At 41.7% G+C, this 41,225-nt stretch carries 35 protein-coding genes, 3 rRNA genes and 1 riboswitch (2 of these 39 only partly in view); of the genes, 15 read left to right on the forward strand and 23 right to left on the reverse strand.

Features of this window, described 5'->3' with window-relative positions; genetic code table 11:
• From GZH31_RS12225 to GZH31_RS12255, 7 genes are all read left to right on the forward strand, one after another.
• Nucleotides 1-695, forward strand: the end of a protein-coding gene (locus tag GZH31_RS12225; protein WP_083633686.1) for a diguanylate cyclase domain-containing protein. The gene continues 1,678 nt to the left of window position 1, outside the view; the window shows 695 of its 2,373 coding nt (coding positions 1,679-2,373); its start codon lies off the left edge, out of view; the stop codon is at nt 693-695.
• Nucleotides 696-900: 205 nt separating this feature from the next.
• Nucleotides 901-2,130 carry a transporter substrate-binding domain-containing protein gene (locus GZH31_RS12230; RefSeq protein WP_075594429.1) on the forward strand — a complete coding sequence of 410 codons (1,230 nt, stop codon included), beginning with the start codon at nt 901-903 and terminating at the stop codon, nt 2,128-2,130.
• Between the two features lie 79 nt (nt 2,131-2,209).
• Entirely contained in the window at nt 2,210-3,892 is a 1,683-nt protein-coding gene (locus tag GZH31_RS12235) for a chloride channel protein (protein ID WP_036966445.1), read from the forward strand.
• Between the two features lie 20 nt (nt 3,893-3,912).
• On the forward strand, nt 3,913-4,347 hold the full coding sequence (locus GZH31_RS12240) for a CopD family protein (protein ID WP_036966443.1): 435 nt from the start codon (nt 3,913-3,915) through the stop codon (nt 4,345-4,347).
• A 104-nt stretch (nt 4,348-4,451) separates the two neighbouring features.
• Nucleotides 4,452-5,468, forward strand: a complete 1,017-nt coding sequence (locus tag GZH31_RS12245) for an aspartate carbamoyltransferase (protein ID WP_036966441.1) — start codon at nt 4,452-4,454, stop codon at nt 5,466-5,468.
• A 72-nt stretch (nt 5,469-5,540) separates the two neighbouring features.
• Nucleotides 5,541-6,821: a glutamate-1-semialdehyde 2,1-aminomutase gene (gene hemL, locus GZH31_RS12250; protein ID WP_075594428.1), complete on the forward strand. Its 1,281-nt coding sequence runs from the start codon at nt 5,541-5,543 to the stop codon at nt 6,819-6,821.
• A gap of 519 nt (nt 6,822-7,340) precedes the next feature.
• Nucleotides 7,341-10,268, forward strand: coding sequence for a TonB-dependent receptor (locus GZH31_RS12255; protein ID WP_075594427.1), 2,928 nt, complete (start codon nt 7,341-7,343; stop codon nt 10,266-10,268).
• Between the two features lie 422 nt (nt 10,269-10,690).
• Here the strand turns inward: GZH31_RS12255 and mrcB are convergent, their stop codons facing one another.
• From mrcB to GZH31_RS12280, 5 genes are all read right to left on the reverse strand, one after another.
• Nucleotides 10,691-13,015, reverse strand: coding sequence for a penicillin-binding protein 1B (gene mrcB / locus GZH31_RS12260; protein ID WP_075594426.1), 2,325 nt, complete (start codon nt 13,013-13,015; stop codon nt 10,691-10,693).
• A 94-nt stretch (nt 13,016-13,109) separates the two neighbouring features.
• Nucleotides 13,110-13,271, reverse strand: a complete 162-nt coding sequence (locus GZH31_RS12265) for a YqaE/Pmp3 family membrane protein (RefSeq protein ID WP_074989046.1) — start codon at nt 13,269-13,271, stop codon at nt 13,110-13,112.
• 165 nt (nt 13,272-13,436) lie between these two features.
• Nucleotides 13,437-14,666 (reverse strand): ammonium transporter, encoded by a 1,230-nt coding sequence (locus GZH31_RS12270; protein ID WP_036966432.1) that lies wholly within the window; start codon nt 14,664-14,666, stop codon nt 13,437-13,439.
• 9 nt (nt 14,667-14,675) lie between these two features.
• Nucleotides 14,676-15,014: a P-II family nitrogen regulator gene (locus GZH31_RS12275; RefSeq protein ID WP_036966429.1), complete on the reverse strand. Its 339-nt coding sequence runs from the start codon at nt 15,012-15,014 to the stop codon at nt 14,676-14,678.
• A 172-nt stretch (nt 15,015-15,186) separates the two neighbouring features.
• A complete protein-coding gene (locus GZH31_RS12280) occupies nt 15,187-16,425 on the reverse strand; it encodes a diguanylate cyclase domain-containing protein (RefSeq protein WP_036966426.1) in 1,239 nt (412 codons plus the stop codon).
• A gap of 243 nt (nt 16,426-16,668) precedes the next feature.
• Between GZH31_RS12280 and GZH31_RS12285 the strand changes: the two genes are divergently transcribed.
• The 5 genes from GZH31_RS12285 (at nt 16,669) to serA (ending at nt 21,430) form a co-directional block, all read left to right on the forward strand.
• Nucleotides 16,669-18,186 carry a S10 family peptidase gene (locus tag GZH31_RS12285; protein WP_036966423.1) on the forward strand — a complete coding sequence of 506 codons (1,518 nt, stop codon included), beginning with the start codon at nt 16,669-16,671 and terminating at the stop codon, nt 18,184-18,186.
• 117 nt (nt 18,187-18,303) lie between these two features.
• Entirely contained in the window at nt 18,304-18,855 is a 552-nt protein-coding gene (locus GZH31_RS12290) for a hypothetical protein (protein WP_180311046.1), read from the forward strand.
• Between the two features lie 13 nt (nt 18,856-18,868).
• A complete protein-coding gene (locus tag GZH31_RS12295) occupies nt 18,869-19,465 on the forward strand; it encodes a 5-formyltetrahydrofolate cyclo-ligase (RefSeq protein ID WP_180311047.1) in 597 nt (198 codons plus the stop codon).
• 67 nt (nt 19,466-19,532) lie between these two features.
• Nucleotides 19,533-20,186 (forward strand): ribose-5-phosphate isomerase RpiA, encoded by a 654-nt coding sequence (gene rpiA / locus GZH31_RS12300; protein WP_065978661.1) that lies wholly within the window; start codon nt 19,533-19,535, stop codon nt 20,184-20,186.
• A gap of 14 nt (nt 20,187-20,200) precedes the next feature.
• On the forward strand, nt 20,201-21,430 hold the full coding sequence (gene serA, locus GZH31_RS12305; protein WP_036966411.1) for a phosphoglycerate dehydrogenase: 1,230 nt from the start codon (nt 20,201-20,203) through the stop codon (nt 21,428-21,430).
• 337 nt (nt 21,431-21,767) lie between these two features.
• On the opposite strand, the gene GZH31_RS12310 is transcribed toward serA, so the two are convergent.
• Both GZH31_RS12310 and GZH31_RS12315 read right to left on the reverse strand, forming a co-directional pair.
• Nucleotides 21,768-22,457, reverse strand: a complete 690-nt coding sequence (locus GZH31_RS12310) for a hypothetical protein (RefSeq protein WP_065978663.1) — start codon at nt 22,455-22,457, stop codon at nt 21,768-21,770.
• A 326-nt stretch (nt 22,458-22,783) separates the two neighbouring features.
• Nucleotides 22,784-23,182, reverse strand: coding sequence for a hypothetical protein (locus tag GZH31_RS12315; RefSeq protein WP_036966403.1), 399 nt, complete (start codon nt 23,180-23,182; stop codon nt 22,784-22,786).
• 867 nt (nt 23,183-24,049) lie between these two features.
• Between GZH31_RS12315 and ltrA the strand changes: the two genes are divergently transcribed.
• Nucleotides 24,050-25,522, forward strand: a complete 1,473-nt coding sequence (gene ltrA, locus GZH31_RS12320) for a group II intron reverse transcriptase/maturase (protein ID WP_065978664.1) — start codon at nt 24,050-24,052, stop codon at nt 25,520-25,522.
• A 210-nt stretch (nt 25,523-25,732) separates the two neighbouring features.
• On the opposite strand, the gene GZH31_RS12325 is transcribed toward ltrA, so the two are convergent.
• On the reverse strand, nt 25,733-26,668 hold the full coding sequence (locus GZH31_RS12325) for a mechanosensitive ion channel family protein (RefSeq protein WP_180311048.1): 936 nt from the start codon (nt 26,666-26,668) through the stop codon (nt 25,733-25,735).
• Nucleotides 26,669-26,803: 135 nt separating this feature from the next.
• Complete coding sequence (gene yaaA / locus GZH31_RS12330) at nt 26,804-27,583, reverse strand: peroxide stress protein YaaA (RefSeq protein ID WP_180311049.1); 780 nt, start codon at nt 27,581-27,583, stop codon at nt 26,804-26,806.
• 221 nt (nt 27,584-27,804) lie between these two features.
• Here yaaA and tal point away from each other — a divergent pair, with 221 nt between their 5' ends.
• Both tal and GZH31_RS12340 read left to right on the forward strand, forming a co-directional pair.
• A complete protein-coding gene (gene tal, locus GZH31_RS12335; RefSeq protein ID WP_036966394.1) occupies nt 27,805-28,755 on the forward strand; it encodes a transaldolase in 951 nt (316 codons plus the stop codon).
• Nucleotides 28,756-28,944: 189 nt separating this feature from the next.
• The gene (locus tag GZH31_RS12340; RefSeq protein ID WP_036966391.1) at nt 28,945-29,133 is read left to right on the forward strand and encodes a DUF3545 family protein; all 189 of its coding nucleotides are present in this window, start codon (nt 28,945-28,947) and stop codon (nt 29,131-29,133) included.
• A 30-nt stretch (nt 29,134-29,163) separates the two neighbouring features.
• Here GZH31_RS12340 and ung read toward each other — a convergent pair whose 3' ends face one another.
• The 14 genes from ung to GZH31_RS12410 all read right to left on the reverse strand — a co-directional run.
• Nucleotides 29,164-29,835, reverse strand: a complete 672-nt coding sequence (gene ung / locus GZH31_RS12345) for a uracil-DNA glycosylase (RefSeq protein ID WP_036966388.1) — start codon at nt 29,833-29,835, stop codon at nt 29,164-29,166.
• Entirely contained in the window at nt 29,832-30,653 is an 822-nt protein-coding gene (locus tag GZH31_RS12350) for a cobalamin-binding protein (RefSeq protein ID WP_230235595.1), read from the reverse strand. Before GZH31_RS12350 ends, ung begins: the two co-directional genes overlap by 4 nt.
• Nucleotides 30,654-30,690: 37 nt before the next feature.
• Nucleotides 30,691-31,290 (reverse strand): cob(I)yrinic acid a,c-diamide adenosyltransferase, encoded by a 600-nt coding sequence (gene cobO, locus GZH31_RS12355; protein WP_036966385.1) that lies wholly within the window; start codon nt 31,288-31,290, stop codon nt 30,691-30,693.
• A complete protein-coding gene (locus tag GZH31_RS12360; protein WP_180311649.1) occupies nt 31,290-32,774 on the reverse strand; it encodes a cobyric acid synthase in 1,485 nt (494 codons plus the stop codon). Before GZH31_RS12360 ends, cobO begins: the two co-directional genes overlap by 1 nt.
• Entirely contained in the window at nt 32,774-33,301 is a 528-nt protein-coding gene (cobU, locus tag GZH31_RS12365; RefSeq protein ID WP_075594420.1) for a bifunctional adenosylcobinamide kinase/adenosylcobinamide-phosphate guanylyltransferase, read from the reverse strand. Before cobU ends, GZH31_RS12360 begins: the two co-directional genes overlap by 1 nt.
• A complete protein-coding gene (locus GZH31_RS12370) occupies nt 33,298-34,092 on the reverse strand; it encodes an adenosylcobinamide-GDP ribazoletransferase (protein ID WP_180311051.1) in 795 nt (264 codons plus the stop codon). The genes cobU and GZH31_RS12370 overlap by 4 nt, the downstream gene beginning before the upstream one ends.
• A 3-nt stretch (nt 34,093-34,095) precedes the next feature.
• Entirely contained in the window at nt 34,096-35,157 is a 1,062-nt protein-coding gene (gene cobT / locus GZH31_RS12375) for a nicotinate-nucleotide--dimethylbenzimidazole phosphoribosyltransferase (RefSeq protein WP_180311052.1), read from the reverse strand.
• 3 nt (nt 35,158-35,160) lie between these two features.
• Entirely contained in the window at nt 35,161-36,150 is a 990-nt protein-coding gene (locus GZH31_RS12380) for an iron ABC transporter permease (RefSeq protein ID WP_074989056.1), read from the reverse strand.
• Nucleotides 36,143-36,976 (reverse strand): ABC transporter ATP-binding protein, encoded by an 834-nt coding sequence (locus tag GZH31_RS12385; protein WP_180311053.1) that lies wholly within the window; start codon nt 36,974-36,976, stop codon nt 36,143-36,145. The genes GZH31_RS12380 and GZH31_RS12385 overlap by 8 nt, the downstream gene beginning before the upstream one ends.
• Before the next feature lie 149 nt (nt 36,977-37,125).
• A riboswitch (cobalamin riboswitch) is annotated at nt 37,126-37,248 on the reverse strand.
• Between the two features lie 273 nt (nt 37,249-37,521).
• Nucleotides 37,522-38,139: a histidine phosphatase family protein gene (locus tag GZH31_RS12390; protein WP_074989058.1), complete on the reverse strand. Its 618-nt coding sequence runs from the start codon at nt 38,137-38,139 to the stop codon at nt 37,522-37,524.
• Between the two features lie 55 nt (nt 38,140-38,194).
• A complete protein-coding gene (locus GZH31_RS12395; protein WP_065978673.1) occupies nt 38,195-38,623 on the reverse strand; it encodes an FKBP-type peptidyl-prolyl cis-trans isomerase in 429 nt (142 codons plus the stop codon).
• Nucleotides 38,624-39,109: 486 nt separating this feature from the next.
• A 5S ribosomal RNA gene (gene rrf / locus GZH31_RS12400) occupies nt 39,110-39,224 on the reverse strand.
• A 63-nt stretch (nt 39,225-39,287) separates the two neighbouring features.
• A 5S ribosomal RNA gene (gene rrf / locus GZH31_RS12405) occupies nt 39,288-39,402 on the reverse strand.
• 121 nt (nt 39,403-39,523) lie between these two features.
• A 23S ribosomal RNA gene (locus tag GZH31_RS12410) occupies nt 39,524-41,225 on the reverse strand; it runs 1,184 nt beyond the window's last position.

Consider the following 41,225-nt stretch of genomic DNA (forward strand, 5'->3'; position numbering starts at 1 on the left):
CTGATGAATATGAGCGAGTTACCAATAAACTCAAGATTGCTCTATTAAACAACGAAGAGTTTCATGCTGAATTTCAAATAGTATTACCCTCTGGGCAAACTCGTTACCTAAATGCCGATGGACGTATTTATGGCAACCGTATGATTGGGGTTAACTTTGACATTACTAAACGGGTAATGGCAGAGAAGAAAATAAGGCAGTTAGCACAAACAGATCATTTAACAGGCCTTGCTAATCGAAATGCACTCAGTAAGTTCATAAAACACGAATTTGATCGCAGTGAACGCACCGGGGCAAAGGTGGGATGTTTATACTTTGACTTAGATAAGTTTAAACCTATTAATGATACCCACGGCCATTTAATGGGTGACTTTGTTCTTGTTGAAGTAGCCAAACGATTACAAGATACGGCTCGTAAAACAGATTGTGTCGCGCGTATTGGTGGCGATGAGTTTGTTGTTGTCATAACCGATATCGAAAACCTTAGCCAAGTGAAACGGGCACTTACACGGTTTATCAATGCTATTTCGGCTCCTATCGCCTCTGAAGTTGGCTATTTAAATATTGCCACGAGCGTTGGCTATGCCATCTATCCTGATGATGCTAAATCACTTGATGAACTACTTCATAAAGCCGATGAGCGCATGTATAAACAAAAACGCAGTAGCCATGAAAGCATACCCCAGTACAAATGAATAATTAAAAAGATAAAATGTCTGCAACGTGTTTTTTTGCGTATACTTATTAAACGATTAATAAAAAATATTTTCCATGCGCGCACCCTATTTATCCGTCATTCTATTTCTGCTTTGCATATTTCATGCTGCTTTCACGAGCGCTAATGAGCAACAAACATGGAAAATAATCTCGTTAGAATGGCCGCCTTATGCGAGCAGTAAAATGGCCAATGGCGGAGATGCAATCGCCTTATTAAGAGACTCACTTGCCGCAGAAGGGATAGCGCTAAGCGTGGAATATTTACCGTGGCAAGATGCACTAAAAAAAGCAGAGCAACCGGGGTATCTAGGTTACTATCCCGCGTGGCTTTCTGAGATACAAGCAGGGTTTATTGCTTCATCCCCCATTTTAACTTCACAACTTGCTGTGATGACCAGCCAAAGTAGCGTGCAACACTATGAAAGCATTGAGCAACTATTTAGTAAAAGTAAAGTGGGTATCGTTGGTGCTTATATTTACCCTGATGAAGTTGAAAAGGTCATTCAAGCTTACGAAAGCAGTATTATTCGCGCCGCAAATGATGAAGAGCTTTTTCACTTACTTCAGACAAACCAAATAAACTTTGCCATTGCAGCCCCTGAAGTATTCAACTACTTTGCCACGCAGAAAAATGTGTCTAAACCCCATATTGTTAGCCAGTTTGTCGATTCCCCTTTAGTGATAGGCATTCGTAATGCGCCTGAAAACCGCGAAAAAGCCACGCGTTTACAATCGTTATTTAGCATCAATAACCTCGAAACGATGGTCTACACAAAACCAAAAAAGCTGCTATTAACCTATATAGACATACCGAGTATCTCACCGTTTAATGAGTTCATTAGCCAAATATATGATGACATTGGCATTAAAACCCAAATACAAGCAACGCCTGCACGAAGAGGGCTTTTGTTGCTCAACGCGGGGATCATTGATGCAGACGTTGTCAGAGCTAAAAGTATTATTAAAGAGTTTGAAAATGTCGTTGTCGTAGAGCCAAGTCTCAGCGTGATAAACATTGTATTATTATGCCGACAAGCGTTACCTTGCAGTCGAGAAATATTGTACGATCCTAGCAAGAATATTATCAGCACCACTGGCAATACTGAGCTTTTAAGTGAGTTTGATATTAAAGCGCGTATTACGCACAACGAAGCGCTCAATCACAGCCTTGATTTATTAAGAAAAAAACGAATAAATTATATTCTGTATCCCGCACTTGAAAATGAACTAGCCTCTTTAAAAAAAGAATTTCACGTAATCGTATTACGTCAGTTAGCAGTCAATACCGTGATAAATAAAAAACACGCAGCGCTGATACCTGAACTATCAAAAGCAATTAAAGCACGGCTACCCGAATTAAAAAGGCAACTAGACAAAGACAACATAAAACAGTCAAATTTACCCAAAAACTAGATAAATTTATAAAATCCCAACGACTTAGCGAGTTTGATTTGCTAAACTTCAGGCTCAAAAGTGCTGTGAGGAAGAATGCATGTGGCTTGAAAGGCTAAGGCGTCGATTAGCAAAGCCTAAAACATCTGTGCAATTGTGCTTACTTGGTGTAAGTGCGGGACTAATTGCGGCAGTGTTGATCATATTATTTCGCCTCACGATCATGTTTTTCCAAAGCTTATTTTTAGAAAAACCTGACGACTTTACGACTCTTCCCACACTTGAACGTGTATTACTCCCTGTCGGCGCTGCCTTATTAATTGCTTTATTTGCCGCATTAACGGGTTTTAAACACTACCGTTTAGGGATCCCCTTTGTAATTCACCGAATCAAAAAGCATTATGGCCAAATGCCACTGTACAACACCGTTAACCAATTTGTTGGTGGAGCGTTGGCGTTAATTAGTGGTTTTTCAGTGGGTCGTGAAGGTCCTTCTGTCCACATGGGAGCAACGGGTGCAAGTTTGCTTGCCGATAAATTGCATTTACCCCACAATGCCATGAGAACCCTGACTGGCTGCGGTGTTGCAGCGGGTATCGCAGCCTCATTCAATACCCCACTTGCTGCGGTAATCTTTGTAATGGAAGTCGTACTTAGGGAATACAAAGTACACATATTTGTGCCAATTATGCTTGCCGCGGTGACAGGCGCACTCGCCACCCAATTTGTGTTTGGTGATGCATCTGAACTGGCGCTTATTACCATGAACCCACTCAGTGGCTGGCATTACCCATTTTTAATCTTATTTGGTATGGCGCTGGGAGCAGTTGCGTATGCGTTTAATCAAAACTTAATGTTGATCATTCGCACTTTTAAACCATTAAGCATGTTTCCACGTTTATTACTTGCAGGGTTAATTGCAGGTTTAATTGCCTACATGGTGCCGCATGCGATGGGCTCTGGTATGAGTGCAATTACCATTGCCATTGAATCACCCGATGATGTGCAGTTTTTGACGACCATTTTAATTGCCAAGCTATTAGCAACTTTATTTGCTATTGGCTTGGGGATACCCGGCGGTATTATTGGCCCCGTGATTGGATTAGGCGTACTTATGGGCACGTTAATGGCATTTTTTGCGCAGTTTATTAGCCCAGGGGTTGATATTGCAGGTACTTACAGCATGCTTGGAATGGCAGGCTTACTTGCGGCCACCTTACATGCGCCGCTTGCCGCACTTACAACCGTGATGGAGCTAACTTCAAGTCCTGAGATTATTGTGCCTGCCATGCTCGTTATCTCAACAGCGTATGTTACCGCGCTGCAATTCTTTGGTAACCGCTCTATCTTTATGCAACAACTGGATTTCCAAGGACTTGAATATCAAATTTCGCCAGCAACCGAGGCGTTGCAAAAAGTGGGTGTGATGGAAGAAATGGATGAGCATTTCAAACTGCTATACAGCGATGATAAAGAACAAATAAAAGCATCTCTCGATGCCATTGACAGTCAAACACCATTAATTGTTCACGATGACGAAAATGGCTATCGCCTAGCAGAATATGACTTGAGCTTGATGTCAGATCAAAACAGTAATATTAAATATGTCAGTCTCGCAGGTTTAAGTAGCCAAGCCACACTCGCGGATGCCTTTGACTTGCTTAAAGATAAACGAAGCGGTGCGGTGTATATATATAACTTACTTGATAATCAGCAAATTATGGGGCTTTTGCGTTGGGACCAAATTAGACATATTCTGACCATACGCAATAGCCTGTTATAACAATTAAAATGGATCAATAAATGAGTGCGCTATTAATTTACAAAACGTTTCATGTATTTTTTATGATTGCTTGGTTCGCTGGTATTTTCTACTTACCACGATTATTTGTTTACCACGCCATGAGCGAAGAAAAAGCCTGTAACTCAATGTTAAAAGTAATGGAGCGACGCTTACTGTTATTCGTTACCCCTTTTGCGGTATTAACACTGGTTTTTGGGGTACTGACAATTGTTGAATATGGCCGTGAATGGTTCAAATACAGCATGTGGCTTCACTATAAGTTAGTGCTCGTTATTATCTTATATATCTACCATGCCTACTGTTTTAAGTTATTGGCTGATTTTAAGCATGATCGCAACACACGTAGCGATCGTTTTTATCGCATTTTTAATGAAATTCCGGTGCTGATTCTATTGGCGATTGTCGCATTAGCAATTATTAAACCTAGCTTATAATTTGCTGCTGTGTACGCTAAAAATTTGCTATAGTACGGCGCAAATTTATGCGACCTCCCATCAGAGTGTCAGCGCCTTTATAAATGTGATTAGGAACAAGCCCCATGTTAAGTTTCCAAGGTGAAAATATCCTGTCGGTCAATCAACTTGATCGCGATTGTATTGAACGTATTTTTGCAGTTGCTAAGAAAATGGAGCCCTATGCTAAAAAGCAAAAGCGCACCAATGTGTTAGAAGGCGCTATATTAGCTAATTTATTCTTCGAGCCAAGCACGCGAACACGTGTCAGCTTTGGCACCGCCTTTAATCTACTCGGTGGTTTAGTGCGTGAAACTACGGGCATGCAAAGCTCAGCGTTAGCCAAAGGTGAATCACTGTACGACACAGCACGTGTTATTTCAGCTTATGCTGATGCCGTTGCAATGCGTCACCCAGATGCAGGCTCGGTAGCCGAGTTTGCAACAGGCTGTGATGTACCTGTCATTAACGGCGGTGACGGTCCTAATGAACACCCCACTCAAGCACTACTCGATTTATTAACTATCGAACGTGAACTGGGGCGTTTTAATCAACCAATAGACGGTATGCACATTGCCCTTGTTGGTGATTTAAAATATGGCCGTACTGTTCACTCGTTATCTAAATTACTGTGCCACTATAAAGACATTAAATTTTCAATGGTCGCGCCTGACGGCTTACAAATGCCAGACTATGTTTTAGATGCTGTTGATAATGCGGGTCATAAAATTCAACTGGTTGACAAAATGGAAGGCAACCTTGCGGCAGATATTGTTTATCAAACCCGCATCCAAGAAGAACGCTTTCCTTCGCAAGAAGAAGCAAACAAATACCGTGGTGGTTTCCGTATCAGCCAAGCAATTTACAACACACACTGTAAGCCAAATTCAGTACTGATGCACCCACTCCCACGTGACAGCCGTTTAGAAGCAAACGAGCTTGATAACGATTTAAACAGCAACGATAACCTTGCAATTTTCCGCCAAGTTCAAAACGGCGTATTAATTCGCATGGCCTTGTTTGCTCTGACCTTAGATGTTGCTGACAAAGTTGAGCAATATGAAGTCAACGTACCGTGGTTTAGCCGTAAACGTAACAGCTAATAATCTACGTTTAGGGCTCGCTTGAGCCCTTGCAAACCTCTCATTTAACGTGACAACCAAATAGGACTATTCATGACAATTAGCCAAGATCTTTTTAATCGCGCGCAAGAATCAATCCCAGGCGGTGTTAACTCACCCGTTCGTGCATTTAATGGCGTAGGCGGCACCCCTCTTTTTATCACCAAAGCCGAAGGTCCGTTTACGTTCGACGCCGATGGTAACCGCTACATTGACTATGTCGGTTCTTGGGGCCCAATGATCATGGGGCATAATCACCCAGCTATTAAACAGGCAGTACTCGAGGCAGTTGAAAATGGCTTAAGCTATGGTGCCCCCACTGAAGCCGAAATTTTAATGGCCGAAAAAGTAAAAGAGCTTGTTCCATCAATCGAAAAAGTACGTATGGTGAGCTCAGGCACTGAAGCAACAATGAGTGCGATTCGCCTTGCTCGTGGCTTCACTGGCCGTGACAAAATATTAAAGTTTGAAGGCTGTTACCACGGTCACGCTGATTCACTGCTTGTTAAAGCAGGTTCAGGTGCATTGACTATGGGCGTGCCTAACTCACCGGGCATTCCAGAGGATTTTGCTAAACACACATTAACGGTGTCGTTTAATAACTTAGACGAAGTAAAAGCCATTTTTGCCAAATACGCCGACGAGATTGCCTGTATCATCGTTGAACCAGTTGCTGGCAACATGAACTGTATCCCACCAGTACCAGGCTTTTTAGAAGGTCTACGTGAGGTGTGTGATGAGTACAAGTCAGTGCTTATTTTTGATGAAGTGATGACAGGTTTCCGTGTTGCTTTAGGGGGCGCACAAGCATATTACAACATCAAACCAGACCTTACTTGCCTTGGTAAAGTTATTGGTGGCGGTATGCCAGTGGGTGCTTTTGGCGGTAAAAAAGAAATCATGGATTATATCGCGCCCGTTGGTCCGGTTTACCAAGCAGGTACTTTATCAGGTAACCCAATAGCCATGGCTGCCGGCTTAAAATCGCTTGAGCTATTAAGTGTTGATGGTTTACATGATGAACTTGAAGCTAAGAGCAAAGCGTTATGTGACGGCTTTGAAGCAGCAGCGAAAAAAGCAGGCATTCCCCTAACAACCAATTATGCTGGCGGCATGTATGGTTTCTTCTTTACTGATAAAGAGAAAGTAACCAGCTACCAACAAGCAACAGAGTGTGATTTAGAGCGCTTTAAAAAGTTCTTCCACTTAATGCTTGATGAAGGCGTATACCTAGCACCTTCTGCATTTGAGGCAGGCTTTGTATGTGCAGAGCATTCTGAAAAAGAAATTGCAGACACCATTGCAGCAGCAGAGCGAGCTTTCGCTAAATTATAATATCTGAACAGACCACCTTATTTAAGGTGGTCTTAATCCTAATAGTAACTTCATCTCTTTTGTCACATCATGATCCGCTTAATAATCAGATAAGCAATACAAAAAAATCAGATAAAAACACATTATAAATTACAAATAAAACATATTTTATACATAAAAACCTTCTCCTTCCCGATTGTTATCTTTATAAAAGAATCTACTCGCAAACTTGAACCTAAAACCTTACTTTAAAATAACTTAAAGTATAATTAAGAAAAAATTAAAGCAATTACATATAGTTACATATGTTTATTTTATGTGTAAATAAACATTATAAATAAAAATTAGATCGTTCCAAGGCGTTTTTTTGTTGGTTTATCGTATTTATAATATAAAAGATTGATCTGTATGTTCCCGCCATGTTACCAATTTGTTTCACCCTTTTATTTAAAGTGAAAAACACAAATAAAAAAATACAAGGCGTGAAAGTTATTAACAAATAACAACAATTTACAATTAAATTTTCACAGGGAAATCTCAATGAAAAACAACTTTTCAAAAACATTTAAGCGTTCGTTCACGGCTGCAGCCGTTGCGATGACCTTAAGTGCAGCTATGCCTGCTATGGCTGATAATGTTAATGGGGCAATAAAAGGTAATATTACAACTCAATCAGGTGTTTCTTTAGCTGGCGCAACAATTACTATTAGTGATAAAAGCAAAGGTTATGAAAAAACACTTACTGCAGATGCAAATGGCCAGTTTAACCTTAACCAAGTACCTGTTGGTAAATATGATGTAGTGGTGTCACAAGCTGGGTTTGAAAAAGCACAGATAAATGATGTAATCATCGGTGTAGGTAAAACAGCCCTTCTCGAAATTCCATTAGTCGAAGGTAATATTGAACGTATCGCCGTTGTAGGTGGTGCAGTTCGTGCCGTTGATGTTTCTGTTACTGAATCATCATTAAACATTAGCTCAGAAGAACTTGAATTATTACCAGTTGCTCGCTCATTAACATCGGTTGCTTTACTAGCGCCAGGTGCAACTGAAGGTGATAGTCGCTTTGGTGATCAAGCATCATTTGGTGGCTCATCTGTCGCCGAAAATGCTTATTACGTAAATGGCTTGAACATGACTAACTTTCGTAATGGCTTAGGCGGTGCAACCATCCCATTCTCAGCCTACGATAGTTTTCAGATAAAAACTGGCGGCTATTCTTCTGAATTTGGTCGAACAACGGGTGGCTTAATCTCTGCAGTTACAAAATCAGGTACTAATGACTTTCACTTTGGTGTTGAATCAATTTATTCGCCTGATTCATTAAGAGAACAAGCACCAAATTCGGTTTACTTACAAAATGAGCGTTGTGAGGATGCTGATGGCCACTGTATCGGTGACTTATTTGTTAACAACCAAGATGACTATGCAAACTCATTTGAAACAAATATTTATGCATCAGGTGCGTTGATTGAAGATACACTTTTCTTCTATGGTATTTATACATTCCGTGATAATGAAACAGAGTACGGTAACGCTTCTCAAACCTCTCTAACAAAAGAGAAAGATGATGACCCTTATTATCTAGCGCGTATTGACTGGAACATTAATGAGGATCATCAATTAATGCTCTGGGGATTTAGTGATGAACGCACATACTCAGAAAGCACAATCGAAGATCCTAATGGCACTGGTAACTACACTTTAGACGGCGGTACAGCTTATCACAAGCGCGGTGGTGAAAGTTTTGCAGTACGTTATACAGGTAACTTGACTGATGACTTAAGCATGTCTGCAATGTACGGTGAAGTTAAATTTTCAGAAACTGATTATTCAGATTTTGATGACTGCCCTACTGGCTATGATGCAGACTTAGGTGTTGATACTACTTGTTATGTAAACTTCACTGTTGGTGCTAACGAAGATAAGCGCGAGCAATTGCGCGTCGACTTTGATTGGTACTTAAATGATGAGCATACGCTAAGATTTGGTTATGACTCAGAAACCAATTCATCGAATGCAACGACAATCAACTCAGGCGGTATTTACTACTACTACAGAACATACGAAGAAGGTGCTCGTCTCCCAAATGGTTATGTTCTTACTGAGGATATGAAGACAACCCGCGTACGTAATTATAGTAATGGCGGTGAATTTGAAGTTGAAAACTGGGCTATTTACCTTGAAGATCAATGGGCCGTTACTGAAAACTTAACGCTTACCTTAGGGCTTCGTAATGACAGCTTCACAAACTATAATGCTGATGGTGACGAGTTTGTTTCTATTGATAACCAAATTGCACCAAGATTAGGTGCATCTTGGGATATCAACGGTGATGGTGACAGTAAGTTATTTATTACTGCTGGACGTTATTATTTACCTGTTGCAGCAAACACGAACATTCGTTTAGCTGGCGCAGAAACCTATATTCAAACTTGGTATGAATATGAAGGTTTAAATGCTGACGGTACTCCAATTGGTCTAAGTAACCAGTTAGGTGAACCTGCGATTTCAAACGGGGGTGATGGTACTGCAAAACCATCAAATACCTTAGCAGATAAAGATCTTGAGCCAATGTACAATGATGAAATTATTGTAGGTTATCAAGCGGCTATAAATGATGACTGGTCTTGGAGCATCAAAGGGACATACCGCACACTTGGCAATCAAATTGATGATGGCTCATATATCTTCACTGATGAAGATGGTGAAAAACTTGGTGAAAATTGGTTCTTATTTAACCCAGGAAATGGTGCAACATTTAACTTTGACCTAGATGGTGATGGAGTAACTGAAGAATACAGTTTCACCGCCGAAGAGCTAGGTTATCCTGAAGCTAAACGTCGATACGCTGCCGTTGACCTATCTATTGAGAAAAGCTGGGACAGTGTTTGGTCTTTAAAAGCACTATACACTTGGTCACATAACTACGGTAACACTGAAGGTTTTGTTAAATCTGATAATGGTCAAGATGATGCTGGTTTAACACAAGATTGGGATTACCCTTACCTTATGGATGGTGCTAACGGTAACTTACCTGCAGACCGTCGTCACAATATTAAAGTTTACGGTGCATTCGCAGTTACTGAAGACTTCTTAGTAGGCGCAAACTTAAATGTTTCTTCTGGTCGCCCTTGGACAGCATTAGGTGCGGGCTATACACCAAACCCAGACTTATATGATTATGGCGATACCTATTATGTAGGTGATAAACGCTACCCTCGCGGCAGCATGGGAACAACTCCCTGGACAGCTCGATTAGATCTTAACTTTACGTACAACTTGCATTTCAATGACCAAAAAGTGCGCTTCGCATTAGATATTTTCAATGTATTTGATGCAGCTACAGCAACTCGTTACGACGAAGTCGCTGAAATAGCGGCTGGTGATGACAGTGCAACATTCGGTCTACCGCAAAGTTATCAATCTCCTCGTCGAGTCCAAATATCTGCTTCTTACGACTTTTAACCTCAGTTAATTGAACAAGATAAGTAGATAACCTAAAAGCCTCTCAATGAGGCTTTTATTTCATTTTTAATGTTTTAAGTGACTCTGTATTCAATAAAAATATGATTTTCCCTCTCTATTATGAGTATGAATTAACTACTCTATATAGTTTTAAGCTAGTACTTTTACAAAGAGGCTGGTGATAAGCGTATCTAAGTTTAACTATTTAACTCTATTAAACTTTTCTCTACTTCAAATTACTCGTCTTTAAAAACTAATTTAGGTAAAACAGCATTCATACGAAATTCTTAAAACTCTGCAAGTACTCTTTAAAATGCTGTATACCAATTTGCTTAATTAAAAGAGCTATTTTAAGCCAAGTTCCAGTAATTAGTTACTCTTGGCAGTTGCTCTGCCTCCATTTAGCCACCAATGAAAAACTTTTAACGCTGGCAGTTCGGCCGTGGTTCAAACTCACTGGCGCGAATTGGTAACTGCACTACTTTGCCGCAGCCTGGCGGTGCTTGTAGTCCGGTTTCTTCATTAATGAATGCCCAGCGAACTGATGCTGGACGCGTGTCAGCTATCGCTTCAGGATTGAGCGGTTTAAGATAACGAATATAGGCTTCAAGTGCGCCAACACTGCCCGTTAACCCCGTGCTCTTGTTATCATCGCGACCAATCCATGCCACCGTCACTGTATTTTGATCGAAGCCTGCAAACCAGCTATCACGTAAATCGTTACTTGTACCCGTTTTACCAGCCAGTTGAATAGATGGAAAGTGGGCATTCAAACGTTTAGCAGTGCCATCTTTTGTTACCCGCTTCATGGCATATTTTGTCATGTATACAGAGGCATCATCAAAACGCTTCTGCGATTCAACATCATGTTTATAAAGTACTTTACCAACCGAGTCTGTTAACGCTGAGATAGACGTAAGCTCACGATATTGCCCATCTGCCGCAAGCGTTGTGTAAAGCTGAGCCACTTCAAAACTTGAAAGCTCTAACGCCCCTAATAACAGTGACGGGTATTGTTCGATACGTTCATCAACGCCTAAGCGCTTCAGTGTATCAGCCACTTTATCAACACCTACATCTAACCCCGTATTGACCGCTGGGATATTTACACTGTTACTAAACGCTTTATAGAGTGGCATTGGGCCTCGGAATTGCTTATCGAAGTTTTCAGGCTGCCACACTTTTCCTTGTTCATTTGTTACTTGTAGTGGTGAATCATCCACTAAAGTTGCTACATTAAATTTTCCGCTTTCAAAGGCCGTTAAATAAACGGCGGGTTTCACTAACGAGCCAATGTTACGTTTTGTATCAAGTACACGGTTAAAGCCAAAGTAACGCACATCTCGGCCTGCTACGAGTGCCGATACCCCCCCCTTCTCAACATTTACAGAGATCATGGCTGCTTCAAGTTCTTCTGTTTTAGGGCGTTTTTCTAAGTAAGGTAGACTTGCTTCTATCGACTCTTCCATCGCCGTTTGTTTTTGAAGGTCAAAATAGGTAAAAACTCGCACACCCGCATCTAATACCTGTTGATCGGGCAGTAATCGTTTTAGTTCACGATTAACCAGTTCTAAATAACCTGGATACGACTTTTGCAGGCTGTCTTTCATAGGTGCAATGTCGATTGGACGCTTTAAAGCGGCGCGATATTCACGCGTATCAATGAGTTTGTTCTCCACCATTAAGCGCAATACTAAATCTCGTCTTTCCATGGCGCGTTCACTGTAACGACGAGGGTTGTAATACGATGGGCCTTTTACCATGGCAACAAGTAGCGCTATTTGGTCGTACTCAAGTTCATCGACAGGCTTTGAAAAATAAAAATCAGCGGCAAGCCCCATACCGTGTACACCTTGGTTATAAGACTGACCTAAGTACACTTCGTTTAAATACGCTTCGAGAATTTCATCTTTGCTGTAACGGTAATCTAAAATCAGTGCTATTAATGCTTCATTAAATTTACGCACTAATGAACGCTCACGCGTTAAATATATATTTTTTGCTAATTGCTGAGTCAGCGTACTGCCACCCTGCACGGTTCTACCCGCTTTAATATTACTGTATAAAGCGCGCATTATTGACCAAACAGACACACCGTGATGTTGATAAAAATTACGATCTTCGACCACCAGCAGCGTGTCTTTTAACATCGCTGGAAACTTATCTAGCGGGACAAATTCACGGTCTTGTTTTGAGTCGTTACCAATGCGCGCAATTTGCACCGGCTCTAGGCGCGCGGTGTTTAAACGACGACCGAATTTATCTTTAATGGTTGCTAACTTTTGCCCAGAAAAACGCAGCTCAATAACATGAGCCTCTTCAAGGCCATCGTAAAACTCAAATTCACGGCGATATACTTTAATGGTGTTAGCTGATTTTACATACTGACCTGTACGACTTAGTTTATTTACTGACGAATAATTTAAACGATTTAACTCCCAAACAACCTCTTGTTGAGACAAGAACTGTCCTGGGTAAAAGCTCATTGCGCGCGCATAGACTTGGGCGGGAAGTTGCCATTTGTTGCCTTCAAACTGACGGGTAATTTTGGCATCTAAATAAATAAGATAAAGCACCATGGTAATGACCACAGCCAACGAAAGCTTCCAAAAAATTGACCACATTTTTCGAAGCACGCGTACTTTAGTTGTCGGTTGAGATGCGTTTGAACGCTTTGCAGTTGAACGTTTCGTTGCCGTCGTTTTTTTACCTGACGACTTTTTTGCAGGAGTTTTTTTATCAGCCATTGAGTTCGCTATTGGTCAGTTAATTTTACAGGGTTATATTTTGCATAACAGCGCAATACTAACACCTGCAAAATTAACAGTCACTTAAACTCGGTTAGCGTGTACACAACCAAAGTGAGTGAATGACAGCGGGGATGAAAAAGATAAAACACAAAATAATATTGATGATTAAATCTTTACCTACGCCCGCTTTCAGAAATACCGCAACAGGCGGTAAAAATAACGATAAAATGATTAGTAACAGTTTGTTATCCATGTTTTTCCCTTTTTAGTTAAGTGTTATCAGCATAGTCAATAAAACCACCTCTCGCCTATAAGAAAACACTTATTTTTAACGCAAAAAAGCTCTACCAATAGTAGAGCTTTGATTTGAACACACAATGATATTATTTAGCGTGTGCGCTGGGCACACGCATTAAAATTAGTTACTGCGAACTGATACAAACTCAGGGTAAGCATCAATACCACAGTCATGTTGATCCATACCGCTTAGTTCTTCTTCTTCGGTAACACGGATACCCATGGTATTTTTCAGAATTGCCCATACGATTGATGACGTGATGAACACAAAACCTAAGATACACACTAAACCAATTAACTGATTAACAAAGGTTGCATCTGAGTTTGATAAAGGCACTAACATGATACCTAATGCACCACACACACCATGAACCGAGATAGCGCCAACTGGGTCATCAATTTTCGCTTTATCAAGTGCAACAATGCTAAACACCACAAGTGAGCCACCTAATAAACCAAGTAAACATGCTAGCAATGGAGAAGGTGACGCTGGCTCAGCTGTAATCGTTACAAGACCTGCTAATGCACCATTTAGCACCATTGTTAAATCGGCTTTACCCCATAACACTTTACAGACAACCAATGCGGCAATTGCACCACAGGCAGCGGCAGCATTTGTATTAAGGAAAATTTTACCTACAGCGGTGGCGTTTTCAGCATCAGAGATCAGCAGTTGTGAACCACCGTTAAAACCAAACCAACCCATCCACAGAATTAATGTACCCAGTGTTGCCAGTGGTAGGTTTGAACCTGGAATTGGGTAAATTTCACCGTTTTTACCGTATTTACCTTTACGAGCGCCTAAGAAAAGAACCCCTGCTAATGCTGCTGCAGCGCCTGCACCATGTACAATGGCCGAACCTGCGAAATCAACAAAGCCCATTTCTGATAAGAACCCGGCACCCCATGTCCAATAACCTTCAATTGGGTAGATAAAACCAGTTAGAATAACCGCGAAGATTAAGAATGCCCATAGCTTCATACGCTCAGCTACGGCACCCGATACAATAGACATCGCCGTTGCAACAAATACCACTTGGAAGAAAAAATCAGATTCTAAAGAGTGATTAGCATCTGACGCCTGCGTGCCAATTAAAGCACCAAACGAAGGAACAAAACCCCCTTCTGCGTTATCAACATACATAATGTTGTAACCCACCAGTAAGAACATAGTGCAAGCAATAGAGAACAGTGCAACGTTTTTAGTTAGTATTTCTGTTGTATTTTTTGCACGAACTAAACCTGCTTCTAACATGGCAAAACCAGCTGCCATCCACATGACTAATACACCCGACATTAAAAAGTAAAATGTGTCGAGCGAGAACTTCAACTCTACTATCGTGTTTTCCATAAATCCCCCTTAAATTGCTTCTTCGTCTAGTTCGCCCGTTCGGATACGAACAATTTGGTCTAGGTCGTAAACGAAAATTTTGCCGTCACCGATTTTGCCTGTTGAAGCAATTTTTGTGATGGTATCAACGACGCGTTGACAATTTTCGCTACGCGTTGCAATTTCAAGTTTGATCTTTGGAATAAAATCGACTTGGTATTCAGCTCCACGATATAGTTCAGTATGACCACGTTGACGGCCAAAGCCTTTAACGTCGACAACTGTCATCCCCTCAATGCCTAAATCAGCCAACGCTTCACGTACATCATCAAGTTTGAATGGCTTTATTATTGCACTAATCATTTTCATAGTGGCCCCCTTCGGACGCTTATTGTTATCCTGTTGGTTTATGTAATCCAACCTTTGTGCCACTATTTTTTATTAAATAATTTCAATAAGTTAAGAGATAGCCACGACGTTCAAACAAAAAAAATGCACCCTCATGGTGCATTTTTTTAACAATTTACCAGCACTGGTGCACTTAATTGGACTGTAAGCTAACCACGCAATTACGTTGTTGCTGTTTTGCCTGATATAACGCTTTATCTGCTAAGCGCATAGCACCAGTCAGTGATACTTTAGAAAATGGCGTAATCCCTATACTCATGGTTAATGAATAAGGCTCGCCATTGATAGAAAACGCGTGCTCGGCCAGTTGCTCTCTAAAGGTATTCAACCTCAGCTCTGCTTTTTCAAGCCCCATATTGTCCAGCACAACCGCAAATTCTTCGCCGCCAATACGTGCAATCGTAAAGTCATCAAATTTTGTTTTTAAGAATGAAGTGACCTGTTTTAATGCTTGATCGCCCGCCTCATGACCAAACTGATCATTAATATTTTTGAAAAAGTCGATGTCTAATAAGGCAAGCACATTGTCTTGCTCAACATGTTTCAGTACTTTTTCTGCATATTGATAAAAATAACGACGATTATACAAACCCGTTAAGTGATCTCGGTATGCGCTTTCTTTTATGTCGGCAATTAAAGCGAGTTGCTCCATGGTTTGCATAACACGGCAATGGAACTCTTCGTTCATAAAAGGTTTTGTTAAGAAGTCATTTGCACCATATTTGATAAAGCGTGCAGATAAGCCGTGTTTGCCCGCCCCCGATAACCCAATAATGGCTAAATCATCACGGCCTCTAAAATTACGTACCGCTTTAACAAGTTCAAAACCGTCCATTGTTGGCATGGCATAATCTGTGAGCAACAATTTAATTTCAGGATCGTCTTTGAGCATTTGCAATGCTTGTTCACCGTCGTGGGCATCACTTACTTCAAACAACTGTTTTTCGAGCATTTGTTTCATTAACGTGCGGCTAAGTACAGAGTCATCAGCAACCAACGCCTTACAACCATGATTACGCAGTAACTGCGCAACGAGTTTAATAGCGTAGTGATAAGAGTCTCTATTATCTTTCACAACATAATCAACCACACCCAACTCTAACATTTGTTGGCGAATGTATTCGTCAATCTTTGAGGTTAAAACCACTGTTGGGATATTTTTTGATAGTGTGTATTTAGCCACCTCACCATTCATCGCGTCGGGCAAGGTTAAATCGACCAGCGCCAAGGTATATTCATGCTTAGCAATTAAGGAAATGCCTTCTTTTAGAGACCACGCAAAGTCGACATCCACATCTAAATAGTGGGCAGCCAAGTGACGTAACACCTGCTGTACTACTTTACTGTCTTCAACCACTAACACTCTTTGCATCGCAACTTCTCTTTTATAAGCATGTATTACAAATCATAAAACTTGCTAAATATACGTTATTTTTCAATTTAGCTAAATATTTAACCAAACTATCTTTAATAAAAAAACGCGCTTTTTGGTATTTTCTCAGCCATTCTCATTATTTCTCTGTTTAACGACTAATATTGGTGACTAGTCTCAATAGTTTGTCATCGCGCGCGCTTTTCTTTTTAATGACTGCAATTCGAATAATAAGGAATCAACATGAAACTCGTTAGTTTTATTGGTTTGTCTGTAACCGCCCTAACATTGACCTTTAGTACGCCTAGTTTTGCTGAGAACGAACGTCGTATCGACGTAGACAGCAATGTCGTGACTGAACACAAAGCACGTATAAACGGTGAGCGCTTCTCTTACACTGCAACCACTGGGACCCAGCCTGTTTGGGATGAACAAGGAAATGCCGTCGCCACGTTACAATACACCTATTATCAGCGCGATAAAGTAGACGATCGTACAAAGCGCCCGCTGGTGTTTTCGTTTAATGGTGGACCGGGCTCTGCGTCAGTGTGGATGCACCTTGCTTATACTGGACCACGCGTATTAAAAATTGATGACGAAGGTTACCCTGTGCAACCTTATGGCGTTAAAGATAACCCATATTCAATTTTAGATGTTGCAGATATTGTTTACATCAATCCCGTGAATACAGGGTACTCTCGCGTATTAGAGAACGAAAAAGGCGAACTACCAAGTAAATCTGATCAACAAAAAATGTTCTTTGGTGTTAATGCCGACATAAAATACTTAGCGGAATGGTTAAACACCTTTGTATCGCGCAATGAACGCTGGCGCTCACCCAAATTCTTAATTGGTGAAAGCTATGGTACAACCCGTGTTTCAGGCCTAGCTCACGAACTACAAAACCGTCAATGGATGTATATCAACGGCGTTATTTTAGTCTCACCAACTGAAATTGGCATTAAGCGCGAAGGCCCTGTAGAAGCAGCTAATCGCTTACCTTACTTTGCAGCAACCGCGTGGTATCACAAAGCTTTAAGTGCTGATTTACAAGCTAAAGACTTAGATGAGCTACTACCAGAAGTTGAAGACTTCACGGTAAATAAGTTCCTTCCAGCGATTGCTAAAGGGGGCTTTTTAGCGGCTGATGAAAAACGCGCTATTATCAAGCAAGCAGCTAAATATGCTGGCTTATCAGAGAAATTTGTTGAGCAAAACAACCTTGATATTCCAACTGATTTTTTCTGGAAAGAGCTGCTACGTGACCGCGGTCAAACGGTGGGTCGTTTAGATTCACGCTACTTAGGTATCGATAAACGCGATGCGGGTGAATCACCAGACTACTGGGCAGAGCTCACGTCATGGTTACACTCATTCACACCCGCAATTAACTACTACCTACGTGAAGAGTTAAATTACAAAACTGATATCAAATACAACTTATTTGGTAATGTTCACCCTTGGGACCGCTCAGGTAATAACACTGGCGAAAACCTGCGTTTAGCAATGGCACAAAACCCGTACCTGAATGTCATGATCCAATCTGGTTACTATGATGGTGCAACAAACTACTTTGACGCTAAATACACAATGTGGCAGTTAGATCCAAGTGGTAAAATGAAAGATCGCTTAAGCTTTAAAGGCTACCGCAGTGGTCACATGATGTATTTACGTCATGCCGACCTTGAATCATCAAACAATGACTTACGTGAATTTATTTTGAAATCGCTGCCGGCAGAAGGCAAAGCCGCCAAATACTAATCACGCAAAGTAAATTCCAAAAAGAAAAAAGCCCGTTTTTACGGGCTTTTGTTTATCCATTGATCTATTTAGGTTTATACTTTCAGCCATACACTCTAGAGATTTGGAAATCACAGCATGGCAGAAAAATTTCGTGTGATGTTTGCCGGGCTTGAATCAGGCATAGATCAAACACAAGCGACTGAGCAACTTGCCGCAAAATTAAAAACCAGCACAGACAAAGTTGCAGGGCTTTTTGAGCACAAACCTTTGTTTGCTCCGAGCGATCAAGAAAAAGCACTTAAGCAAGCTAAACTACTGGCCAGTGTTGGCATAAAAGCTAAATTACAACCAGTTAGTCAGCAGCCTGCGAGTATTGGCCTTGACGCAAAGCAACGTGATGAGCGTATTTTTGATGCGCTTGACTACATAACCAGTAGTCTTATTCGCTTAGAAGAAAAGCTAGACGACCTTGAGCAACGGCTCCCTGAACTTGAAAACAGCAGTGAACTAAGCAGCACCGATAAATGGCAAGAAGAAGATTTGCTTGATGAAGAAGCATATTGCGAACCTGTTAAAAAGCGTTCAAACACCCTGCTCTATTCATTGATTGCCATGGTGGTTGTGTTGTTAATTGCGCTGGGTATTGTGGAACTGTTTCCTGACCTATTCTCATTTTTAGAAAGTTAATATACATATTGACATGAGCAACATACGAGCAGAAATAAGACAATCTATTCGCAAAAAGCGTAATTCTCTTAGCAAAGAGCAACAAAAAAATGCAGCAATTGCGCTGAAAATGAATTTTACTCAACACCTAAAATCATTAAATACATCCCAAAATCCCCGTATAGGCATTTATTTTAGCAATGATGGAGAACTAGATACCTCATTGTTAATTAAAGAATTATGGCACAAAAAAGCGCCCCTTTACTTGCCTATAATCCACCCGTTTAATGGCACTACTTTGTACTTTCAAAGGTATGAAGAAAATTCACCCATGACTGCAAATCGCTATGGTATCTTGGAGCCCAAGTTGAATTGCAGTCAAATATGTCCTTTAGACAAGCTTGATATTTTATTAATGCCACTCGTGGCATTTGATGATCAAGGTAACCGTTTAGGTATGGGCGGTGGGTTTTATGACAAAACATTAGCACGATACTACCAAGAGAACTGGCAAAAGCCGATATTAATCGGTCTGGCGCATCAATGTCAGCATGTGTCTTCTTTACCAATAGAATCTTGGGATGTTCCGCTAAAACACATCATCACCCCAGAGAAAATCTACCAATGGTAGCACTTCTCTCTGTATACTATGAACACTTGAATAAGTATCTCTCTGACAGCCAACTGAGCACATAATTATGACGCAAGATGAATTAAAAAAAGCCGCTGCCTGGGCAGCACTCGAATTTGTAAAAGAAAACACCATTGTTGGTGTTGGCACAGGTTCAACAGTAAATCATTTTATTGATGCACTAGACACGGTAAAAGACACCCTTGTGGGTGCTGTTTCAAGTTCAGAAGCTTCAACTGAAAAGTTAAAAGCACTTGGTATTGAAGTATTTGAGCTTAATGATGTGCAAAGCCTTGATGTTTATGTTGATGGCGCTGATGAAATCAACCCACACAACGAAATGATTAAAGGCGGTGGCGCAGCGCTAACACGCGAGAAAATAGTCTCTGCGGTAGCAAAACAATTTGTATGTATTGTTGATGAATCAAAAGAAGTTGAGACATTAGGGGCATTCCCACTGCCAGTTGAAGTAATCCCAATGGCTCGCAGCTACGTTGCTCGTGAACTCGTAAAACTTGGGGGTGATCCAGTGTACCGCCAAGGTGTAGTGACAGACAACGGCAACATCATTTTAGATGTGCATAACCTTGATATCAGCAATGCCAAAGAATTAGAGCTAACAATCAATCAGATTGTTGGGGTAGTTACAAACGGCTTGTTTGCCCATCGCGGTGCAGACAAAGTTATTATCGGCACCAAAAATGGGCCGCAAATCAAGTAAATAGGAATGAGGATATGAGTAAGGTATCGTTAGCAAAAGACAAAATTAAAATTCTCTTGCTGGAAGGCGTGCACCAAAGTGCTGTAGAAACGCTAAAGCGTAATGGTTACAGTAACATTGACTACGTGAAAACGTCCTTACCTGAAGACGAGCTCATTGAGCGCATTAAAGATGTGCACTTTGTTGGCCTTCGTTCTCGTACTCATATTAATCAAGCGGTATTAGAAGCAGCTGAAAAGCTTGTTGCAGTAGGCTGCTTCTGTATCGGTACAAACCAAGTTGATCTGCAAGCTGCACGTGAGCGTGGTATTGCTGTATTCAACGCACCATTCTCAAACACGCGCTCTGTTGCAGAGTTAGTGCTTGGTGAAATCTTATTACTTCTTCGTGGTATTCCACAGCGTAACGCCCTCGCTCATCGCGGTGGTTGGTTAAAATCAGCCAACGGTTCATTTGAAGCCCGTGGTAAAACGTTAGGTATTGTTGGTTACGGCCACATTGGTACACAACTCGGTATCATGGCTGAAAACATCGGTATGAACGTAGAGTTCTTTGATATCGAAGACAAACTATCGCTTGGTAATGCGACACAAGTACATAACCTTACCCAGTTATTGCAACGTGCCGATGTAATTAGCTTACACGTACCAGAAACGCCGCAAACTAAAAACCTAATTGGCATGGCTGAGCTTGAAGTCATGAAGCAAGGCGCGATTTTAATCAATGCCTCACGCGGTACAGTGGTTGATATTGATGCGCTTGCAGAAGCACTGAGCGAGAAAAAGCTAAGCGGTGCTGCCATCGACGTATTCCCTGTTGAACCAAAATCGAATGACGAAGAATTTGTTTCACCTCTGCGTGGTTTTGATAACGTTATTTTGACCCCACACATTGGTGGCTCAACGCAAGAAGCACAAGAGAACATTGGTATTGAAGTTGCGGGTAAACTTGCTAAGTATTCAGATAATGGGTCAACAATTACAGCCGTGAACTTCCCTGAAGTATCACTGCCTGAACTCGCTAACCGCAGTCGCTTATTGCACGTACACCAAAATAGACCCGGCGTGTTAACGCAAATTAACCAAGCGTTTGCACAGCACGGTATCAATATCGCAGCACAGTACTTACAAACTGACGAAGCGATTGGTTACGTAGTAATTGATGTAGACACAGACCATTCAGAAGTCGCACTTAAAGAACTAAGTGCAGTTGAAGGTACAATCAGAGCACGTATCTTACACTAATCGCTCACACAGCGAATAAGCAAAAAGCGCAACCAGTTTGACTGATTGCGCTTTTTTGATGTTGAGCTTAAGCCACCCTCTCTCAGTTGATTTTGTGTGAAGATAAGAGCGGAGCGAAACCCAGCAAAGTAAGCCTCGCTGTAAGCCGTAAGTTTTAAGCGCCAAGTCAAAAATAGCTCAGCGTAGGCGTAAATTTATTTCGCGCGAGGCGGTTACTTATAAGTAACCAATACCAACCATTCTTGAGTAAACAGCAGATGGTAGTTCAAGCCAATTTTGGACAAAAGCATTTCATAACAGAAGGACGGCTCTGTGCCATTAGCTGTCGCTCACTGACTCATGCTTTACAGTATGATTCCCATTCTTCGAACTTAACTTGAAGGAAGCTTTCAATCTGAGGTATTAAATGCAGGTCGTGCGCCTGAACGTCATAAGTAAAGTAAAAATCTTTATATATGAAGCTTCTTTTGCATCTAAAGTTCATAGGCTTCTTGCCAATACAGCTTCCAATAAACCAATCATCAGGCATTGCATCTAGACGCGGATTAGGCGGGGTTTTAGCTAAACTCCACCACGTATCAATAAATCTTCTGTCGCCTATTTCATATAAATTTAAGCTTTCATTAAAATCTACTGCTGGCTCAGTTTTTTCTGTTTGGACATTCCATGCAGCTTCTGCGACACCATTTGGTTTTCCTATTTGATTTAGCCCCCAAATGATCCCTGTTATTTCATGTTTTAAATCAACGTTGTATTGGTTTATATGACTATAAGTATAACCAGTAATTGAGTCAGCTACTTCTTGTGCTGATATTTTATAAAGACCACCAGCGGCATTTTCATCTAGATCTTCATCATCAATAAACCAAAGATAAGGCACATTGACTATGAGTTCGTAGGATTTTGGAATGCAAAGCTTGGAGTTCGATACATTGACGATTCCATATTCCCTAAATGATTCTTTGACATAATTAAAGCCAATAAAAAGCACAAGTAATATTGCTAGATATTTAAAAAACGTTTTCATTGAGTGTGTAACAATCCTTGATACTGTTATTCTGTGAAACACGATAGGAAATCATTAAGGTAGCTTCCGCTTATCGCTCACAGCCGAATTTCGCATACATGCTATTAGCGGTCTTAAGGCCATCATTGAGTGTGAGCAGACGTTGAGTATAACGCATATTTGGACAGAAACGTTTTAGGTCGTCGGCTATTAGGTGAATTTCACATAAATATTTCTATAGAGCAAAACGCCCTGTTAATTGTCGGTTTACGCTTGGCTATAATTAGCGAAGAATGAGCGCCAGCCAAGCAGTAAAGCGTCCATTTTAAACAGCTTGTATGTACCGTTTACTCACCAGCCTTTATTTTGGGTAACTGAATTTGCAACATAACAAAAGCAGGAATGAGTGGCAAAAACGCTAACCAAGATAATTCAGAAACAACCCAAAACCAAATGAACCATGATTCTGCAGCAATTAGCAAAAGCAACTTTATGACGCGCTTAAAAAGCATTAGATCGCCCATAGCTGCTAACGGCAAACCAAAGCCTAGCGAGCCGACTGAAACTATAGCTGGGTGAATTGACTCGAATTCAGTATTTTGTATAACTGAAAAATAAAATTCGTAGCCATAGCTAAATAGCAAAGGGCTCAATAGACAAAACATCCAAACCGTGTTCCAGCTAGTACTACGCTGATGCTTAGAGTGGATTTTATTTTTTTCTTGAAGCTTGCTCAATGCATCCATTTAACTCAGTCTATCCCTAGGTATATAACATTTTATAGTGCGCTCGTCGCGCATCTTTGTGCCGATGTTACGCGCATGTATTAATGAATCTATTTTTAACAAATAACGTAATGCATTGCCAACTATAATATTTTTATTGACACTAAAGGTATTCAGAAAAAGAAAATACACTTGTCGCTCAAAAAATTAGTGGAATATCAGATTATGGGGTAGCGCCAATATCATTAGATGAATAAGACTGTATCTAATAGCTCAAAGCCAACCTATAGAGTAATTACGTTAACTCACTTTGGGGCGTGCGACGTGAAGTCGTATGAAGCGCTGTTCACCGCTTAATGAGTGAACCATCTGTATCACCAGATGATCCTAGGAGCCTGAATAAAGTAGCGGCTCTGACAATGTAACGAAGGTTGGTATGCGCCAATCGGGATCTTAATCGTGAGAGGACGATCCTCCTGATAACCACAAATCGGGTGAGTGCTAGGCAGTCAGTATGATGAACATAAGTGAATCCGCGTAAGGTGCGTTATATGATGAAACAGCGGAAGTGGTTAATACGCTGTAGCCAAAAGGCGCGAGAGTCGGAAAGAGATTGCCCCATGCTCTTTCGTGATCACTGAACTCTCCGCACTATAGCGGGCATCTAACCTGACATTGCGCAACATACGGAACACGGTAAGCCTGTATCACTCCCTTTGGGAAAGCTTATATAGCCGATAGTGATGCAGGTAGAGGATGTTGGAGAAAGCAAAGGCTGGATTGTAATGATGCAGATACAGACGTCTGTCTGGCACGAAAGTGAGCTGACTTCCGACTGGTCTTCCTTTGCAAGAGAATTTGAAGAACTTTATTCAAGGAGAAACGCAAATGATGATTTCAAAAGAGATTAGTGCCTCTCCTGACAGTGCTCAATGGCAATCCATAAATTGGAAAACTGTTGAGTCACACGTTTTAAAGCTTCAGATGCGTATTGCAAAAGCAACAAGAGAAAGTAAACACGGCAAAGCGAAAGCGTTGCAATGGATACTGACTCACTCGCATTCGGCAAAACTTCTTGCTGTTAAGCGAGTATCACAAAACAAAGGCAGTAAAACGCCCGGAATAGACGGCGTCATCTGGAATACGGATACGCGCCGCATGAAAGCAGTCAATCAATTGAGCAGAAAAGCTTATCAAGCCAAACCGCTCAAGCGTATCTACATCCCTAAGAAAAACGGCAAGCTCAGACCTTTGGGTATCCCGTGTATGGTCGATAGAGCGCTGCAAGCGCTTCATCTTCTCGCACTAGAGCCTGTGTCAGAAACACTTGCTGACCCAAATAGTTACGGCTTTCGGCGCAACAGAAGTACTGCTGATGCTATTGCTCAGTGTTTTCTCTGTTTGAGTAAAAAGCAATCCGCACAATGGGTTCTTGAGGGAGATATTAAAGCCTGTTTCGACAAGATTGGGCATCAATGGCTTATGAATAATATAGCTGTAGATAAACGAATGTTGGAACAATGGTTAAAGTCTGGTTTTATGGACAAAGGGCTGTTCTATCGCACTGACGAGGGAACACCACAAGGCGGGATCATATCTCCAACCTTGATGCTGATGACTCTTGCAGGTCTTGAGCAACGCATAAAGTCCACCGCACTTAAAAATGGGGCGAGAGCCAACTTTATAGGATACGCTGATGATTTCGTCGTCACTTGCACTTCAAAGGACGTGCTGGAGAACGATATCAAACCGTTGATTGCTGACTTCTTAGCACACAGAGGCTTAACGCTCTCCGAAGAGAAAACGCACATTACTCACATTAGCCGTGGTTTTGACTTCCTAGGCTTTAACCATAGGAAGTACAAAGGAAAGCTGCTCATTAAACCGAGTAAATCTAACACGTTAATATTTCTGAGTAACTTGCGCGAACTCACTAAAAAGCACGCAACCACCCCCGTTAACGATCTAATCAAGTTGATAAATCCGAAACTCAGGGGTTGGTCGAATTACTATCGCCATTGCGTTGCCAAACAAGTATTCGGATATGTGAGCCACAAACTATTTCTAGCGTTATGGCATTGGGCTAAAAGGCATCATCCAACAAAATCAAAAACTTGGATCGCCATGAAGTACTTTATCAACCGTCGAGGCCAATGGCAATTTCACGGTTGGCAGAAGAGCATGAATATGGATTGTCAGTTTAATCTATTTCAAATAGCTAAGGTGCCAATAGAGAGACATGTGAAAATCAGGAGTGAAGCTACGCCTTTTGATCCTTTATACCAAGAATACTTGGCAAAGAGAAAAGCAAAGAGGCAATGCCGCAACTCTTGGAATGAGCCTAATCTCGCTGCTTTATAAGTTGCTGGGTACCAATTAGGTGCCTTCGTGAAGGCTTGAGCCGTATGCAGTGAAAGTTGCACGTACGGTTCTTAGGAGGGCGACACTTGGTAACAGGTGTCGTCTATCCGACAGAATCGGTTTGGCTTGGTTAGACTGAGAATAAAACGGAAACAACCACCCGCTCACGTACACTTCCCTGTGTAAATCACGCCGGTGAGTCAGTAAATTTTACTTATCGGCTGGCTTTGCATCCGCGGCCTTATCTTGCTGTTTTTCGCTGATCATGGTGTTTAATTTTTCGCCGCCTTTAATACCAAAATCTAACGTGCGGATTGGGAATGGAATGGTCATATTAGCTTCGCTTAAGGCGTTTCTAACAGCCACAACAGCTTTGTGGCGTAAAGTCATAAAGTCAGCTTCACCGGGGTACTTAATCCAAAACCACACCAGTAAATTAATGCTGCTATCGCCAAAGCTTTCGGCGTACACGGCGGTCTCTTCTTGCTTGATCACAAAATCAAATTCATTGATTTTTTTAACGATAACCTCTGCAGCTTGCTCTGGGTCATCGGCATACGAAATACCCACAGGCACCTCAATACGGCGAACGCCTAACGTACTGTAATTACTAAGTATGTTTCTAAATAAAATTTTATTCGGTACGAGAATTAGTTGTCCATAAAAATTCTCGATAAGGGTGTTTCTGAGGTTAATCGCGCGCACTGTACCAAATACACTTTCCGTTCGAATGACATCACCTGCTTTAAAGGGTTTACGAATACCCATGGCAATACCTGCGATTAAGTTTTCGGTCATATCCTGAAAAGCAAAACCGATAGCAAGACCAACAATACCAGCACCTGCGAGTAATGAAGTCACGGTGCCTCTGAGGCCTAAAAAATCGAGCGCAACAAACAGCCCTACACAAAGAATAACCACTTTTGCAATAGACGACATCAAATCAGCAATTTGCGTTGATTCCAAAGAGCGACGTAAGATTTTACGCAGCATTGAGCCACACACTCGCGCTAAAAGCGAAAATAAAATGGTTATTATGATTGCGACGATGAAGTTAGGAATATGACTTATAACAATATCAATCCAACCACCAAGCTTCTCTTCAATGAGCTTTTCAGCTTCACTAACGGATGGAATTTTTAGCATGTTTATACCTTGTTATCTTATATTAACTAACTCGGTAATTTGCAAAATGAACGCCATGTTTAATCAGACAAATAAAAACCATAAAAAAAGCCGTGCATCGCACGGCTTTTAACACACTAAAGTAGGCTCTTTTTTCTAGTGCTGTTCTTCTCGCAGAAAAACAGGTTCGAGCTCTTTCGCGGTTGCATCGCTACTGAAGTAATAACCCGCTACTGTGAAATCTTTTAAATCACTCAATTGAGTAATTTTATTCTCAATAATGTAACGCGCCATCATGCCGCGGGCTTTTTTCGCGTAAAAGCTGATCACTTTATACTGGCCGTTTTTACAATCTTTAAAATGAGGTGTTATAATTTGTGCATTCAAGGCTTTTTTATCAACTGCTTTAAAGTACTCATTTGAAGCAAGGTTTACTAAGTACTTACTGTCTTGCTCTGCCAAGACTGTATTGAGTTTTTCGGCTATCACACTCCCCCAAAACTCATACAAGTTTTTACCGCGTGGATTTTCAAGCTTAGTGCCCATTTCTAGGCGGTAAGCTTGCATTAAATCGAGCGGCTTAAGCACACCGTAAAGGCCAGATAAAATTCGTAAGTGAGACTGTGCATAATCTAAGTCAGAGTGTGTTAACGACTGTGCATCTAAACCACCATACACATCTCCATTAAATGCAAGGACGGCTTGTTTTGCGTTTTCTGTTGTAAACGGCTGTGACCACTGTGCGAATCGCGCTGCATTTAAACCGGCTAGTTTATCGCTGATTTTCATTAAACTGCCAATTTGAGCAGGGGTTAAATCATGGCAAACTGACATTAACTCTTCGCTGTGCTCGAGTAATTCAGGCTGAGTGAATTTGTCGGTCGTGGCTGGTGTTTCATAATCTAAATTTTTTGCAGGTGAAATAACTGTGATCATAGATAGCTATTGACTTGTAATTTGTTTGATGTCAATTTCAACATTAAATGAATCAAAATGCACGTTTTGTTTCGCCCCGCCTTAATTCGCTGCATTTTCACATCTAATGCCTTAGTTTTCTTAGTTAAGGACATTTGACCTATTAAACACTGTCATAGTGTTGCAGCATTAAGGTGGCTATAATGGATTTTCTTTTAACTTGCTTGGAATGAGGAAAGCAAATGACTTCAGCACTACAAAGGCTTAAACAGCATTCATCTATTGTTGCAGATACAGGTGATATTGAAGCTATCAAAAAGCACCAACCAGAAGATGCAACAACTAACCCATCTTTACTTTTAAAAGCCAGTGAAATTGAAGCGTATAAACCTTATCTAGACAAGGCATGGCAATACGCAAAAGAAACAGAGCAAGATGCAGCCAAGCAACTTGAACTTGCTTGCGATTATTTTGCCGTATTAATTGGTAAAGAAATCAGCGAAATTGTACCGGGTTATATCTCGACAGAAGTCGATGCGCGTTTATCTTTCGATACACAAGCGACGATTGATAAAGCACATACTTTACTTAGTCTTTACGAAAAAGAAGGGGTAAGCAAAGATAAAATTCTTATTAAAGTTGCATCAACGTGGGAAGGCATCAAAGCTGCCGAGCAATTAGAAAAAGAAGGCACTAAGTGTAACTTAACGCTGTTATTCTCAGAAGCACAAGCACGTGCCTGTGCCGACGCAAATGTATTTCTAATTTCACCGTTTGTTGGCCGTATTCTTGACTGGCATGTAGCGAATGGTATGGAAAAACCGACTGATCCAATGCAAGATCCTGGTGTACAGTCTGTTCGTAGTATTTATGAATTCTACAAACGCCATGACTATAAAACAGTCGTGATGGGTGCAAGCTTCCGTAACACGGGTGAAATCATCGCGCTTACTGGTTGTGATAAATTAACAATCAGCCCTGCATTACTTGAAGAGCTTGGTGAGCTTACAGACGCACAAGAGTACTTACTTGAAAGCGACTTTACCGTTGAACCAAAACCAGCACCACTGACTGAAAGTGAGTTCCGTTGGTTACATAATCAAGATGCCATGGCGACAGAAAAACTAGCTGAGGGCATTCGCTCTTTTGCCGAAGCGCAGCTTGAATTAGAAGCACGCTTTAAAGCAATGTAATCTGCAAAAATCATTGTAAATGAACGCCACCGCTCTCGGTGGCGTTTTTGTTTATATACCATACAAAATTTTGATCTATTCATCTAGCAATCACATTCCTGTAACAATATCGTCACTTTTTTATTCTATTTTTGTCTAGCCTGTGGTATAGATATTTCCGAGGTTCAAAATAATCAATAGGAGAAGTTCATGGATAGCCTAGACGATATTTTAGAAATATTAGAAGGTCCTAGTACAACAAAAAAGACCTCTACAAAAAATAAAAAGAGAAAATGGCGCGAAATCGAAGCTTTGAAAGATAAGCACAGATTACGTAAAGAACTACAGGAGTTAGACTACTTTACAGACAGTATAGCGATTGATGAGCTAGACTTTTAAATCAAGGCCCGCAAGGGCCTTTTGTTTGCATTAAATTTTAGGAAGGTGCCAATTAATCGGTGTTTTATGCTGTTCGCTCAGTCGCTGATTAATCGTTGAAAAATGCTTACACCCAAAAAAACCTCGATGTGCAGACAAAGGTGAAGGATGTGGGCCTTGGATCACGTGATGACGCGATGTATCGATGTGTTTACCTTTCTTTTGTGCATGTGCCCCCCACAAAACAAACACAACTCCCTCACATTGCTGATTGATCAGTGCGATAACTTGGTCTGTAAACTGCTCCCATCCCAAATGCTTATGTGAATGCGCGTTTCCCTGCTCAACGGTCAGTACTGTATTCAATAAAAACACGCCCTGCTCTGCCCAGCTTTGTAAGTAACCATGCTCAGGTATTTCGAATCCGTCGATATCTGTGGCCAGTTCTTTATAGATGTTTTTAAGTGAAGGCGGCAGTTTTTTAACCTCAGGTTGCACTGAAAAGCATAATCCATGTGCCTGCCCTTCACCGTGATAAGGGTCTTGCCCTAAAATAACCACTTTCACATCGTTTAAAGGAGTGGCGTTAAAGGCTGAGAAAACCTGTTCTTCAGGTGGGAATACAACAACACCCGCAGCGCGTTTATCAGCAACATAGGTTAGTGTGTCTTGCATATAGGGCTTGGCTAATTCAGCCTTTAAAAAATCTTGCCAGTTGGTCATTTTGAAGCCTGTATTTGCTTTCTTGAAATGTCTATTTTACCACACATCTCGCTCAAGCCATCAAGCATGCGGGTTGTAAAGCGATGTAATAAATCAGCGTTAACACTTATAAATTGGTTATGCTGAACGGCCGGTAATTCAGGCCATTGTCGCCAATCTATTTGAGGTTGCGGCTTTTTCGATTTTTCATCGGGGATAATAATCACCTCGGGTTTACTTACCAGCACATTTTCAATACTGATACGCGGATAATCGGTTTCACTGTTTGCAAATACATTGTCAGCATGGCAAATCGTTAATAACTGATTAATCCATGTGTTACCCCCCACCGTCATCATCGGCTCTGGCCATAACTGATAAAACACACTCACTGGGAGTTTATCCTGCTGTGAAGCACGGATGGCAGCAAGCTTTACTTCAAACTCAGTGGCTACTCTATCGGCTCGCGTTTTTAAATGGGTTAACTCACCTAATTTACGTAACTCATCAGCCACATTATCCACTTGGTCTGGGTTACTGTAAGCAACCGGAATACCTAATTTCTCAATGTAAGCAAGATCTTCAGCTTTATTACCGGTCTTCCATGCAAGAACAAGATCAGGTTTCAGCGATAAGAGCCTTTCCATATTGATGCCGTAGTAACCACCCACTCGTTCAATTTCATTGGCTTGTGCAGGGTAATCGGCATAATCGACAGTTCCAACGATGCGATCTCCAGCACCAATTGCAAACAGGTTTTCGACTATATGCGGAGCCAAAGCAACGATACGCAGAGGCTCTTTAATTTCATGTGCGTAAGAAAACTGAGCCAACCACATCAATGCCCATAAGCAACTAAAGGTCAGTGCTTTCATATTAGTAATCAAACCCTTTTTGTGCCTTTATGCCAGCATCAAATGCATGCTTCACGTTACGTACTTCACTCACGGTGTCTGCAAGTTCTGTGAGTTTTCGGTGCGCGCCTCGCCCTGTAATAATCACTGATTGCATTGCAGGTCGCGAACTAATTGCAGCAATGACTTCATCTAAATCAATGTAGCCATAGGTAATCATATAAGTGATTTCATCGAGCATCACTAAATTAATAGACTCATCTTTTAGCATTCGTTTTGCTTCTTGCCATGTTACTTGCGCTGCCGCTGTGTCAGAGTCTTTATTTTGAGTCTCCCAAGTGAAACCCGTATTCATAATGACAAATTCGACGCCTGCTTTTTCGAGTAAATTACGTTCACCGCACTCCCAAGTGCCTTTAATAAACTGACAAACAGCTGCTTTCATGCCATGACCCACAGCACGCGCTACAGTACCAAAGCCTGAGGTTGATTTTCCTTTCCCGTTACCTGTAATGACCTGAAAAATACCTTGCTCTTTTTGAGCCGCGGCGATGCGCTCGTCTACTTTTTGTTTTACTTTTTGTTGGCGCTGTTGGTGCTTATCTTGGTTGTTTTCGCTCATTATTTTTCCTTACTAAAGGTGTCATAAATATTGATAATTTGCTCAATATCCATATGTTTTTCCACTACGTCTGCGAGTCTATTTAACTGCTGTTCGCGGTGTTGATTAAGATCGATAGGTGTCAATTTCGTCTCAGGCTCTAGCCATCTGACCAACTGATTTACTGCATCAGGTGTATCAAAAAGCCCATGTAAGTAAGTACCTGCTACTTGATTATCATCGCTAATAAAGCCGTCATGGGTAAAGCCATTCGGATGCTGTTCAAACGTTATAAAAGGCTGTTCAAGCGCTGGCCCCTCACTTATTCCGGCATGTATTTCATAGCCACAAACTTGCTGTTCGCTGCTGTTTAAATGCAATATTCCAGTTACTTGTGTCAGCACTTTTTGTTGGCCTAACTGAGTTTCAAAATTAGCGATTCCCAACCCTTTTGCTTCCCCTAATGTAGACTCGACAGAATGAGGATCGGCAATTCGCATCCCTAACATTTGTAGGCCACCACAAATACCCAGCACTTTGCCTGAGTAACGAAGATGGCGGTGTATTTGTTTGTCCCACCCTTCATTTTTTAGAAAGGCTAAATCGCTTAACACATTCTTACTACCTGGAATAATAATTAGATCAACATCAGGAATCGATTGTGTATGACGGACATAGTGAAGGTCTATTTCTGGTTGCAGTCTGAGGACATCGAAATCAGTGTGATTACTAATATGAGGTAAAAGAAGAACAGCAATGTGTAACTGTGGCTTAGCAACTTTATTAGCAATAGCCACGGCATCTTCGGCATCTAAGGCTAAATCATGTAAGTATGGCAAAACCCCCAAAACAGGTTTATTGGTGTATTGCTCAAGCCAATCTAAACCACTTTGTAACAGTGCTATATCACCACGAAAACGATTTATTACAAACCCTTTTACGCGCGCTTGCTCTGATTCAGATAACAACGCTAACGTCCCAACCAGGTGAGCAAAAACCCCGCCTTTATCAATATCGGCAATAATGATCACTGGGCAATCGACAGCCTCAGCATACCCCATGTTAGCAATATCATTTTCTCTGAGATTAATTTCTGCTGGACTGCCTGCGCCTTCAACAACTAATAGCTCAAACCGTTCGCTTAAGCGCTTTTGAGAGGTGAGTACAGCGTCCATAGCGACCTTTTTATAATCGTGGTAACTGCCGGCTTCCATATTTGAAAGCGCTTTTCCATGCACAATAACTTGTGCACCCGTATCGCTATTTGGTTTTAGTAAAATAGGGTTAAAATCAACCTCAGCGGGCACATTAGCTGCCACTGCTTGCAGTGCTTGTGCACGCCCTATCTCGCCTCCATCGGCGGTTACAGCACTATTAAGTGCCATGTTTTGCGGCTTAAAAGGCGCAACCTTAATGCCGCGTTTAGCAAAAATGCGACACAATGCCGCCACTAAAGTGCTTTTACCTGCATCAGATGTCGTGCCTTGCACCATAAGGGTTTTCATCATTGCTCCCTCTTTAATGTTTGTGCAAGGCCAGCAATAATAAACTCAACCCGAGCAACCTGCTTGGCAAGTGATTGGTGTAACCAACCCGAATGATCAACAAACTGGCGGCTCAATTCACCCAATGGCACAATACCATGGCCTACTTCATTGCTAACAAAAATAACCTCGCAGGGAAGCTCTTTAAGCACATCAAGTAGTGCTGCTTTTTGCTCTAGCCAATATGCTTCACCGTGCTGACATAAACAATTACTCAGCCAAAGTGTTAAGCAATCAACCAAAATACAGCGGTCTGCTTTGCCATGCTCTTTGAGCACTTTAGCCAATTGCAGTGGCTCTTCGATAACTTGCCAACGACCATCGCGCTCTAATTGATGACGTGCAATGCGTTCAGCCATTTCACTATCACCCGCATTGGCTGTCGCAAGATAAATAATCGATTTGCCTGAATTGCTAGCTAGTTGCTCTGCAAAGCGGCTTTTACCACTGCGTGCGCCACCTAAAATCAAGGTATGTGGTTGCTTCATAACATGCTCACTAAGGTTAAATATACAGCCAGCTCAGCAATTTGTTGTGCGGCACCTAGGCAGTCTCCGGTATAACCTGATAACTGTTTTTTGAACCAGTGAATTAATATAAAACGCGTTATAGTAAGTACAAGGATTACAGTGAAGATGTGCCAAATACTGAGCACTGAAAATAACCATGCGAAAAGTATCACTGCCCCGCCAGTCGCAAGCAGTATTTGGTAACTTTCGGTGCTTAAGTACATCGCAACGGGTTTTACTTTGCTGGTTGCATCGTGACTAACATAATCCATGTCAGCAATTAAACTCGTTGCGACAATTCGGCTTAAACTCTGCCCTAATAGCAACGCAATAAGTAGCAAATTTAGTGACTCAGACAACACAACTAAACTTTGAAACTTAATAAGCAGCACAATAATAAGCGCAGCCGCTCCGTAGGTTCCTAAACGGCTGTCTTTCATAATGGTCAGCTTATCTTCAACTTTCCAGCCACCACCAAAGCCATCCCACACATCTGCTAACCCATCTTCATGAAATGCCCCCGTCAAAATTAACCCTAAGGCCATAACAAGTGCCACGGAAATTGAAGCAGGAAAAAAGTAACTAAACACGAGATAACCTAAACTTAAAATCCCCGCAAGTAGAACCCCTACCAAAGCAAAATAGCGACTGGCTTGGTTCAATGCCGTCGTTGATACCTCAAAATTAAACCTCACAGGTATACGTGTTAAAAAACTAACAGCTAGCAATAATAGCTGCTTTTGAGAAGGCGATGAGTTGTGTGTATTCATTGCTTAAACAACCTGCTCAACATGTGCATCTGCAAAACTTGCCATTTCGTTATAAAATGCAAGCGATGATTGTAATAATGGTAACGCCAAGGCGGCACCACTGCCCTCTCCTAAGCGCAAATTAAGGTTTAATAATGGCGATGCGTCTAACGCTGCCAGCATGGCTTTATGTCCTTGCTCATCTGAGGCGTGAGCAAAAATCATATAATCACGTGCATGCGCGTTTATACGTGTCGCAACCAATGCTGCGGCACTGCAAATAAAGCCATCAATAACCACCACCATGCCTAATTCTGCCGCGGCTAAAATAGCACCTGTTATTTGAACTATTTCAAAGCCACCCAGCGCCGCTAATGTCATTAATGGATCGTTTAGATGCGCCCGATGCAAATTAACGGCTTGTTCAACAACCGCAATTTTTTTAGCTACCACCTCATCCGTTACGCCCGTGCCCTTACCCACACATTGAGCGGCAGGTAATGATAATAGAGCAGCCATTAATGCTGCCGCACTGGTTGTGTTACCGATCCCCATTTCACCGAATGCGACGGTATTACACCCTGTATTTTTTATTGCATTCACACGCTGCTTAGCAAACTTAAAGCCTTGTTCAACTTGCGCTGGCGACATCGCCATTGAGGTATTTATTGACTCAGTAATATGCCCTAAACGTTGATTATGAACACTAATATGATGCTGTTCTGACAAAGTGCCTGCATCAACGACCTCAAGCAGCCATCCAAGTTGACGACAAAATACATTAATTGCTGCTCCACCATGCGCAAAATTAGCAATCATTTGTGAAGTCACACTGCTTGGCGCAATCGAAACCCCTTGGCTAGCAACACCATGGTCACCTGCAAAAACGACGAGTGTTGGTGCGTTAATAACGGGTTTAAATTCATCTACAGCGTGCTCTGAGTTAAGAGATTGACTTAAAATGAGTGTCAACGTTTTTGCGCACTCTTCTAATTGACCAAGCGCTCCTAAAGGTTTGGTTTTAAGATCTATTTTTTGTTGAATTACAGATGCATACTGCGAGTTAAGAGGTGCGATATTAAACATGGGCTACCTACGCTGTTTACGAAAATAAAGTAAAGATAAAAAGAACACACTGCCTATAGCCGCAGTGATCACACCCACAGGCAATTCTTGATTAGTCAGTAAAGTACGACAAAGCACATCGACCCATACCATAAATGTACCACCAACAAGGCTCGTCATTAAAAGGTTGTGGCTTGAGCCTTGCGACGTAAAGTAGCGGACAATATGCGGGATCATAAGCCCAACAAAGCCAACCCCCCCACACATAGCGACCAAAACAGCAGTAATTAACGAACTAAGTAGTAACATTAAAATACGAAAACGTTGAGCATGAATTCCCAGTGTTGCCGCGCTTTCATCACCAAGCAACATAGCGTTTAACTGACGACGAAAAGCGATCATTAACGTCATACACGCAATGATTACGGTGAGCGGGATCCAGAGCGTTCCCCACTCAGCACGTGAAAAACTTCCCATAGTCCAAAATAAGATAGCTGTAATCGCCTGAGGATCGCTAAAATAAAGTAATAAACTGGTTAAAGCACTAAACAGAAATGACAGTGCGACCCCCGCCAATAACATCGCTTCAACTTGCCCTACATGGCGACGCCCAGCAATGCCAATCAACAAAAACATAGAGAGTAAGCTGCCCAAAAATGCAGCAATCGACATACTAAAGCCAAAACTCACACCGGTAAGCGATATAAAGCAAACCACACCAAATGAGGCACCTGAAGAAATACCAAATAAGTAAGGGTCTGCCAACGGGTTTCGCGTTACGGTTTGTAATATAAGCCCAGCAAGCGCGAGCCCAGCTCCAGCTAAAAACGCCAATATCATACGTGGCATGCGCAGTTGCAAAATAATACGTTGGATAAATTCATCACTGCCCTGGCTGATTAAACTATGCAGCACATCACTCATTGATGTACTCGCGGCACCAAAACTGAGTGCTAAAAAGCAACTAACAAGTGCAACGCATACACAGAGACTAAAACGCACCCTATCAGTCATCTTGATGCTCCTGTCTGTTATAGCCGTAATAGTAGGTAATATGTGGCACGAACTCATCAAACGAGGTTGACTGAGGATGAGCAGACACTCTTGCACAAACACCAAAAACATCACTTAACAGCTGCTCGGTAAGCACCTCTTTTGGTGTGCCTTGCGTAATTAATTGACCTTCATCGATAACAAGTAACTCATCACATACGCTAGCAGCTAGATTTAAATCATGAAATGAAGCGAGCACAGTGACATCAAGTGACTTAGCAAGCTCCATAATTTGAATTTGATACTTAACGTCAAGATGGCTGGTTGGCTCATCCATAATCAATAACTTTGGTTGCTGAACAATTGAGCGGGCTATAAGTGCACGCTGTTTTTCTCCACCCGAAAGTGAATCAAAGCTTTGCTGTGTGTGATGACTTAAACCAACCTGCTCGATTGCTTGATAAATACGCTTTTTATCATCGGCATTAGTCGCACTAAACAGGGTTTTGTGTGGGGTGAGACCTAAACTAACTACATCGAAAACAGATAAATTAAATTGCGAAGGAGACTCTTGTAAAACCACAGCAACATTTTTTGCGAATTCATCAGCACTGATTTGCCAAATATTATCGCCAGCTAAAAAGACTGCACCTTGTTGTGGTTTTAAATAGCGATATAAGCAACGCAATAAACTTGATTTACCGGCGCCATTAGGTCCCAGCAAACCAATAAATTGACCTGCATTTAACTGCAAATTGATTGATTTAAGAATTGTTTTATCAGCAATTCCCCAGCTTAAATCAGATACTGAAATTAAAGGGGTTATGCCTTGGCTTTTTAATTGCAAATTACACTCTCTTGGCGAGTTTTATCAACGCACCAGAAAGCACTGACCTATATCAGTAGATAACGTGAGTTGACCCGCTCAATGATACTAATTAGTTTGAATATTAAATCGCTCAAATCGATAAACACTCTACTGTATTAGCATAATAAGACTAATTGTTGTTGCTAAGTATCTGGCTGACCATGTTCATCATGGATTACAGTTGCGGGAACAGCTGGAGAATCTCACCCCATTCCATAGCATATAGATATACCTAAACGACCTCATGATGCGAGTTTCTGTTGGAATTAAAGCAATATAGGCAAGAAATTGATTACACAGAATGGTTATTCCTTTCCTAAAATCAATAACGCGGAATTAATCGCTTTAAACCAACCCGCAGAACGTTGTTCAAAAACTTACTTTCTAAGTTGTTACTTATAAACGTGCTGCAAAGTAACGCCTTGATATAAAGCCCCTGTAAAACGCCGAAATCTAAATTTTGAGGTAGTTCGGTATATTATGGCGGGCTAAGTAAATAATTCAATGAATATCACTCTAGATGGCTAAAAAACTATTTTAGGCCACGCTTGCCCTTGTTCATCTATATATACATCTAACGTTATTAACCCTGCATAAGGTAAATGAAAAACATTAAGGTGAGTATTCGTTTGTTTAGGCATATGACAAATAATAGCGAGGATTTGTTTAATTACACCGGCGTGGCTAATCACTAATGATTGCGTATGTTTGGACTCTGTAAGCGAAACTAAAAATGCCTGCCACCATGCTTCGACTCGCGCGTAAAAGTCAGCCATTAATTCACCATTGGGCACTTTAACCTGCCACGGATGTTGCCAAAAATCACCGACATGAGGTTTACCATTTTGTTGCCAAAGTTGTTGGTAATCTTGGCCATCCCAGTCACCAAAATTAAACTCTTTCAATGCATTGTTATATTGCACATTGATTGTATGCTGACGAGCTAAGAATTCTGCATGCGTTGAACAACGTTTTAGCGGAGAGCTATAAATAGCATCGAAGCGAGATAATTTTGCGCTTGCTAGACGCATCTGTTCATAGCCTACATCTGACAAAGCAACATCAACGTGCCCACAAAGAATGCCCGGAGTTGCAATTTCGCCATGACGTAGTAAGTAAACCCGTGAAGTAAATGCGTCCATAAATATCCTTAATCAGCCATACAAGACGGTAACGCGTTTCTAGCTCAGTGTCGAGTTAGGCTAAACGAATTAAGCGAACATCAAAATGCAGCACTGCATTTGCACCAATTTTACCACCATTCCCCTTTTTACCCCACGCAAGCGCAGGAGGGATCACAAATTCATAGCGAGATCCTATATTCATCAACAAAAGCCCCTCTCTTAGGCCTTCAATCGCTTCCGATAAAGCAAACACCTCCGGCATACCCGCTTTATAGCTATCGGCAATAACATGACCGTCAGCGAGCATAATTCGTTGATTAATAACAACAGTATCAAACTCTGTGAGCTTGTCACCTGCCGCATCCTCTACAACTTTATACATCAAACCCGATGGGCACACTTGTGTATCTGGATGAGCTGAAAATTTGCTGATAAATGCTTCACTATTCTTACGGTTTAAACCTGATGAGCCTTTCGATTTTGTTGTTTTCTTACGAGACACAAAACACCTTAATTGTATTACAAATATAAAACGCTTTATCGCATAACAAAGATAGGGAAGCAAGGAGTTTAAAGTAGAGTAGCAAGCGCTAAAAGCTCAACAATGTCTTAATCTGAAAGATACACTACAGTGGCAATTCAGAGACTTTTCAGCACTAAAGTGCCTTTTACGTCCTAATTATCTCAGCGTGAGGTGAAATAAGCGATTTAAGAGAACCTTTCAATCTGTGTGATCATACCATTCCGCTTAATTAAGTGGTCTATTTTGAGGCAATAAAACCGCGTTGATAACAAGGCAAAAATTTAGTTATTTAGTTGTTCTAAATCAGAAATTTTTAACGCAGGTAGCGACTGGTTTGATCACTCAAAATGATTAAGTATTTTTGCGGATTGGTATCAGACATCTATTTTCTGACATCCGATATAGTAGAAAGCATTAAACACAAAAAAGCCCGATTCTTTCGAGTCGGGCTTTCTTTAATTAGGATCCTGGCGATGTCCTACTTTCACATGGCAAATGCCACACTATCATCGGCGCTGTTTCGTTTCACTACTGAGTTCGGCATGGGGTCAGGTGGGTCCAAAACGCTATTGTCACCAAGAAAATTCTTTTCAATTTTCTTATTATTAATTTTTAAATTTAAAGTCTTTCGACTAAATTAGGAGCCTGGCGATGTCCTACTTTCACATGGCAAATGCCACACTATCATCGGCGCTGTTTCGTTTCACTACTGAGTTCGGCATGGAGTCAGGTGGGTCCAAAACGCTATTGTCACCAAGCATATTCTGGTCGTTAATCGCATTCGCAATTAACTAAAATTCGGAAATCTGATAATCGTAAATCTACTTTAGTATACTAACTTCTGTCTGTTACGCTGTCATAAAACGCGTTTGGCGTTGTATGGTTAAGCCTCACGGGTAATTAGTACAGGTTAGCTTAATGGCTCACACCACTTCCACATCCTGCCTATCAACGTTGTAGTCTTCAACGGCCCTTCAGAGACTTTAAAAGTCTAGTGAGAACTCATCTCGAGGCCTGCTTCGCGCTTAGATGCTTTCAGCGCTTATCAGTTCCGAACGTAGCTACCGGGCAATGCCATTGGCATGACAACCCGAACACCAGCGGTTCGTTCACTCCGGTCCTCTCGTACTAGGAGCAACCCCTCTCAATTCTCAAACGCCCACGGCAGATAGGGACCGAACTGTCTCACGACGTTCTAAACCCAGCTCGCGTACCACTTTAAATGGCGAACAGCCATACCCTTGGGACCGACTTCAGCCCCAGGATGTGATGAGCCGACATCGAGGTGCCAAACACCGCCGTCGATATGAACTCTTGGGCGGTATCAGCCTGTTATCCCCGGAGTACCTTTTATCCGTTGAGCGATGGCCCTTCCATTCAGAACCACCGGATCACTATGACCTACTTTCGTACCTGCTCGACGTGTCTGTCTCGCAGTTAAGCTGGCTTCTACCATTACACTAACCGTACGATGTCCGACCGTACTTAGCCAACCTTCGTGCTCCTCCGTTACTCTTTGGGAGGAGACCGCCCCAGTCAAACTACCCACCAGGCACTGTCCGTAACCCCGATCAGGGGCCAACGTTAGAACATCAAAACTACAAGGGTGGTATTTCAAGGACGGCTCCACAAAGACTAGCGTCTCTGCTTCAAAGCCTCCCACCTATCCTACACATGTAGGTTCAATGTTCAGTGCCAAGCTGTAGTAAAGGTTCACGGGGTCTTTCCGTCTAGCCGCGGGTACACAGCATCTTCACTGCGATTTCAATTTCACTGAGTCTCGGGTGGAGACAGCGTGGCCATGGTTACACCATTCGTGCAGGTCGGAACTTACCCGACAAGGAATTTCGCTACCTTAGGACCGTTATAGTTACGGCCGCCGTTTACCGGGGCTTCGATCAAGAGCTTCGTCCGAAAACTAACCCCATCAATTAACCTTCCGGCACCGGGCAGGTGTCACACCGTATACGTCATCTTGCGATTTTGCACAGTGCTGTGTTTTTAATAAACAGTCCCAGCCACCTGGTCACTGCGGCTCCAATCAGCTTAAAGAGCAAGTCTCATCACCAATCGGAGCGTACCTTCTCCCGAAGTTACGGTACGATTTTGCCTAGTTCCTTCACCCGAGTTCTCTCAAGCGCCTTAGTATTCTCTACCTGACCACCTGTGTCGGTTTGGGGTACGATTCGGTATAATCTGAAGCTTAGAGGCTTTTCCTGGAAGTATGGCATCAACAACTTCACCACCTTAGTGGCTCGTCTCGTGTCTCAGTCTTAAGAGTCCGGATTTTCCTAAACTCTCAACCTACTCACTTTCACATGGACAACCAACGCCATGCTTGCTTAGCCTGCTCCGTCCCCCCATCGCAATTATACCAAGTACGGGAATATTAACCCGTTTCCCATCGACTACGCCTTTCGGCCTCGCCTTAGGGGTCGACTTACCCTACCCTGATTAACATGGGATAGGAACCCTTGGTCTTCCGGCGTGCGGGTTTTTCACCCGCATTATCGTTACTCATGTCAGCATTCGCACTTCTGATACCTCCAGCATGCCTCCCGGCACACCTTCAACGGCTTAC

It is taken from the genome of Pseudoalteromonas sp. JSTW (genome assembly GCF_013423925.1).
GTDB classification, from domain to species: domain Bacteria; phylum Pseudomonadota; class Gammaproteobacteria; order Enterobacterales; family Alteromonadaceae; genus Pseudoalteromonas; species Pseudoalteromonas lipolytica.

Coding starts and splice junctions, on each gene's coding strand:
- GZH31_RS12230 (WP_075594429.1), top strand. CDS start 901: ATGGCCAATGGCGGAGATGCAATCGCCTTATTAAGAGACTCACTTGCC.
- GZH31_RS12235 (WP_036966445.1), top strand. CDS start 2,210: ATGTGGCTTGAAAGGCTAAGGCGTCGATTAGCAAAGCCTAAAACATCT.
- GZH31_RS12240 (WP_036966443.1), top strand. CDS start 3,913: ATGAGTGCGCTATTAATTTACAAAACGTTTCATGTATTTTTTATGATT.
- GZH31_RS12245 (WP_036966441.1), top strand. CDS start 4,452: ATGTTAAGTTTCCAAGGTGAAAATATCCTGTCGGTCAATCAACTTGAT.
- hemL (WP_075594428.1), top strand. CDS start 5,541: ATGACAATTAGCCAAGATCTTTTTAATCGCGCGCAAGAATCAATCCCA.
- GZH31_RS12255 (WP_075594427.1), top strand. CDS start 7,341: ATGAAAAACAACTTTTCAAAAACATTTAAGCGTTCGTTCACGGCTGCA.
- mrcB (WP_075594426.1), bottom strand. CDS start 13,015: ATGGCTGATAAAAAAACTCCTGCAAAAAAGTCGTCAGGTAAAAAAACG.
- GZH31_RS12265 (WP_074989046.1), bottom strand. CDS start 13,271: ATGGATAACAAACTGTTACTAATCATTTTATCGTTATTTTTACCGCCT.
- GZH31_RS12270 (WP_036966432.1), bottom strand. CDS start 14,666: ATGGAAAACACGATAGTAGAGTTGAAGTTCTCGCTCGACACATTTTAC.
- GZH31_RS12275 (WP_036966429.1), bottom strand. CDS start 15,014: ATGAAAATGATTAGTGCAATAATAAAGCCATTCAAACTTGATGATGTA.
- GZH31_RS12280 (WP_036966426.1), bottom strand. CDS start 16,425: ATGCAAAGAGTGTTAGTGGTTGAAGACAGTAAAGTAGTACAGCAGGTG.
- GZH31_RS12285 (WP_036966423.1), top strand. CDS start 16,669: ATGAAACTCGTTAGTTTTATTGGTTTGTCTGTAACCGCCCTAACATTG.
- GZH31_RS12290 (WP_180311046.1), top strand. CDS start 18,304: ATGGCAGAAAAATTTCGTGTGATGTTTGCCGGGCTTGAATCAGGCATA.
- GZH31_RS12295 (WP_180311047.1), top strand. CDS start 18,869: ATGAGCAACATACGAGCAGAAATAAGACAATCTATTCGCAAAAAGCGT.
- rpiA (WP_065978661.1), top strand. CDS start 19,533: ATGACGCAAGATGAATTAAAAAAAGCCGCTGCCTGGGCAGCACTCGAA.
- serA (WP_036966411.1), top strand. CDS start 20,201: ATGAGTAAGGTATCGTTAGCAAAAGACAAAATTAAAATTCTCTTGCTG.
- GZH31_RS12310 (WP_065978663.1), bottom strand. CDS start 22,457: ATGAAAACGTTTTTTAAATATCTAGCAATATTACTTGTGCTTTTTATT.
- GZH31_RS12315 (WP_036966403.1), bottom strand. CDS start 23,182: ATGGATGCATTGAGCAAGCTTCAAGAAAAAAATAAAATCCACTCTAAG.
- ltrA (WP_065978664.1), top strand. CDS start 24,050: ATGATGATTTCAAAAGAGATTAGTGCCTCTCCTGACAGTGCTCAATGG.
- GZH31_RS12325 (WP_180311048.1), bottom strand. CDS start 26,668: ATGCTAAAAATTCCATCCGTTAGTGAAGCTGAAAAGCTCATTGAAGAG.
- yaaA (WP_180311049.1), bottom strand. CDS start 27,583: ATGATCACAGTTATTTCACCTGCAAAAAATTTAGATTATGAAACACCA.
- tal (WP_036966394.1), top strand. CDS start 27,805: ATGACTTCAGCACTACAAAGGCTTAAACAGCATTCATCTATTGTTGCA.
- GZH31_RS12340 (WP_036966391.1), top strand. CDS start 28,945: ATGGATAGCCTAGACGATATTTTAGAAATATTAGAAGGTCCTAGTACA.
- ung (WP_036966388.1), bottom strand. CDS start 29,835: ATGACCAACTGGCAAGATTTTTTAAAGGCTGAATTAGCCAAGCCCTAT.
- GZH31_RS12350 (WP_230235595.1), bottom strand. CDS start 30,653: ATGTGGTTGGCTCAGTTTTCTTACGCACATGAAATTAAAGAGCCTCTG.
- cobO (WP_036966385.1), bottom strand. CDS start 31,290: ATGAGCGAAAACAACCAAGATAAGCACCAACAGCGCCAACAAAAAGTA.
- GZH31_RS12360 (WP_180311649.1), bottom strand. CDS start 32,774: ATGAAAACCCTTATGGTGCAAGGCACGACATCTGATGCAGGTAAAAGC.
- cobU (WP_075594420.1), bottom strand. CDS start 33,301: ATGAAGCAACCACATACCTTGATTTTAGGTGGCGCACGCAGTGGTAAA.
- GZH31_RS12370 (WP_180311051.1), bottom strand. CDS start 34,092: ATGAATACACACAACTCATCGCCTTCTCAAAAGCAGCTATTATTGCTA.
- cobT (WP_180311052.1), bottom strand. CDS start 35,157: ATGTTTAATATCGCACCTCTTAACTCGCAGTATGCATCTGTAATTCAA.
- GZH31_RS12380 (WP_074989056.1), bottom strand. CDS start 36,150: ATGACTGATAGGGTGCGTTTTAGTCTCTGTGTATGCGTTGCACTTGTT.
- GZH31_RS12390 (WP_074989058.1), bottom strand. CDS start 38,139: ATGGACGCATTTACTTCACGGGTTTACTTACTACGTCATGGCGAAATT.